The sequence below is a fragment of the Kitasatospora sp. NPDC127035 genome (assembly GCF_042726075.1).
Classification (GTDB): domain Bacteria; phylum Actinomycetota; class Actinomycetes; order Streptomycetales; family Streptomycetaceae; genus Kitasatospora.
In genome coordinates this window covers 53,139-110,248 of the sequence record NZ_JBHXDN010000015.1, presented here as the reverse complement: position 1 = coordinate 110,248, position 57,110 = coordinate 53,139, and the positions used below count along the sequence as shown (strand labels likewise).

Below are 57,110 nucleotides of genomic sequence, written 5' to 3'. Positions count from 1 at the left end.
CGCGTAGCCGCCGTCCACCGTGATGGTCTGCCCGACGATCCAGGCGGCCTCGTCCAGGCAGAGCATGGCGACCACGTCGGCGCTGTTCTCGGGGGTGGTCATCTGCCCCTCCGTCCACGGGGTGACCGAGAGCTCGTGCCGCACCCCGTGGTTGAAGTCGGGCCGGACGTTGAAGACGCCGGTCTGCACCAGGCCCGGGCGGACGCAGTTGGCGACGATGCCGTGCGGCGCCAGCTCGTAGGACAGGAACCGGGTGAGGTTCTCCAGGGCGGCCTTGGCGGCGCCGAGCAGACCGGCGCGCGGCACGATCCGGGTGGTGGTCGAGTTGGTGATGGTGATGAACCGGGCGCCGGGGCGGCCCTTCATCAGCGGCACCGCGTGCTTGGCCAGCAGCCAGGTGGCCCGGGCGTTGGTGTCCTGGACGAACTGCCACTGGCCGAGCGTGGCGTCCTCCAGCAGGGAGAACTTCGTGGCCGCGGCGTTCTGGACCAGGATGTGCAGGTCGCCGTGGGCCTCGGCGACCTCGGCGATCAGCTCCTCGGCGGCCTCCGCCTCGGACAGGTCGGCCCGGTGCAGGGTCACCTTGGCTCCCGCCGCGGTGAGTTCGGCGGCGAGCTCCTTCGCCGGTCCGCCGCGGTCGACGTAGTTGATCGCCACGGTGGCGCCCCAGGCCGCGAGCTTGCGGCTGATGCCGGCGCCGATGCCGCGCGAGCCGCCGGTGACCAGGGCCACCCGGCCCTCCAGCGGGCGGGGCGAGAGCGGCCCGGGCACCGGGGCCGGCGGGTGGTTCGCGGAGTCGTCGGTCATCGGTCTGTCCTCTCGCTGGTCCGGGCGGGGGCGGTCGTCGCCCGCGCCGGCTCGGTGGTGGTTCCCGGGGCGGCCGGGTCCGTTCGGGGGGTGAGCGCGACGGCCGCGGCCCGGCGCAGCACCACCACGCTCATCCGGCCGATCGCGTACACCCGGCCGTCCTCGTCGTGCACCCGCCGGGTGGACTCGACCAGCCCGAGCCGGTCGTCGATCTCGACGGCCCGGCCGGTCCGGGTGGTGAACCAGAACGGGGTGTCGGGGTAGAGCGGGCGGACGAAGTCCCAGGCCAGCGTCCGCAGGCCGACGACGGCGGCCGGCGAGCCGTGCTGGACGACCCAGCCGGAGGTGATCGAGTGGATGAAGCCGCCGGGCACGATCCGCCGGGTGCGGTCGAGGGCCCGGGCGAAGGCGTCGTCGTCGTGGACGGGGTGCTTCTCGCCCATCAGGTCGAGCAGGCGGTCGAGCAGGTCGCCGCCGAAGACCAGCGGACCGAACCGGTGGTCGGGCGCGCCCACCAGGTCCTCCCAGTACTTCACGCGGGCACCCCCGCCCGGCGCGGCCGGGCGCCGGCCGCGGCCCGCATCACCAGCCGGCCGCCGTCCACCGTGAAGGTCTGGCCCTGGATGTAGTCGGCCTCGTCCCCCGCCAGGAAGGCGACCAGGCCGGAGATGTCCTCGGGCAGGCCCCAGCGGGTGCCGGCGCCGTCCGAACCGAGCCGCTCGGCGACGGCGTCGGTCATCTCGGTGCGCACCTTGCCGGGGGCGACGGTGTTGATCCGGATGCCCTTGCGGCCGACCTCGACGGCCAGCGTGCGGGTGAGTGCCTCCAGCCCGCCCTTGGCGGCCGCGTAGGCGCTCTGGCCCGGGCCGGGGATCCGCACCGAGTTGGACGAGATGTTGACGATCCGGCCCCACCCCTGGTCGAGCATGACCGGGAGGACCTCCCGGCAGGCCAGGAAGGGCCCGGTCAGGTTGATCCGGAGCACCCGCTCCCAGTGCGCGGTCGGGGTGGCGGCGACCAGCCGGTCGTCGATTACGGCCGCGTTGTTGACCAGGACGTGCAGCGCGCCCTCCAGGTCGGCGATCCGCTCGACCAGGTCGACGACCTGCTTCTCGTCCGCGACGTCGGCGCGGTGGGCGACCGCCCGGCCGCCGGCCGCCGTGACGGCGGCGACGACGTTCCGGGCGGCCTCCTCGGCCTCGCGGTAGACCAGGTGCACGGTCAGGCCCTCGGCGGCGAGGCGGTGCACGACGGCCGCGCCGATGCCGCGCGAGCCGCCCGTGACCAGGGCGACCCGGCCGGTGCCGGACTCGGTCGAGGGCCGCTCAGACACGCTGGGCCGCCTCGACCACGGCCAGGATCGAGCCGACCGTGCGGCGGTGCTCGGCCGCGGTCTCGTTCCAGCTGTCGAGGTCGAAGTCGACGCCGAGCCTGCGGTTGATTTTCCGGGCCAGCTGAAGAAGGTCCAGGGAATCCAGCCCGAGGTCCTCGACCACCGAGTCGGCCTGGGTGATCGGCTGGTCTTCCAGGCCGGATTTGACGTCCTTGAGCAGCTCGACCAGGACGTTGAAATCGGCGTTTTCCGTGGGCGACATAATGCCTCCTCCGAGAGTTCCTAAATACCGCTGCGGACGCCGCCAATGCCAACAGACCGGTAAAGGCTGCCGCAAGAGCCACTCGGCCCGGCGGCGCCGGACAATCACGCCGGCCGGACGCCCGCCGGGCCCGGCTTCACCCAGGCCAGGGCGGCGGAATCCGTTCCGCCGCATTCCGGACGAATTGAATCAACGGCTCCCCGCAAGACACTGTGGTGGTATCTCCCACAACGCGGGACGATGCAAAGAAGAGGCAAAGGGCATTGACCTTGGTAGAACCCGGTGACTACCGTGGTCGCACCCATACGTGTACCACCCGGAACGTCATTCGAGGCGATTCACGACATCGCACCGCAGTCGGCTGGCCGAACCGGTCGGACCAGGTTCCGGCCGCTACCGGGAACACCGGCCGACCGGGCGGCACGCCGTGGGGAGGGCGGCAATGGCGCGACGCAAGAATGCGATGCCATCGGCGGCACCGCACTACGAACTGGCCCAGTGGCTGCGCGCCCTGCGCGCGGAGTCCGGCCTCACCTACCGGCAGATGGCCGGCCGGATCACCCGGTCCGGGTGCTCCTCGGCCACGCTGTCACGGGCCGACAGCGGCTCCGCACTGCCCCGGCTGGGGGTGGTCGAGGCGTACGCGGCGGCCTGCGGGGCCTCGGTCCGCGAGGCGCGGCAGCGCTGGGAGCGGGCCGCCACCGGAGCGGGCACCGCGACGGCCCGCGCCGACCGGCGGCCGGACCGGGCACCGCCGGGCGGCCGGGCCCGCCGGGTCGAGCTGGTCTACGAACCGGCCCACCTGCTGGAGGCCATGCACCGGCTGCGGCTGGCCGCCGGGCAGCCCTCGCTGCGCGAACTCCAGGAGCGGGCCCGGACGGGCGGCTTCGGGGCGCTGCCGCGCAGCACCCTGGCGGACGTCCTGGCCGGGCTCCGGATGCCCTCGGAGCCGCTCCTGGTCACCTACGTCCGCTGCTGCGGCATCCCCGGGGACCGGATCGCCGCCTGGCGCGCGGCCTGGTTCCGGGCGGTCGGTTGTTGCGGGCCGACGGCGGTGCCGTCCGCGGACGCCCGGGTGCGCTCACTCGGACTGCACCGGCGCCGCTACGGCGGTCAGGAGCCGGCCGCGGCGAGCGCCTCCGCGTAGAGGGCGGCGACGGTGTGGTCGAAGTAGGCGCTGTACGAGGTGTCGGGGGTGTCGCCGCCCTCCTGGTAGCCGCCGATGGTGCCGACGACCCGGCCGGTGGTGGTGGAGATCCACGGGCCGCCGCTGGTGCCGCCGGGGTAGTCGGGGCAGTCGACGACCCGCTGGTAGGCGCTGTGGCGGCCGGTCACGTTGGTGCAGAGGAGCGGCTCCTCGCTGCCGGACGGGTAGCCGTAGAGGCGGACGGTGGTGCCGAAGTCCTCGTCGGTGCCGAGCGGGTTGGCGCCGACCACCTCCTCGACCCGGTGGCCCGAGGCGTCGGCGGCGGTCTCCAGGACGGCGAAGTCCTCGTCCGGGTCGCCGTCCCGGGACCAGCCGGTGGTGGTGTGCACGGCGGTGACCCGCCAGGTGCCGTACGGGGCCCGGCCGTCGCGGTAGCCGGGGGCGAAGGTGACGCCGGCCGGGTCGTCCAGGCAGTGGGCGGCGGTGAGCAGCAGGTTGCCGGTGCTGCTGTGCAGCACGCTGGCGGTGCAGAAGTGGTTGCCCGGCCGGACGCCGCCGGTGAACAGTGCGCCGACGGTGGCCGCTTCGGCCGTGGCGGGCGCGACGGCGGTGGTGCCCGGCGCGGTCGCGGCCGGGGAGTCGCCGACCGGGGAGGTGCCGACCGGGGAGGGCGCGGCGGTGGCGTCCGTCGGTGCGGGCGGGTCGGTGGCGGCCGGGGAGGGCCCGGCGGCGTCGGCGGTCGCGGGGGCGGGCGAGGCCGCTCCGGTGGCGGCGGGGAGTCCGGGCGCGGCCGGGGCCGCGGTCGCGAACGCCGGGGCGGGCGGCCGGGCGGCGGTCGCCTCGGAGGTCGCTCCGTGGCTGCCCGCGAGGACGGCGGCGGCGGTGAGGACGGAGAGGGCCGTGGTGACCACCGCGGCGCGGGCCAGGAGGCTGCGGCGTGGTCGGTGGCGGCGGTGCTGGCCCATGCCCGGTCGGCTCCTGCCCTGGTCGGTGACGGTGGCGGCGGCGGTTCGAGAACGCTCCGACTATGGCGGTCGGAGCTGGGAGGGCGGTGATGCACGGCTGGGAGCCGGATGAGAATTCAGCCGGTCGCCGCCACCCGGCCGCCCGCGACCGCCGGATCGCCCGCCGCCCCGCCCCCGCCGGGGAGGCGGGGGCGGGGCGGGGTGGACGGGAACCGGGCCGGGCCGCCGGAGGGTGACTGCGTGACCTCGCGGCGGGCCCGGGCGGGACCGGGATCAGGAGGCGCGCTGCCGCGGACCCGGCGCCTGCGCGCCCGCCGTGGCGGTGGCCTCGGCGGCGCCGCCCGCCTCGCCGGCGGCCTCACCCGGCGCAGGCCGGTGGTCGATCATCAGGAACGCGATCAGCGCGGCCACCAGCAGGATGCCCATCGCGACCCAGGTGGCCACCACGTAGCCGTGCACCGCGCCCTGGGCCTGGACCCCCGGATCGGCCGAGATCCGGGTGGCGAGGTAGCTCGCGGTGGCGCTGGCCGCGATGGTGTTGAGCAGTGCGGTTCCGAAGGAGCCTCCCACCTGCTGGGCCGAGTTGATGGTGGCCGATGCGGCGCCCGCCTCGCTGGGCGCGACGCCGAGGGTGGCCAGGCTCATCGACGGCATGAAGACCAGGCCCATGCCGAAGCCGAGCAGCAGTTCGGCGGGCAGCACCATGCCGGCCCACGGGCTGTCCACCTTCATCTGGGTCAGCCAGGCCATGCCGGCGGCGGCGAGCAGGAGCCCCGGCCCGATCAGGTTGCGGGACGGCACCCTCGTCATCAGCCGGGCCGCGAACCCGGTGGAGGAGATGACGATGGCCGCCGTCATCGGCAGGAAGGAGACGCCGGACATCACCGGCGAGAACCCCTTGATGACCTGGAGGTAGTAGGTCAGGAACAGGAACAGGCCGAACATCCCGATCATGGCCAGGCCGATCGAGAGCGCGCCGCCGCCGCGGTTGCGCTCGGCGACGATGTGCAGGGGCAGCAGCGCGTGTTCGGTGCGCTTCTCGACCAGGACGAACACCACGAGCAGGACGACGCCGAGGATCAGCGAACCCAGCACCAGCCAGTCGCCCCAGCCCCGGGTCACCGCCTCGGACGTGCCGAACACGATGGCGAGCAGGCCGCCGCAGCCGAGCACCGCACCGGGCAGGTCGAGTTTGATCCGCCGGCCCTTGCCGATGTGGTCGCGGGAGAGCACGGAGAAGGCGGCGAAGGCGGTGACCACCGCGATCGGGGTGTTGACGAACAGGCACCAGCGCCAGTTCAGGTACTCGGTGAGCAGCCCGCCGGCGAGCAGGCCGATCGCGGCGCCGCCGCCGGCGATCGCGCCGAAGATGCCGAAGGCGGTACTCCGTTCCTTCGGGTCGGTGAACGTGGTGGAGAGCAGCCCCAGGGCCGAGGGAGCGAGCAGCGCGCCGAAGGCGCCCTGGAGGGCGCGGGCCCCGAACAGCATCTCCGGACCGGTCGCGGCGCCGCCGATCGCGGAGGCGAGGGCGAAGCCGAGCAGGCCGACGGTGAAGACGCGTTTGCGGCCGAAGAGGTCGCCGAGCCGGCCGCCGAGGAGGAGCAGACCTCCGAACGCCAGCGTGTAGGCGGTGATCACCCACTGCCGGTCGGCGTCGGATATGCCGAGGTCCTTCTGGGCCGACGGGAGGGCGATGTTCACGATGGTGATGTCGAGGACGATCATCAACTGGGCGATCGCGATGACCGCCAGGGCCCACCAACGGCGGGGGTCCGGCGTCTCATGACGGGTGGCAGCAGTGGAAGACACTGGGGGAGCCTTTCCGGAGGGGTGCGGAGAGGTCACGCAGTCGACTTCCAGCCAAACGCGCGTTCGGGCGGATGGCAAGGAAAAAGCTCACCAAATAGGGTGAAACAGGACCAAAGAACCAGAGGTGCGGGACCGGAGGACGAGCGGCTCCCGGGCCGGAGGACGGACGCCCCGGGCCGGACGCCGACCACGTGCTCCGGACGGCCCGAGGACCCGGGAGACCTCAGGGCCGGACGGCCCGGGGCCGGAACGTGCGGGGCCCCCGGGGCTGACACCCCGGGGGCCACCGAGCGGTCCCGCGCCTCGGGCGCGGGGTCCGCCGCGCCTACAGCGCCGACAGCTCCGCGACCAGGTCGTCCAGGCCCAGCGAGCCCTGCGACAGCGCCGCCATGTGCCACGCCTTGAGGTCGAACACCTCGCCGCGCGCCTCGTGCGCCGCCCGGGCGGCGGCCCGGCCCCGCAGCCAGGCGCGCTCGCCCAGCTTGTAGCCGATCGCCTGGCCGGGCATGCCCAGGTAGCGGACCAGCTCGCTGTCCAGGAAGTCGGCCGACAGCCCGCAGTACAGGCCGAAGAACTCGCGCGCGGCGTCCGGCGCGACCGGCTCGCCCGCCCGGTACGGCGAGTCGGCGGGGAAGTCGAGGCCGGCGTGCATGCCGATGTCGACGATGACCCGCAGCGCCCGCATCATCTGGGCGTTGAGGTAGCCGAGCCGGTGGCCCGGGTCGGTCAGGTAGCCCAGCTCGTCCATCAGGCGCTCGGCGTACAGCGCCCAGCCCTCCAGGTTGGCGCTCACCCCTCCGACGCTGACCTGGTAGGTGGAGAGCCGGTCGGCGACGTAGCTCCACTGCGCGAGCTGCAGGTGGTGGCCGGGAACGCCCTCGTGGTACCAGGTCGAGACGAGGTCCCACTGGGGGAAGCGCTCGCGGCCGAGGGTGGGCAGCCAGGTGCGGCCGGGGCGGGTGAAGTCCAGCGAGGGGGCGGTGTAGTACGGCGCGGCGGCGCTGCCGGCCGGGGCGATCATCGACTCGACCCGGGTGATCGGCTCGGCCAGGTCGAAGTGGGTGCCCTGGAGGTCGGCGATCGCCCGGTCCATCAGGCCCTGGAGGTAGGTGCGGGCGGCCTCGGCGCCGTGCAGCGCGGGGCCGTCGCTCTCCAGCCACTTCATGGCCTCCATCGGGGCGGCGCCGGGCCGCACCTTCTCGGCCTCGGCCTGCATCTGGGCGTTCAGGTCGTGGAACTCCTCCCAGGCCCACGCGTACGCCTCGTCGAGGTCGAGGTCGGCGCCCGTCCAGTAGCGGACCCAGCGGGCGTAGCGCTCACGGCCGGCGGTGTCGGAGACGTCGGCGGCGGCCGGACCGTAGACGTCGCGCAGCCAGTCGCGCAGCTCGGCGAGCGCCCCGGCGGCGGCCACGGCGTGCTCGGCGAGGCCCGCGCGCAGCGCCTCGGGGGCGTCCTGGACCAGCTCGCCGAACCAGCCGCCGGGCACGTCGCCCGCCAGCCACTCGCCCAGCTGGCCGGCCACGGTGGTGACCTGGCGGGGGCCGGAGAGCAGGCCGCGCCGGATGCCCTCGTCGAGGGTCTCGCGGTAGCCGGTGAGCGCGGCCGGTACCCGGGCGAGACGGCGGCCGAGGACCTGCCACTGCTCCTCGGTGTCGGTGGGCATGAGGGTGAAGACCTCGCGCACGTTGTGCACCGGCGAGCCGAGGTTGCGCACCGCCCGGTAGACCTCCCCCGCGTCGTGCACGGCGAGCTCGGCGGTGAGCCGCTCGCGCAGCAGGCGGGCGCAGCGCCGTTCGGCCTCGTCCCGGGGGGTGCCGGCCGCCTCGGCCGCGTCCAGCGCCGCCTCGGCCGCGTCGAGCCGGGCGAGGGTGCGGCGGCCCAGCGCGGCGATCGTCTCGGCGCCGGCCGGGGAGAGGTCGGGAAGGCGGTCGTCCTCGGGGTTGAGTCCCAGGTACACCGCGGTCAGCGGGTCGAGCTCCGCGAGCTCCCGCACGTGGTCGTCCGCGATACGGCGGGGGGTGGTGCCGTCGGAGGTGATCAGTTCAGCCATCCGGACATCATTTCGCGGCCGGAGCCGATTGCAAGCCCCTGACGAGTGGCATGGACCGGCCAATTCGGACGAACGACCGGTTTTCGCCGGAACGTTCAGCCGGGCAGGTGGCGGACCCGCCACCTGCGCAGGGCCGCACCCGGGTCCCAGACCGGCCGTCCGCGCGCGAAGCGGAAGAAACAGAGGCCGATCAGGACGGCGCTGAAGTGCCCGAGATCCGTGAACGTGTGCGAGACGGCGAGCGGCAGACCGTAGAAGAGCAGCACCCCTCCCCCGTACACCGCGCGCCAGCGGCCGGCGAACCGGTAGGTGAGCACGGCGACCACGCCGGCCAGCGCGTACGAGACACCGACGTCCACGGTCTCGGCCATGCTCCGCTGCAGGCTGCCCCGGACGATCCCCCAGGCGACCACGCCCTCGCTCACCAGCGTGGCCAGCACGTGCGCGGTCGCGGCGACCGTGAACCAGCGCAACGTCCCCAGCCAGCGCTCGGCGTTGGCGTGGAACAGGGTGAAGAGGACGGCGTACGACGGCCAGCTCGCCTGCTCGGTCCAGAGCGCGCTGGCCACGAGGGCGTGCACCGGCCGCTCGCGCAACTGGTCGAGGTTGGTCGAGCGAGCGGCCAGGAACCAGTCCAGGGTGGCCGGGTCCGTCCGCGCCACCACGAAGCTGGTGACCCCGAGGAGCAGCAGCCACAGGTACGTCCCGGGGGCCGAGCGGACCCACCGCACCACCCCGCGCGGCAACCCGCGCAGCCCGCCGGCCCGACTCCCCCGTCCCGGCGACTGCGCCATCCGGCGGGCCCTCCTCGGTAGCGCGGACGATCGGTCCCATCCTCGGTGGTCGCGCGGCCGCCCGCCTCCGGACCGGCCCGCCCGGCACCGGGCCCGCGACGTCCGCAAACGCCCGTTCGGAAGATCGGTGCACGGCCGGATCCCATCCGGCCCGCGGCGACTACGCTGGCCGCCATGGAAGCCAGCTCAGCGCCCGTCCCGCCCGCACCCGAGCCGGCCCGGCCGCGGCGGGCCGGATACCGGCGGCTGCCGGTGCAGCAGCGGCGGGAGCAGCTGATCGAGGTGGCCCTGGAGCTGTTCGCCACGCGGCCGCCCGAGGAGGTCGGCCTGGACGACGTCGCGGAGGCCGCCGGGGCCTCCCGGCCGCTGGTGTACCGCTACTTCGCGGGCGGCAAGCAGCAGCTGTACGAGGCCGCGCTGCGCAGCGCGGCCGAGGAGCTGACCGGACGGTTCGCGGTACCGCTCGCCGGCACCCCGACCGAGCAGCTGTCGGCCGTGCTGGAGCGGTACTTCGCCTTCGTCGAGGAGCACGGCGCCGGCTACTCGGCGCTGCTGCGCGGCGGTTCGGTGGTGGAGACGGCGCGGACCTCGGCGATCGTGGACGACGTCCGGCGGGCCGCGCTGAAGCGGACACTGCGGCACCTCGGGGTCCGCGAGGCCGGACCGCTGCTGACCCTGCTGGTGCGCTCGTGGATCGCGGTGGTCGAGGGCGCCTCGCTGAGCTGGCTGGACGAAGGGCGGGCGCTGCCGGTCTCCGAGCTGCGGGAGTGGCTGGTGGACCAGTTCGTGGCGATGGCCGCGGCGTCGGCGCTGCACGATCCGCAGACCGCCGGGGTGCTGACGGCGCTGCTGGCCCTGGAGGGCGAGGACTCGCCCCGGACGGCGCGGCTGCGGGAGATCCTCTCCCCGCGCTGACCCGCCTCCGGGTGCCCCGTCTGCGCGTGCTCTGCCTGCCTGTGCCCTGCGTGTGCCCTGCCTGCGTGTGCCCTGCCTGTGCAGCGTCGGACCTCTGCCCCGGACCGGCCGGACCCTCCGGCCCTCCGGCCCTCCGTTCCGTGCGTCGCCGTCGCCGTCCCCGAACCCGGACCCCGACCTCCGACCCCCGTGCCAAGGGTCGGGTGCGCGGGCGCTCAGGCCTTGCCGAGCACCTGGCGCTGCCGGCCGAGCCCGTCGATCTCGATCTCGACGATGTCGCCCGGTGCCAGGAAGGGCGTGCCCGGGCGGCCGAGGGTGACGCCGGCCGGGGTGCCGGTGACGAGGACGTCGCCCGGCTCCAGCACCATGAACTGGCTCGCGTAGCGGACCAGCTCCAGCACCGGGAAGATCATCTGCCCGGTGGAGCCGTCCTGCCGCAGCTCGCCGTTGACCCAGAGCCGCAGCGGGAGCCGCTGCGGGTCCGCCACCTCGTCCGCCGTCACCAGCCAGGGCCCGAGCGGGGTGAAGGTCTCCGCCGACTTGCCCTTGTCCCACTGGCCGCCGCGCTCGAACTGGAACGCCCGCTCGGTGACGTCGTTGGCGATGGTGTACCCGGCTATCACCCCGGCCGCCGCCGCGTGGTCCTCCAGGTAGCGGCCGGTGCGGCCGATCACCACCGCCAGCTCCGCCTCGTAGTCCGTCTTCTCGCCGCCGCGCGGCACCAGCACCTCGTCGTACGGGCCGACCACGGTGGAACTCGGCTTGAGGAAGATCACCGGCTCGTCCGGGACCGGCGCGCCGGCCTCGGCCGCGTGGTCGCGGTAGTTGAGCCCGATGCCGACCACCTTGCCCGGCCGGGCGACCGGCGCGCCGACCCGCCGGCCGGCGATGTCGGTGACCGGCAGCCGCCCGGCCGTCACCGCGCCGGCCAGTTCGGCCAGGCCGGCGTCGTCCAGCCCGGCGAGGAACCCGCCGTCGATGTCCGCGGTCACCCCGGAGAGGTCGTACGCGGTGCCGTCCTGACCCAGCACGACCGGGCGCTCGGCGCCCGGCGGGCCGACACGGAGGAGCTTCATCTGAGCCTCACCATCTAGTTCGTCGCAGGTCACCGGGGCGGTCGCGGACCGCGCCGGCCTCTTGTCCAGGAGGTATATCAACGGCCCGCACCCCGGGACCAGACCGTCCCGGTCGGCGAAATCCTCCCAACCCGCCCGGGCCCGGGCCCCGCCTTTCGGCCGCCCGCACGGTTGACACCCCGCGGGCACCCCCGGGCACCCCGCGAACCCCCGCCCGGCACCCCCCGCGGGCACCCCGCCGCCACCCCGCCGCCACCCCGCCGCCGCCCCGCCGCCGCCCGGATCGCGCCCTCCCCGCTCTCCCCGCCCGCCGTCACGCCGACGGCGAAAACCCCACGCCCAAGGCGAACACGAGGACTGAACGACCGCCCCGCGGTCCAGGATTCCGGCATGGAGATCACCCGCATACGCCCCGAACTGACCCTCATCACCCTGGACTTCGGCCTCGTCTACCTCTGGCGCGACGAGGACGGCACGCTGACCCTGGTCGACACCGGCATCGCCGGGCAGGCCGACGCGATCGAGGCGGGGATCCGCGCCGTCGGCGCCGACCCGGCCGCGCTGCGCACCGTCGTGCTCACCCACTACCACGAGGACCACATCGGCTCGGCGGCCGAGCTGGCGAAGCGGCTGGGCGCCGAGGTAATCGCGCACCGGCTGGAGGCACCGGTGATCCGCGGCGAGCAGGACGAGGCGCCGTTCGTGCTGAGCCCCTTCGAGCAGCAGATCTGGGACAGCCTTCCGCCGCGTCCACCGGCCCCGCCGTGCGAGGTGCACCGCGAGGTCGAGGACGGCGAGGTGCTCGGCTTCGGCGGCGGCGCGGTCGTCGTGCACGTGCCGGGGCACACCGCCGGCTCGATCGCCCTGCACCTGCCCGGCCCCGGCGTGCTGTTCACCGGGGACGTCGCGGCCAACGTGGACGGCCGGACCATGCCCGGCGTCTTCAACGCCGACCCGGCCCTGGCCGTCGAGTCGTTCCGCCGGCTGGCCGCGCTGGACTCCCGGACGGTGCTGTTCGGACACGGCGACCCGGTCGTCGAGGACGGCTCAGCCGTGCTGCGGCGTGCCGTCGAGCAGCTGGGCCAGCACTAGCGGCCGGGCCGGGCCGGGGCCCGCGAGCAGGGTCTCGCGCTCCCAGCGGTCCAGGTCGCGTTCGACGTCGGCACGGGCCCGCTCGTGGCCGTCCAGGGCGGGCACCAGGTCGCGCAGCAGCGCGACGGCCGCCCCCGGGCTGCCCGAGCGGGCCAGCCAGAGCGCCAGGTCGTGGCAGGTCCGCAGGGTCCGCGGGTCGGCCGGTCCGAAGGCCCGGGCGAACTCGGGGATCAGCGCGGTCAGCTGCTCGACGGCCCGGTCCGGCGAGCCGGCCGCACCGCGCCGCCAGGCGTCGTCGGCCCTGGTCCGTAGCTGCTCCGGGTCGGGGCCGAGCCTGACGTCGCGCAGCCGCCGGCGGACCTCCGCCGCGTCGGCGGGCCGGTCGGCCGGGTCCTTGGCGAGCAGCTGCAGGACCAGCCGGTCGAGCGCCGGGTCCGCGGTGCGCAGCGGCGGCGGGGCCTCGTTGAGGTGCTGGAACATCATGGTGACCGCCGAGCCGGCGTTGAACGGACGGCGGCCGGTGGAGAGTTGGTAGAGCAGCACGCCGAGCGCGTACAGGTCCGTCCGGCCGTCGATGTGCCCGCCGGCCCAGCACTCGGGCGCCAGGTACGGCGGGGTACCGATGACCACGCCGGTGGAGGTGAGCCCGCTGCCGGACTGGGTGAGCAGGCGGGCGATGCCGAAGTCCAGCACCTTGGCCTCGCCGGTGTCGGCGATCATGATGTTCTCGGGCTTGATGTCCCGGTGCACCACGCCCGAGCGGTGCGCGGCGTCCAGCGCCTTGCAGACCTGCCGCACCCACTTGAGGGAGAGCGTCAGGTCGGGGGTGCCGTCGCGGAGCAGCGCGGAGAGCGGACGGCCCCGGACCAGCTCCATCACCAGGTAGTGCGTCCAGCGGGAGCCGTCCTGCACCCGGCCGTAGTCGTGCAGGGTGACGATGTGCGGGTTGGAGAGGCCGCCGACGGTCTTGGCCTCGCGGACGAACCTGCTGACCGCCTCGTCGTCGGTGGCCTTCTCCTCGGAGAGCACCTTGAGCGCGACCGACCGGCCGATGGTCTCGTCGTAGGCGGCCCACACCACGCCGAAGCCGCCCTGACCGAGCTCCCGGTCCAGCCGGTAGCGGCCGCCCACGACATCGTCCGCCTTCATGCCTTCCCCCAAGTCCGCCGGAATCGAACGCCGTTCATCCTGACCGGGTCACGATAGCGGTGGGGGAAGGCCTGGAGGTGAACGGGTCAGGCCTTGGGCTTGGGCAGGCCGACCGGATTGACCTCGGAGGTCGGGACGGCCTCGGCGTCCAGCCCCCAGCGCTTCAGCACCTGGCCGTAGGTGCCGTTCTTGATGACCTCGTTGATCGCGCCGTTGAGCGCCTGGACCAGGCCGTTGTCCTTCTTCGTGGTGGCCCCGATCTTGCCGAGCACGTCGGCGCCGCCGCCCGAGTAGGTGCCGATCACCTCGGTCTCGCCGGTCTGCACGCCGTGGAAGGCGGCCACCGGGTTGGGGCCGACGTAGGCGTCGATCCGGCCGGAGGAGAGCGCCAGGTAGTAGTCGGACGAGCTCTGGAAGTACTTGATGTCGGCGGCCTTCAGACCGTTCTTGACGTTCTCCTCGTTCCAGGAGATCAGCAGCTTCTCCTGGTTGGTGCCGGACGAGACGGCGACGGTCTTGCCGGCGATGTCCTTGGGCCCGGTGACCTTCCAGCCGCTGCCCTTCTTGGCCTCGAAGCCGAGGATGTCGAGGCGGTAGGTGGCGAAGTCGTACTTCTCCTTGCGGGCCTCGGTGACGGTGATGTTGGAGATGCCGACGTCGTACTTGCCGCTGTCCAGGCCGACGAAGATGTTCTCCCAGGAGACCGGGTTGAACTCGACCTTGAGGCCCAGCACGTTGCCGACCAGCGAGGCGATGTCCGGCTCGACGCCGATGATGGTCTTGTCGTCGTTGGCGTAGAAGTCCAGCGGCGGGGTGGTGCCGAGCGAGTCGACCACGGTCAGTGTGCCCCGCTTTCTGATCTCCTCCGGCACCAGCGCCGCGATGGCGTCCACCTTGGGCGTGGTCACCCGGTTCTGGTCCGGGGTGAGGTTCACCGTGGTGCCGTTCGGCGCGGTGCTGCCCTTCGCGGGGGCGAGTTCCGCCGTCGCGTCCGAGGAGCTGCCGCAGGCGGCCAGGGTGAGGGCGGCGGCGAGCGCGGCGGCGGCGGTCACGAGGGCGCGACGGGGTAGGGACATGGCGGAACTCCTGCGGATGGAAGGGGGTCGTTCGGGAGGGTGGTGGTTCGGAGGACCTCGGCTCGGAGGACCTCGGCTCAGAGGACCTTGGCCAGGAAGGCCCTGGTCCGCTCGTGCTGCGGGTCGTCGAGGACGGCCGCCGGGGAGCCCTGCTCGACCACCAGGCCGTCGTCCATGAAGACCACGGTGTCGGCGACCTCGCGGGCGAAGCCGATCTCGTGCGTGACCACGATCATCGTGGTGCCGCCCCGGGCGAGGTCCTTGATGACGTCGAGCACCTCGCCGACCAGCTCCGGGTCGAGCGCCGAGGTGGGCTCGTCGAAGAGCAGCACCTTCGGGTCCAGCGCGAGCGCGCGGGCGATCGCCACCCGCTGCTGCTGGCCGCCGGAGAGCTGGCGCGGGTAGGCGTCCTCCCGGTCGGCCAGGCCCACCCGGTCGAGCAGTTCCCGGGCCCGGGCCCGGGCCTCGGCCTTGGGCCGGCGCAGCGCGCTGACCGGCGCCTCGACGATGTTCTCCAGCACGGTCAGGTGCGGGAAGAGGTTGAAGTTCTGGAAGACGAACCCGATGTTGGTCCGCTGCCGCAGGACCTCGCGCTCCTTCAGCTCGTGCAGCCGGTCCCCCGACCGGCGGTAGCCGATCAGCTCGCCGTCGATCGCCACGAAGCCCCTGTCGAGCTTCTCCAGGTGGTTGATCGACCGCAGCAGGGTGGACTTGCCGGAGCCGGACGGACCGAGCACCACGGTCACCGAGCCGACCGCGACGTCGAGGTCGACGCCGCGCAGCACGGCCTGCGGGCCGAAGCTCTTGTACAGGCCGCGGACCTGCACCATGGGCTCCGCGGCGGGGGCGGGCTTCTCGACGGCGGTGGTCACGAGCGTCCTCCGGGGGCGGTCTCGACGGTGCTGGTGCGGGCCCGCAGGCCCTGGACGAAGGTCCGGGCCCGCTGGAGCGGGGTGGGCGGCGGGGTCCGGTCGGCGCCCCGGGCGAAGTAGCGCTCGACGTAGTACTGGCCGATCGACAGCACGGTGGTGAGCAGCACGTACCAGACGGTGGCGACCATCAGCATCGGCACCACCCGGCCGGTGCGTCCGTAGACCACCTGGACCTGGTAGAAGAGCTCGCCGATGGCCATCACGTAGACCACCGAGGTGCCCTTGAAGAGCGAGATCACCTCGTTGGCGGCGGACGGCAGGATGCCGCGCATCGCCTGCGGCAGCACGATCCGCCAGGCCTGGCGCCAGCGCGGCACGCCCAGCGCGGCGGCGGCCTCCCGCTGGCCCGCGTCGACGGCGATGATGCCGCCGCGGATGATCTCGGCGGCGAACGCGGCCTGGTGCAGCCCGAGGCCGAGCACGGCCGCGCCGAGCGCGCCCAGCACGCCGATCGTCTCGAAGTCGCCGAAGGTCGGGCCGAACGGGATGCCGATGCCGAACGTCTTGTAGAGGTACGACAGGTTGAACCAGAAGACCAGCTGGACGATCAGCGGGATCGAGCGGAACGCCCAGACGTACGCCCAGGCGATGGACTGCAGGATCGCGCTGCGGGAGAGCCGCATCGCGGCCACCACGGCGCCCAGCAGGAAGCCCAGCAGGGTTCCGTAGGCGGTGAGTTCGACGGTCCGGCCGACCGCTCGCAGGATGGTGTCGGCGGAGAAGTAGACCCGGAACGTCGCCCAGTCCCAGCCGGGGTTGGTGGCCAGCCCGTGGGCGAACTGGGCGAGCACGACGAGCGCGGCGACACCGGCCGCCCAGCGCCAGGGGTGCCGGGCGCGGACGGTGCGCAGCTCCGCGAGTTCGCCGAGGTCGAGCGGGGCGGTGTCCGGTCTGCCCGCGGACTTCCCGGGGGCGGCCGGAACGGCCGGGGTCGTGGTGGTGACGGTCATGGTGGGATTCCTCCAAGGGCCCCGGGGCCCGGACAGGGGGTCACGCGTGCTCGGGCGGGCTGATCTGGGACTCCTTGATGGCCGAGTCGGCCACCCCCCACTTCTTCAGGATCCGCTCGTAGCTGCCGTCCTTGATCAGCTGGTTGACCGCCGCCTGGAACGCCGGGGTGAGCGTGGAGCCCTTCTTGAACGCGAAGCCGACGTCCAGCCGGTGGAACTCCCCGAGGAACTTGGTGCCGGACGCCTCCTGGGAGGCCTGGTAGCGCAGACCGTTGATGGTGGACATCGAGATGTCCACCCGGCCCTGCTGGAGGCTGGTCAGCGCGGCGCCGGCGTCGCTGAACGCCTTCACCTCGTAGGGCTTCTTGCCGGCGTCGGTGCAGACGTTCTTCTTGGCGTTGAGGGTGGTCTCGAAGGTGGTGCCGGCGCCGGTGCCGATGGTCAGGCCGCACAGCTGGACCAGGTCGGTGACCGGCTGGATGCTCGTGTTGTCCTTCTTGACCGCGAAGCCCTGGCCGTCGTCGATGTAGGTGACGAAGTCGATGGTCTTCAGCCGGGTCGCGGTGACGCCGAAGTTGCCGGTGCCGACGTCGTACTTGCCGCTGCCCAGCGCGGGGAGGATGGTCTCGAAGGCGGCCTCCTCGCGCTGCACGGTCAGGCCGAGCAGCTTGGCCACCGCGTCGGAGAAGTCGATGTCGAGCCCGGCGGCCTTCTTGGTGGCCTGGTCGGCGTAGAACGCGCTGGGCGGGGCGCCGAACGAGGAGCCGAACTTGACCGTCCCGGCGGCGCGGACCTCCGCGGGAAGCAGGGCGGCGGCGGCGTCCGACTTCTTGAGACCGGAGATCAGGTCCTCGGCGGCGGCGGAGACGGCCTGCCCGCCGGGGCCCGGCGTGCCCCCGCTCTTCGGGTCCGAGCCGCACGCGGCCAGCACCAGGATCGGCAGCAGGGCGGTCGACGCGAGCAGGCGGCGGGCGGTGGTGGTTCTCACGGGGGCTGGTGCCTTTCGGTGCTTCGGTGCTTCGGTGCGGGACTCGGCTTCGGTGCCGGGCGCGGCTTCGGTGCGGGACGGTGTCTCGGTGCGGGACGGTGTCTCGGTGCGGCTGGGTGCTCCGGTGCGGCTGGGTGCTCGGGCGGTGCAGCGGTGAACCGGTGCGGTCGGGCTCACCGCAGGTCCTTCTCGAACGGCAGCGGGCCGATGGTCAGCGGGTCGGCCCCGACGTCGAACTGCGGGGTGTAGCCGGTGGCCAGGTACAGCTCCTTGGCCTCCGGCTGGAGCGGCCCGGTGGTGAGGAAGATCCGGCTGTAGCCGACCGCCGCGGCGGCCCGCTCCAGCTCGACCAGGACCCGGCGGGCCAGGCCCCGGCGGCGGTGCGCCGAGTGCGTCCACATCCGCTTCACCTCGGCGGTCCGCTCGTCGTACCGCTTGTACGCGCCGCCCGCCACCGGCTCGCCGTCCTCCAGGAGGATCAGCAGCACGCCGTCCGGCTCGGTCCAGCTGTCGGCCGGGTAGCGGGTCATCTCGCTGTGCGCGGACGGTCCGTACCGGCGGACGTACTCCTCGGTGAGTTCGCGCAGCAGCGGCTCGACGAGCGGGTCGTCGATGGTGACCCGGCGGACCTCGACGTCGAGGCCGGTGCCGGGGCCGGCGCCGCTCACGCCTGCACCGCGATCAGCTGCTGCCGGTCCCGCTCGTCCCGCTCGGCCCTGGCCGCCTTCTCGGCGTCCCGCTTGGCGACCTCCTCGCGGACGATCGGGATCACGTGCCGGCCGAAGTCGATGGTGTCGCCGATCAGGTCGTAGCCGCGCGCCGAGAGGATGTCCACGCCGAGGTCGTAGTAGTCGAGCAGCGCCTGGGCGACCGTCTCCGGGGTGCCGACCAGCGCGTTGGAGTTGCCGGCCCCGCCGGTGGCGGCGGCGGTCGGGGTCCACAGCGCCCGGTCGTACCGCTCACCGGCCTCGGCGATCTCCAGCAGTCGCCGGGAGCCGGTGTTCTCGGGGGCGGTGCCCTGCGGCTGCCCGCGGCGGACCAGCTCGCCGCCCTCCCGGCGGGCCTTGATCGCGTCGACCGTCCGGTGCGCCTTCTCCCAGGCCAGTTCCTCGGTCGGCGCGATGATCGGCCGGAACGCCACCTGGATCCGCGGCACGTCGCTCCGCCCGGCGGCCCGCGCCGCCTCCTTCACGCGCTCGATCTGCTCGGCGGTCCGGGCCAGCGGCTCGCCCCAGAGGCAGAAGATGTCCGCCTCGGCGCCGCCGGCCGCGTAGGCCGCCTCCGAGGAGCCGCCGAAGGAGACGCCCGGGCGCGGCTGCTGCACCGGGAAGACGTCGGAGACGAAGTCGTTGAACCGGTAGTACTCGCCCTCGTGGTCGAAGGGCTCCCGGCTGGTCCACGCCTTCTTGACGATGCCGATGTACTCCCGGGTGCGGGCGTACCGCTCGTCCTTGGTGAGGAAGTCGCCCTCGCGCTGCTGCTCGTGGTCGTTGCCGCCGGTGATGAAGTGGACGGTGAGCCGGCCGTCGCTGATCCGGTCGAGGGTGGCGAAGGTCTTGGCGGCGAAGGTCGGGTAGGACACGTTCGGCCGGTGGGCGAGCAGGATCTGCAGCTTGTCGAGGCGCGAGGCGAGGAAGGCCGCGGCGGGTGCCGGGTCGGGGGCACCGGCGCCGTAGGCGAAGAGCACACGGTCCCAGCCGTGGTCCTCGTGGGCGCGGGCCAGCCGCAGGGTGTAGTCGCGGTCGAAGGCGGCCGTGGTGCGGGCGGTGGTCTCCGAACCGTCGCCGGTGGCGGCTATGCCGAGGAATTCGACGGGCATGGTGGTGGAACCTTTCGGGTCGTGCGCGGTCCGGTGGGCTGCGGGTGGGCAGGCCGGAGAGGGCCCTGGCGGGGCCGGGCCGTGGTGCTGGACGGGCGCGTACGGGGTGGTGGCGGTGCGGTGGCCGGGTGGGCGGGTCCCCAGTGAACGGGTCCCCGGTGAACGGGTCGCGGGTGAGCGGGACCGCCCGGGTGTGCGGGGTGGCGTGCATGACCGGTCGGCCGGGGCGGGAGGGGAGACTGCCGGAGCGCAGAGCTGGGGAGGAGAGGGGCGGCGGCAGCGTGCGCCAAACGAACCGTCAGGTGACGACGGCTCTCCCGGCCCGCGACGGGGCACCGAGGGAAGGTCCTCCGCAGGAGGACGGGGCCGGCTGGACGGCCCGCTGCCGGGTCAGCCGCGACACGCCGCGGACCACACTCGACCGAAGTCGATGTGGTCGCGGGTGACCAGGGGCTGCTCGGCGTACATGGACCCAAGTTGAGCAGTGAACCATGCATGGCGTCAACCACCCTCCATTACCGCTCTGTTGCGATCTCCTGTCGCCCCGCGACGCGGCCCGGGGCCCCGGCGCACCACCCTTGACAGCCGCCGATCGCTCATGCGTACGATCACGGAGGAGTGCAGTGCAGGGCCGGCCGTGTTGAGGGACGCGGGCCGGCCGCAACGGCCGTACGTGACCACGCCGTGCCCCCCGCCTGCCCGCATCTCCGCCCTCCCGCCTGGAGCCTCCGCATGGCCACCCCGCAGGACGTCCTCCCCGCTCCCGCCCTCACCGCCACCACCGCCGCACCACCACCGGCCGCCGCCACCGACGCCACGGCGGCCGACGCCCGGATCGTCGCCCGCCGCCGGACCGGCCAGTGGGTCTCCGCCGCCGTCGCCCTGCTGGTCTTCGCGATGGTCGTCAACTCCCTGGTCCGCAACCAGGCGTTCCAGTGGGACGTGGTGGCCGACTGGTTCACCGCCACCTCGGTCCTGAACGGCCTCACCCTGACCCTCTGGCTGACCGCCGTCACCCTCGCCCTCGGCTTCGTGCTCGGCACCGTCCTCGCCACCATGCGGCTCTCCACCAACCCGGTGCTGCGCACGCTCAGCTGGGTCTACATCTGGATCTTCCGCTCCACTCCGGCGCTGGTGCAGCTGCTGCTCTTCTTCAACATCGGCGCGCTCTACCCGACCCTGGGCATCGGCATCCCGTTCGGCCCGGAGTTCCTCACCGTCAAGACCGTCAACCTCTTCGGCCCCACCCTGACGGCCGTCGTGGGCCTGACCCTGCTGGAGGCCGCGTACGCCGCCGAGGTGGTGCGCGGCGGGATCCTCTCCGTCGACCGCGGCCAGCTGGAGGCCGCCTCGGCCCTCGGGATCGGCCGGCTGCGGGTGCTGCGGCGGATCATCGTCCCGCAGGCGATGCGCTCCATCGTGCCCACCGCCGGGAACATGCTGATCAGCGCGCTCAAGGGCACCAGCATCATCAGCGTGCTGGCCGTCTCCGACCTGCTCTACTCGGTCCAGCTGGTCTACCTGCAGTCCTACCAGGTCATCCCGATGCTGATGGTCGCCACCATCTGGTACATCGTGATCACCACCGTCCTCTCCGTCGGCCAGTACTACGTCGAACGGCACTACGCGAAGGGCGCCACCCGGGAGGGCCTGCCGCCCACTCCGCTGCAGAAGGCCCGGACCGCGTACCGGCGACTGCGCGCCGCGGCGGACGCCGACACCGGCGGCGGCGACACCGCCCCGGGCTCCGGCACCGGCCCGGGCTCCGACACCGGCACCGGCCCGGGCTCCGGTCACGCCTCCGCGAAGGGGGCGGCCCGATGACCGCCGAGAGCACCCTGGTCGTCGTCGGCGCCGGCCCGCGCGGCACCGGACTCCTGGAGCGGATCGCCGCCAACGCCGCCGAGCTGCTGCCCGCCGACCGCCCGCTGCACATCCACCTGGTCGACCCGTACCCGCCCGGCGCCGGCCGGATCTGGCGCCACGAGCAGTCCCCCCTGCTCCGGATGAACTCGATGGCCGAGGACGTCACGATGTTCACCGACGAACGCTCCACCATCGACGGACCGGTCCGCCCCGGCCCCTCCCTCGCCGAATGGGCCTCCCACATCGAGGAGTTCGAGCCCTACCGGGAACTGACCGACCCGACCGTGCTGGCCGAGCTGCGCACCCTGGCACCCACCGACTTCCCCACCCGGCGGGCCCAGAGCGCCTACCTGGACTGGGTGTTCCGCCGCGCCGTCGCCGACCTGCCGCCGCACGTCACCGTCACCGTCCACCGGGACACCGCGCACCGCATCGAAGGGCCGGTCGACGGCCCGCAGCTCGTCCACCTCACCGACCGGGTCCTCACCGCCGACCACGTCGTCCTCACCCTCGGCCACCTCGACTCCGCCCCGGACCCCCGGTACTCCGCCGACGCCGAGTTCGCCGCCCGGCACGGCCGCTACCACCTGCCGCCCGCCTTCTCCGCCGACGCCGACCTCGACGGCATCGCCCCCGGCGAGCACACCGTGCTGCGCGGCTTCGGGCTCGCCTTCGTCGACCTGGTCTCGCTGCTCACCGAGGGCCGCGGCGGACGCTTCGACCGGACCGACGACGGCCTGGTCTACCGCCCCTCCGGCCGGGAGCCGGTGATCCACGTCGGCTCGCGACGCGGCGTGCCCTACCACTCCAAGACCGACTACCGGCTCCAGGGCCCGCGCGCGCCGCTCCCCCGCTACTTCGACGCGACCGCCGTCGACGCCCTGCTCGACCGGCCCGGACCGATCGAACTACGGCGCCAGGTCTGGCCGTTGATGGCCAAGGACATCGGCTTCGGCCACTACCACGAGCTGTTCCACGCCCACCCGGAACGCACCGCACTGCCCTGGGCGGACTTCCTCGCCGGCTACGACGCCCACGACTGGTACTCCCCCGAACTGAGCGCCCTGGTCGAACGCGCCGTCCCCGACCCGGCCGACCGGCTCGACCTCGAACGCCTCGACTTCCCCCTCGCCGGCCTCGAACTCGGCAGCGACGAAGAACTCCAGGCCCACCTGCGCCGCTACATCACCGAGGACGTCGACCGCCGCGCCGACCCCGCGTACAGCGCCGACCTCGGCGCCTTCCTCGCCCTGCTCTCGCTCTTCGGCCAGCTGCCCCGGGTACTCGCCTCCGGCCGGCTCACCGCCCGCTCGGTCGCCGAGGACGTCGACGAGTGGTTCTTCGGCTACTTCAGCTACCTCGCCTCCGGGCCGCCCGGCTTCCGGCTGCGCCAGTTGCTCGCGCTCTCCGAGGCCGGCGTGGTCCGCTTCCTCGGCGCGGGCGTCAGGGTCGAACGGGACGAGGCCGGTGGCACCTGGCGGGCCTCCGGCGCCACCGTGCCCGGCCACACCGTCACCGCCACCGCGCTCGTCGAGGCGTACCTGCCCAAGCACGCCCTGACCCGCACCCGCGACCCCCTGCTGCGCGACCTGCACCGCACCGGGCGCATCGTCGAGGAGGTCGTCACCGACGAGGAGTACACCCACCGCTCCGGACTGCTCACCATCCGGCCGGGTGACAGCCGCGTCCTCGACCCGGCCCTCGACGACGGACCGCACCCGCGCCGCACCGCCCTCGGCCCGCACACCAGCCTCCGGGCCGCCGCCGCCTTCGCCCGCCCGCGCACCGACTCGCCCGGCTTCCGCCAGAACGACGCCGCCGCACGGGCCCTGCTCTGCACGCTGGCCCGGACCGGCTCGGCCGTCGCGGTCTGAGCGCCCCGGTGGGAAGGGGGGCGGACCCCGGTCCCGCCCCCTCCCCACCGGGCCCCGCGCGCCGGCCCACGCGCGCACGCCGGCGGGCCGCCCGCGACGCGTCCCACCTGCGGCCTTCTTCCTCCGACCGCCCGGCGCGCCCTACCACGACGGCCGTCGCGCCGGCCCCCGTCACCCGAACGGATGGAAGGATGGGCCCAGGCCCCCGCGAAGGAGCTGCGGGCCGAACGATCCGAGGAGCGCAGTCATGGCCAAGCAGGCCCCGCAGAGCGATCCGGCGCAAGACGCCCCCCGGGTGTCGGCGCCCCAGCACGCCGCGGCCGGGCTGCCCGCCGTCGGCCACAGCCTGCGGATGGCCGCCGAGCAGATGGGCGCCCGCCGCACCCTCTCCACCCTGCTCAAGGTCAACCAGCCCGACGGCTTCGACTGCCCCGGCTGCGCCTGGCCCGAACCGGGCAAGACGCACACCGCCGAGTTCTGCGAGAACGGCGCCAAGGCCGTCGCCGAGGAGGCGACCGAACGCCGGATCCGCGCCGAGTTCTTCGCCGCCCACCCGGTCGCCGAACTGGCCGGGCGCTCCGGCTACTGGCTCGGCCAGCAGGGCCGCCTCACCGGTCCGATGCTGCTCGACGAGGGCGCCACCCACTACACCCCGGTCTCCTGGGACGACGCCTTCGCGCTGATCGCCGAGGAGCTCCGCGCCCTGGACACCCCGGACGGCGCCGCGTTCTACACCTCGGGCCGGACCAGCAACGAGGCCGCGTTCGCCTACCAGCTCCTCGCCCGCCGGCTCGGCACCAACAACCTGCCGGACTGCTCCAACATGTGCCACGAGTCCTCCGGCTCGGCGCTCACCGAGACGCTCGGCGTCGGCAAGGGCAGCGTCAGCCTCCAGGACCTCTACCAGGCCGACCTGATCATCGTGGCCGGCCAGAACCCCGGCACCAACCACCCCCGGATGCTCTCCGCCCTGGAGCGGGCCAAGCGCGCCGGCGCGGCGATCGTCAGCGTCAACCCGCTGCCGGAGGCCGGCCTGGAGCGGTTCAAGAACCCGCAGCAGGCGCGCGGCCTGGTCGGCCACGGCACCAAGCTCACCGACCTCTTCCTGCAGATCCGGCTCGGCGGCGACCTCGCCCTGTTCCGGGCGCTCAACCAGCTGATCCTCGACGCGGACGGCGTCGACCGGGCGTTCGTCGACGAGCACTGCCACGGCTTCGACGAGTTCGCCGCCGAGGCCCGCCGGACCACCCGCGAGGAGGTGCTGGCCGCCACCGGCCTGCCCTGGGCGCAGATCGAGGAGCTCGGCCGGCTGGTCCTCGCCTCGAAGAAGGTCATCGTCTGCTGGGCGATGGGCCTCACCCAGCACAAGCACTCCGTGCCGACCATCCGCGAGGTGGTCAACTTCCTGCTGCTGCGCGGCAACGTCGGCCGCCCCGGCGCCGGCGTCTGCCCGGTGCGCGGCCACAGCAACGTCCAGGGCGACCGGACGATGGGCATCTTCGAACGCCCCTCGACGGCCTTCCTGGACGCCCTCGGCAAGGAGTTCGGCTTCGAGCCGCCGCGCGAGCACGGCCTCGACGCGGTCGACACCATCCGGGCGATGCGCGACGGCAAGGTCGGGGTGTTCTTCGCGATGGGCGGCAACTTCGTCGCCGCCACCCCGGACACCGACGTCACCGAGGCGGCGATGCGCCGCTGCCGGCTGACCGTGCACGTCTCCACCAAGCTCAACCGCTCGCACGTGGTCACCGGCGCCCGCGCCCTGATCCTGCCCACCCTCGGCCGCACCGACCGGGACGTCACCGCGCGCGGCGCCCAGTTCGTCAGCGTCGAGGACTCGATGGGCCAGGTGCACTCCTCGCGCGGCGGCCTGCGCCCGCCGGCGCCCGGGCTGCTCTCCGAGGTGGCGATCGTCTGCCGGCTGGCCCGCGCGGTGCTCGGCCCCCGGGACACCGTGCCGTGGGAGGACTTCGCCGCCGACTACGACACCGTGCGGGACCGGATCGCCCGGGTGGTCCCGGGGTTCGAGGACTACAACGACCGGGTCCGCCGCCCCGGCGGCTTCACCCTGCCGCACGGCCCTCGCGACTCCCGGACCTTCCCGACGGCGACCGGGAAGGCCAACTTCACGGTCAACCCGCTCACCGCCCCGGAGGTCCCGCCGGGCCGCCTGCTGCTGCAGACGATCCGCTCGCACGACCAGTACAACACCACCGTCTACGGCCTCGACGACCGCTACCGGGGCATCCGCGGCGGGCGCCGGGTCGTCCTGGTCAACCCCGAGGACGCCGCCGGGTTCGGCCTCGCCGACGGCGCGTACGTCGACCTGGTCAGCGAGTGGAAGGACGGCGTCGAACGCCGCGCCCCGCACTTCCGCGTGGTCCACTACCCCGTCGCCCGCGGGGGCGCCGCCGCGTACTACCCGGAGACCAACGTCCTGGTCCCGCTCGACTCGACGGCCGACATCAGCAACACGCCCACCTCCAAGGCCGTCGTGATCCGCTTCGAACCCGACTCCGGCGCGGAGGTCTGACCACCGCGCACCTCCCGCGGTGCACGGCGGAGAGGCAGCAGTGCGCCCCGCCGGATCCCGGCGGGGCACCGTGCTGTTCGGGGTGTCGTCAGTTCTGGCCGGGCGGCAGGGTGCCGGTCGCCCTACCGGAGGCCGAGGCGGTGCCGGTCGCGGTGGCCGAGCCGGACGCGGCCGGGGTGCCGGTGGGCGTCCCCGTCGGCGTGCCCGTCGGCGTGCTGCTCGGCGGGTCGGTCGGCGTCCCGGTGGGCGTGCCCGTCGGCGTACCGGTCGGCGTCCCCGTGGGAGTGCCCGTGGGCGTGCCCGTCGGCGTCCCCGTGGGGGTGCCGGTCGGCGTGCCGGTGGGCGTCCCGGTCGGGGTGCCGGTGGGAGTCCCCGTCGGCGTCCCCGTGACCGGGTCGGTCGGGGTTCCCGTCGGAGTGCCGGTCGGCGTGCCGGTGCCGTCCGGGGCAGGCGTGCCGGGAGCCGGCGTGCCCGGGGCCGGAGCGGTGCCGGGCACCGGGGCGTCGGTCGGCGCTCCCGGCACCGGAGCGACGGGCACCTGGTTGAGCGGGCTCGGCGCGATCGCGGTGACGGGGTCCCAGCCGGCCGGCAGGTCCGGCACCTTCCAGGCGCCGCCGGCCTCGTCGGCCGCGCCGTCCGGGTCGGGACGGACGGCGCCGAGGATCGGGTTGCCCCCGATCGGCGCCACCTTGACGACCGAACCCGGCCGGGGCGCGTGGACGACCAGGCCGCCGCCGATGTACATCCCGACGTGGGTGGCGCCCGCGAAGTAGATGATCAGGTCGCCGGCGCGCAGCTGGTTGAGCGGGACGTGCTGGAGCCGGGCCCACTGCTCCTGGCTGGTGCGCGGGATCGGCTTGCCGGCGTGCAGCCAGGCCTGCGAGGTGAGGCCGGAGCAGTCGAAGACGTCCGGTCCGGCGCCGCCCCAGACGTACGGCTTGCCCAGCTGGGCGAGCGCGTAGGCGACGGCGCCCCGGCCGGCCTGCGAGGGGGTTCGCTCGCCCTGGCCGAGCACGCCGGAGGCGAGGAAGGCGATCTGGGCCTCGTCGGCCTTGGCCTTCTCCAGCTTCTCCAGGTCGGCCCGCTGGGCGCCGGTGAGCGAGGCGACCAGCTGCTCGACGGAGGCGAGGTCGGCGGCCATCTTGGCCTTCGCCGTGTCCTGCTGGGTGACCAGGGACTGCGAGTTCGCCAGCGCCTCCTCGTTCTGCTTCTGCAGTCCGGTGAGCGCGTCGCGGTCGACGGTCAGCTTGTTGAGGAACTCGGACTGGGAGCGGCTGGCCGCGGTCAGCAGCTCGGCGATGGTGACGGCCTCGTACGGGTCCTTGGAGAGCAGCAGCTCGGCGTAGGCGGAGACGGCGCCGTTGCGGTACTGGGCGGCGGCGAGCTGGGCGGCGACGTCGGTGCCGGCGTCGACCTGCTTCTGCTGGCGCTCCAGCTTGCCCTTGAGCTCGGTGAGCGCGGCCTGCTGTTCGGCGACCTTGGCCACCGAGGCGTTGTACTGCTCGGTGGCGGCCTCGGCGCCCTGGTAGAGCGCGTGCAGCTGGTCGAGGAGCGGGCCCAGGGTGGCCCTCGCCTCGGCGAGCGGGTCGGCGCCGGGGTCGGCCCCCGGGACGGTCGGGCCGGTGGTGCCGGGAACCGGCGGCGCGGGGTCGGCGTAGGCCGGTCCGGCCAGCGGCAGGGCGAGCGCGGCGGCCGCGAGGACGGCTCCGCAGCGCAGTGCGGCCCGCACCCAGGGTCGTGTGCCGGTCGACGGGCGTGTGCCTGTCCGCTCCGTGTGCTGCCCAGCCCCGCCCATGGGTCTCGCCCTCCCCGCCCACCTGCCCGTACTCCGGGGTCCCCGGATCCCCGCTGATCCTGCCATGTGTTACTCGCGGGAAACAGACCGCACCCGTACGGCTCGGTGAATTCTACGAGCAGGCTGTGAGACAGCTCTCAACAAAACGGGTGAAGTGGGCGTTTCTCCGCGAATGTCCAGCTCAGGGCAGTGACCGACACGCCCCGGCAAGGCTGCGGCAACCCCTCCGACACCATCGGAACCATGCGTCCGACGCCAGTTCACCTTCCGTTCATCAAGCGTCCCTAGCGTCGCGCACGACACCAACGTCAGTGCGACAACTACGACGATTGTTTGGGTATGGAACACATCTCGTTCCTGGTGGCCGTTGTGATCATCACGGCGCTCGCCTTCGATTTCACCAACGGGTTCCACGACACCGCCAATGCGATGGCCACCTCCATCGCGACGGGAGCCCTTCGGCCCAAGGTCGCGGTCACCATCGCGGCCGTCCTCAACTTCGCGGGTGCGTTCCTCTCCGTGAAGGTCGCCACCACCATCTCGGGCGGCATCGTCAACGAGAAGGCCGGCATCCATCCGGAGATCATCTTCGCCGCCCTGGTCGGTGCCATCCTCTGGAACCTGCTGACGTGGCTGCGCGGCCTCCCGTCGAGCTCGTCGCACGCCCTCTACGGCGGCCTGATCGGCGCCACCGTCGTCGGCGTCGGTGTCAACGGCGTCAACTTCGACACCGTCGTGTCCAAGATCCTCATCCCCGCCGTCGCCTCCCCGCTGGTCGCCGGCCTGGCCTCCTGGGGCGCCACCAAGCTGGCGTTCGCGATCACCCGCAAGAGCAACGGCGGGACGGTCAACAAGGGCTTCAAGACCGGCCAGATCTTCTCCTCCTCGCTGATCTCGCTGGCGCACGGCACCAACGACGCCCAGAAGACGATGGGCATCATCACCCTGACCCTGGTCTCGGTCGGCGCCCTGCCGAAGGGCGCGCTGCCCCCCACCTGGGTCATCATCTCGGCCGGTGCGGCCATCGCGATCGGCACGTACATGGGCGGCTGGCGGATCATCCGCTCGATGGGCAAGGGCCTGGCGGACATCACCCCGCCGCAGGGCTTCGCCTCCGAGTCGGCCGCCGCGACCGTCATCCTCACCTCGTCGCACATGGGCTTCGGCCTCTCCACCACCCAGGTCTGCTCCGGCGGCATCATGGGCGCCGGTCTGGGCGGGCCGAAGGGCCAGCTGCGCTGGAGCCTGGTCCGCCGCATGGTCTACACCTGGGGCCTGACCCTGCCCGCCGCCGCCACGGTGGCCGGCCTCGCGGCCTTCCTCGCCGAGCAGGGCACCTGGGGCGTCGTCCTGGTCGGCGCCGTGCTGGTCGCCGGCTCGGGCGCGATGTGGATCGTCTCCCGCCGCCAGCCGGTCGGCGCGGACAACGTCAACGAGGTCCACGACGTCACCCCGGTCGAGGTGGACCCGGCCACCGCGCCCCCCACCCCGACCCCCGCCTCGACCACGGTCGCGGCCTGACCGCCGCAGGCTGAGGAGCACAGCACCATGCACATCAAGTGGAACGCCCTGGCCCAGACCGCCGGCTTCAGCTTCGGCATCACGGTCGCCGTGGTCACCGTCTTCGCGCTCGGCATCCTGGCGCTGTCGCGTCACGAGGCCGCGCTCACCGCGCGCCGCGAGGCGGCCGGCCCGGGCACCTCGGTGTCCGGCAGCCGGCTGGCCCTGGCCGGCGCGTACGCCTGCTTCGCCGTCTGCGGCGCGGCCGTCCTCTACGGGCTGACGCTGATCGCCGGCCGGTAGCCGCCACGCCCACGGGCGCCGAGTACCCGACACCGGCACCGGCACCGGCACACGGGCACGCACGCACACGGCGGGAGGGCCGGGAGTGGATCACCACTCCCGGCCCTCCCGCCTTTCCCCGCCCCCGGTGACCGCCCCCGGTGACCGCCCCCGGTGACCGCTCCCGGTGACCGGACCCGCGGGCTCGACCCCGGAGCCGCCCCGGCCGGAGCGACCGGAGCGGCCCACGCGGGTCCGCACTCACTCCCGGCCGGTCCGCAGCACGGTCTCGCGGATGAACAGCACCGTGACGAAGGCCAGCAGCGCGAACGGCGCCGCCACCAGGAAGACCACGCCCACACCGTGCCCGAAGGCGTCGGTCACCAGCGGGACGAGCGGGGCGGGCAGCTTGTGCAGGTCCGGAATGCCGCCGCCGAGCGCACCGCCGCCCGCCGGGACGTGCGCGGCGGCCAGGTTCTCCGTCAGGTAGTGGCCGACCCGGTTGTTCATCAGCGCGCCGAGTGCGGAGACGCCCATCGCGCCGCCCATGGTGCGGAAGAAGGTGACCACCGAGCTGGCCGCGCCGAGCTCGCTGCGCGGCACGGTGTTCTGCACCGCGAGGACGAGGTTCTGCATGGTGAGCCCGAGGCCGATCCCGGTGATCGCCATGTAGAGGGAGAGCAGGCCGTAGTCGGTGTCGGCCCGGGCGGTGCCGAGCAGGCCGAAGCCGACGGCCAGCAGCAGGGTGCCGGCGACCAGGTAGGCCTTCCACTTGCCGTACTTGGTGATGAGCTTGCCCGCGACGGTGGAGGAGACGGCCAGGCCGAGGATCATCGGCAGGGTCATCAGCCCGGCGATGGTCGGGGACTTCTCCCGGGCCAGCTGGAAGTACTGGCTGAGGAAGGTGGTCGCGCCGTACATCCCGATGCCGACCAGGATGCTGGCCAGCGCGGACAGGACGACGGTCCGGTACCGGAACAGGCTCGGCGGGATGATCGGCTCGGCGGCCCGGCGCTCGACCACGACGGCGAGCGCGCCCAGCAGCAGTCCGCCACCGACCATGACCACGGTCTGCCACGACAGCCAGGCGTAGTTCTTGCCGGCCAGCGTGATCCAGATCATCAGCAGGCTGACGGCGGCGGTGATGACCAGCGCGCCGAGGTAGTCGATCTTCACCTTGCGCCTGACCACCGGCAGCTTGAGAGTGCGCTGCAGCACCAGGATCGCGGCCAGCGCGAACGGGATGCCGACGTAGAAGCACCAGCGCCAGCCCAGCCAGGAGGTGTCGACGATGATGCCGCCGATCAGCGGGCCGCCGATGGTGGCCAGCGCGAAGACGGCGCCGAAGTAGCCGCTGTACCGGCCGCGCTCGCGCGGCGGGACCATCGCCGCCAGGCAGATCTGGGCCAGCGCCGTGACGCCGCCGGCGCCGATGCCCTGGAGGGCGCGGCAGGCGATCAGCTGGCCGGTGTTCTGGGAGAACCCGGCCAGTGCGGAGGAGGCGATGTAGATCACCAGGGCGATCTGCAGCAGCAGCTTCTTGCTGGCGAGGTCGGACAGCTTGCCCCAGATCGGGGTGGACGCGGTGAGGGTGAGCAGGGTCGCGGTGATCACCCAGGTGTAGGCGGACTGGCCGCCGTGCAGGTCGGTCAGGATCCGCGGCAGGGCGTTGGAGACGACGGTCGACGAGAGCACGGCCACGAAGAGACCGAGCAGCAGGCCGGAGAGCGCCTCCATCACCTGCCGGTGCGTCATCGGTTGGTCGGTGGTGGCGGCGACTCCGGTCGAGGCGGGGGCGGTGACGGTCATCGAGGTCCTTAAATTCGTTGCCTGACACAACCATAAGGGGGTTGGTTGACTTGGGCAACATTCGTCAAGGGCAAGTAAAGCCCGGGCCGACCACTCGGCCCGGGCCTCGATCCCGGTGACGCCTCCCCGCGGCGCCTCCCCGCTACGCCTCCCCGCTACGCCTCCTCGCCGCGCCCGCCCGCCACGCCCGACGGGACGGCCGACGCCACGCCCGACGGGGCGAGCGACGGGACGGCCGCCTCGCCGACCACGTCGTTGAAGCGGTGCAGCAACTCGGCGAACCGGGCCACCTCCTCCGACGACCAGCCGGCCATCAGCTCCCTGACCCGCCCCATCCGGGCGTCCCGGGCCTCCAGGTACCGCCGCCGGCCGTCCTCGGTGAGCGAGACCAGCGCCGAGCGGCGGTCCAGCGGGTCCGCCGCCCTGGCGACCAGACCCAGCTCCTCCAGGGCGCGGATCTGCCGGCTGACCGTGGCCTTGCCCACGGCGAAGTGCACGCCGACGTCCGTCACCCGCACCCGGCCGGCCTGTTCGATGTAGCCGAGCATGCTGTACGCCATGCCCTCCAGCTGCGGATGGACCCGCCGGGAGAGCTCCGCCACCCGCGCCCGGCCCCGCCGGAAGAGCACCCCGACCTCGCGCTCCACCGCCAGCAGTGGTTCCTCGTCCTCGTTCGCCGCAGTCACCGCGCCAGTATCGCGCAGCACGAGAACGCCGGACCCGGCGCGGGAGAAACGTCAACGAAACTAGTTCATGCTATTAAGTATCCGGTTTCCCCCGATACGCAAGGAGATGTCGATGACCGCCCCAGGGCAGGGACCAGGGCAGGCCACGGCACCGGAGCAGGCATCACCGCCGGCACCGGGGCAGGGCTTCGCCGCCGAACTGAAGGGCGCGGTCACCCCGCGTGCGGCACTGCTGGTGATCGCCGTGCTGCTCCTCCAGCTCGGCTTCATCACGTCGTACGTCGGGGCGCTCCACCACCCGACCCCGCACGAGCTGTCGATCGCGGTGGTGGCCCCGCCGCAGGTGGCCCCCCAGCTGGTGGAAGGACTGGAGTCCGTCCCCGACGAGGCCGTGAAGGCCGTCACGGCGCCGGACGCGGCCACCGCCACCGAGCAGCTCAAGGACCAGAAGATCTACGCCGCGCTGGTGGTGAACCCGGCCTCCACCGAGGACGTGCTGCTGGTCGCCAACGCACGCGGGCCGTCCGCGGCCCGGGCCGCCGAGAGCATCGTCACCGGCCTGGAGAAGTCCCAGGGCCGGACGGTCAAGGTCGAGGACGTCGTCCCGCTGGCCAAGGGGGACGCCAACGGCCTCTCCTCCTTCTACCTGGTGATCGGCTGGTGCGTCGGCGGCTACCTGGTCGCCTCGATCCTCGGCGTCAGCGCCGGGGCGAAGCCCGCCAACGCCAACCGGGCGGTGATCCGGCTCGGCACCCTGGCCCTGTACTCGGTCGCGGCGGGCATCGGCGGTGCGATCATCGTCCAGTCGGTGCTGGACGCGCTTCCGGGCTCGTTCTGGGGCCTGTCGGCGGTCGGCGCGCTGGTGGTCTTCTCGGTCGGCGCGGTCACCATGGCGCTCCAGTGCCTGTTCGACATCATCGGCATCGGGATCGCGGTCCTGCTCTTCGTGGTGCTCGGCAACCCGAGCGCCGGCGGGGTCTTCCCCCCGCCGATGATGCCGACGTTCTGGCGGGCGATCGGCGCCTGGTTCCCGAACGGCGCCGGGACGGACGCGGCCCGCTCGATCGCCTACTTCGGCGGCTCCGGCCTCGCCGTACCGCTGGTGGTCCTGCTGGTGTGGGCGGCGGTCGGCGTCGCCGTCACCTTCGCCGCCGTACTCCGCCGGCCGGGGCACCTCACCCGCACGCTGACCACGGGCTGACGCGGTCGGCGACCGGCGCCGGTCACCGGGCGGCGCCGGTCGCCGGGCGGCCTCAGTCCTCCGGCCGCCCGGGGTCGGCGATCACCGACCGGACCACGCCGACCGCGGCCCCCAGCAGGGGGCCGCGGCGGCCCAGCCGGGAGACCGTCAGCCGCTCGTCCGTCCAGGGGCGGACGGTCACCCGGGCGGCCAGCTCGGCCCTCATCGCCGGCACCAGCCAGGGCGCCAGCTGCGCGTAGCCGCCGCCCAGCACCACCTCCGCCGGGTCGAGCAGGTTGACCGCACCCGCCGAGGCGATGCCCAGCGCGGCGCCCGCCCCGGCCAGCGCCGCCACCACCTCCTCGTCCCCCGCGGCGGCGCGCTCGGCGAGCAGCGCCACCCAGTCGCCGCGGATCCCCTCCAGACCGGCCTGGCGCATCACCGCCGCCTCCCCCGCGTACTGCTCCAGGCAGCCGGTCGCCCCGCAGGCGCAGCGCGGCCCGTCCGGGTGGACGGGGACGTGGCCCAGCTCGCCCGCGTAGCCGCGCACCCCGCGCAGCAGCCGGCCGCCGACCACGATCGCCGAGCCGACACCGGCCTCGGCCGAGACGTGCAGGAAGTGTTCCGGCCCGCCGCCCAGCCAGAGTTCGGCGAGCCCGCCGAGGTTGGCCTCGTTGTCGGCCAGGATCGGCAGCTCGGCCAGTTCGTCGGCGTTGGCGGCGCGCAGTGCGAGCCGCAGCTCGGCGGTGACCGGGACGTCCCGCCAGCCGAGGTTGGCGGCCCGCTGGAGCATCGCCCCGTCGCCGCCGACCAGTCCGGGCACGGCCAGGGTCAGCCCGGCCGGGCGCAGTCCGGCGTCGGCGGCGGCGCGGCGGAGCAACTCGGCCAGGTCGGCCATGACGGCGGCGGGATGCCGGCCCCGGTTGCGGATCTCCTGCCGTCGCCAGGCCCGGACCTCGCCGCGCAGGTCGACCACGCAGGCGCCCAGGTGCTCCACGCCGATCTCGGCGCCGAGGCCCCCGGGGCCGTCCGGGTGGAGGCCGAGCGCCGTGCCGGGTCGGCCGACCTTGCCGCTGGGGGCCGACGGGCCCTCCTCGACCACCAGGCCGGCCGCGATCAGCTCCTCGGCGAGCGAGGAGACGGCCGCCCTGGTCAGCCCGGTGTCGGCGGCGACCTCGGCCCGGGAGCGCGGGGCGCGCGCGATGACCCCGAGCACCAGCGCCAGGTTGGCCCGGCGCATGCCCTGCTGGCTGGCGGGCCCTGACCGGAGACCGTCCGTCTCGCGCATCGCCATCACCCCGATCGGCTTCCGCAGACTCGTTTGCAGCGTAGCCCGGTTTCGCCGACCGCTCCCGGCCGGTCGGGGGCCGGTCGGGGGCCGGTCGGGGGCCGGCCGGAGGAGCGCGGGCCGGACGCGGGGGCCTGCCGTCAGGGTTGCTCCACCCGGGTGGAGGCGGGCTCGGCGAGCCGGAACACCCACCGCTGCATGGCCCAGAACCGGAAGAGCATCGCCACGAAGGTGCCCAGGACCATCCCGCTGAGGAAGTCGGCCAGTTCCTGGGCGAAGGGGCTGACCCAGGGCTCCCGCAGGTTCAGCATGTACCGCGAGACGATCAGCGGGACGTCGTTGACGGCGATCGCCGCCACGCTGACCAGGAAGTAGAGCAGTGCCTCGCGCTGCCGGCCGTTCGCCCGGAAGGCCCACCGGCGGTTGAACACGTAGGAGACGACGGTGGCCACCACGGTCGCCACGGTGAGGGCCACCACCGGCTTGTGCGCCAGCAGGGTGAGCCGCAGCGAGTAGTTGATCACCACGGTCAGGGCGAAGCACCCGCTGCCGACCAGCAGGAACTTCACCAGCCTCCGGTGCCGGAGCAGGACCGGGCGCAGCCCGGCCGGCACCCGGGCCAGGACGCGCTGCGTGGGGGACGCCATCTCCGCAGTCTGGCACGGGGCCCGCCGCCGTTCCCGCCGGAACCCGTCCGCCGTCCGGGCACGCCGGTGGCCCGGCGGAGGAGTACTCCGCCGGGCCTGTCCCGGGGCCGTTCGGGCCTGTCCCGGGGCCGTCGGCGCCCTGCCGGTGGCCGCCCGGCGCCGCCTCAGGCGGCCGCGACCAGCACCTCGGCCGGCTCCAGGGCCAGCCTCAGCACCTCCCGGACGTCCGAGACCGGGTGGACGGTGAGGCGCTCCAGCACCTCGGCCGGGACGTCGTCCAGGTCGGCCTCGTTCCGCCGGGGGATGATCACCGTGGTGACGCCGGCCCGGTCGGCGGCGAGCAGCTTCTGCTTCACCCCGCCGATCGGCAGCACCCGCCCGGTCAGCGACACCTCACCGGTCATCGCCACGTCGGTGCGCACCTTGCGGCCGGAGAGCAGCGAGGCCAGCGCCGTGGTCATGGTGATGCCGGCACTCGGACCGTCCTTGGGCACGGCCCCGGCCGGGACGTGCAGGTGCACGCCGCGGTCGCGCAGCGAGGTGACCGGCAGCTCCAGTTCGGCTCCGCGCGAGCGCAGGTAGGAGAGCGCGATGTGGGCGGACTCCTTCATGACGTCGCCCAGCTGGCCGGTCAGGGTCAGCCCGGTGCCGCCGGTCTCGGCGTCCGCGAGCGAGGCCTCGATGTAGAGGACGTCGCCGCCGGCGCCGGTGACCGCCAGGCCGGTCGCCACCCCGGGGACGGCGGTGCGCCGCTCGGCCGGCTCCTGGGCGGCCTCCGGGACGTGGTGCGGGCGGCCGATCAGGGCGCGCAGGTCGTCGGCGCCGATCCTGACGGGCAGCTCGCGCTCGCCCAGCTCGCTCTGTGCGGCGATCTTGCGCAGCACCCGGGCGATCGAGCGTTCGAGGGTCCGGACGCCGGCCTCGCGGGTGTACTCGCCGGCCAGCCGGCGCAGTGCGGTCTCGTCGACGGTGACCTCCTCGTCCCGGAGGCCGGCCCGCTCCAGCTGACGCGGGAGCAGGTGGTCACGGGCGATGACGACCTTCTCGTCCTCGGTGTAGCCGTCGAGCCGGACGAGTTCCATCCGGTCGAGCAGCGGCTCGGGGATGGCCTCCAGCACGTTGGCGGTGGCGAGGAAGACGACGTCGGAGAGGTCCAGCTCGACCTCCAGGTAGTGGTCCCGGAAGGTGTGGTTCTGGGCCGGGTCGAGCACCTCCAGCAGGGCGGCGGCCGGGTCGCCCCGGTAGTCGGAGCCGACCTTGTCGATCTCGTCGAGCAGGACGACCGGGTTCATCGAGCCGGCCTCCTTGATGGCGCGGACCAGCCGCCCGGGCAGCGCGCCGACGTAGGTGCGCCGGTGGCCGCGGATCTCCGCCTCGTCCCTGATGCCGCCGAGCGAGACCCGCACGAAGCTGCGGCCCATCGCCCGGGCCACCGACTCGCCGAGCGAGGTCTTGCCGACGCCGGGCGGGCCGACCAGCGCGAGCACCGCCCCGCCGGCCCGTCGCCCTCCGCCGCCCTTCCGGGGCAGCGCGCCGTCCCGCCGCTCCTTGCCGTCGCTGCCGGCACCGGCACCGACGTCGGCACCGACCGGCCCGAGCCCCTGCTCGGCCCGGCGCTTGCGGACCGCGAGGTACTCGACGATGCGGTCCTTCACGTCGGCCAGGCCGGCGTGGTCGGCGTCCAGCACCGCGCGGGCGCCGACGATGTCGTAGGCGTCCTCGGTCCGCTCGTTCCAGGGCAGCTCCAGGACGGTGTCCAGCCAGGTGCGGATCCAGGAGCCCTCCGGCGACTGGTCGCTCGCCCGCTCCAGCTTGTCGACCTCCTTGAGCGCGGCCTCGCGCACCTTCTCCGGGAGGCCCGCGGCCTCGACCCGGGCGCGGTAGTCGTCCTCCTCGTCGGCCGGGTCGCCGTTCAGCTCCGCCAGCTCCTTGCGGACGGCCTCCAGCTGGCGGCGGAGCAGGAACTCCTTCTGCTGCTTGGCCACGCCCTCCTCGACGTCCTTGCGGATGGTGTCGTTGACCTCCTCCTCGGCGAGGTGGTCGCGGAGCAGGCCGAGCGCGTACTCCAGTCGGGCGACCTGGTCGGCCTCCAGCAGCACCTTGAGCTTCTGCTCGGCGGTGACGAAGGGCGCGTAGCCGATGTTGTCGGCGAGCTCGCCGACGTCCTCGATGGCGGCGACCCGGTCGACGATCTGCCAGGCGCCGCGCTTGCGCAGCCACTGGGTGGAGAGGTTCTTGTAGTCCCTGACCAGCTCGGCGGCCCGCCCGGCCACGGGGGTGCCGGCCGAGGACTCGCGGAACGGCGTGGTCTCGACCCAGAGCGCGGCGCCGGGCCCGGTGGTGCCGACGCCGATCCGCACCCGCCGCACCGCGCGGACCAGCGCGGCCGGGTCGCCGTCCGCCAGCCGGCCGACCTGCTCGACGGTGGCGAGGGTGCCGGCGGCCGCGTACGAGCCGTCGACCCTCGGGACGAGCAGGACCTGGGGCTTGCCCGTCCCGGCCGCGGCGCGGGCGGCCTCGACGGCGGCGCGGACCTCGGTGTCCTTCAGGTCCAGCGGGACGACCATGCCCGGGAGCACGACCTCGTCGTCGAGCGGCAGCACGGGCAGGGTGAGCGGTGTGGACGTCGATGCCATGATCTCTCCCCAGTCAGCGAACTTGAGTCGACCTGACTAAGGATCTGCGGGCGCCGGATGTTCCCCGCCGGTTGTTCGCCGTGAGCGAACGCGGAGTCGGCGCAGGGAGCGCGCGCGGGGGCTGTCAAAAAGACGCGTCCCGGGGTGGCCGCGGCGGCGTCCGGGCGCCGTCGGCCGGGGGCGCCGGCCCGAAGGACGGCCGGAAGGACGGAGACGGACGGAGACGGACGGCCGTGGGCTGCACCCGGAGGAGCTCGATCGGAAAGCGGCACCGGAACGACACCGGAGCGGCACCGGAGCCACACCACCGGAAGGCGACCGCCGCCGCCGAAGCCGCCGGGCGACGGCCGGCCGGGCACCTACAGCCGGTCCAGCACCGCGGTCCGGCCGCGCGCGGCCACCGGCGCCGGCACCCCGGCGGCCGGCGCGACCGCCCGGCCGCGCCCCGGCCCGTGGCCGTCCCAGCGGCGCAGCCAGCGCCAGAGCGCCACCCCGGCCAGCAGCGCCACCGGGTGCCCGACGCCGGTGACCAGGTCGCGGTCGGTCGCGATCTGCTCGGCGATCAGCGCGCCGGCCAGACCCAGGCCGAACACCCGGCCGGGCAGGGGGAGCAGCCCGGCCAGTGCGCCGAGGCTGGCCAGCACGCCGTAGCTGACCCCGATGTCCAGGTGGTCGAGCGCCGCGGTCTCCAGTCGCCCGGTCTCCACCGCGGTGATCACCACGGCCTGGGAGAGCAGGGTGGCCGTGACGTGCCCGGCCGCGAAGACCACCGCGGCGCGGACCGCCCCGACCCGGCGCTCCAGTGGCGCGACGGTCAGGGCGAAGGCCCACAGGTAGGGCATCCAGACCGTGCCGGCCACCCAGAAGCCACTGAGCAGGAGCGCGCGCAGCGGATGGTGCAACAGGTTGTGCCCGTCCGAGCTGGACGCCTCCTGGAGGCGGGCCACCAGCTCCGGATCGGCGAGCATCGCGAACGTGGTGGTGGTGGCGACCACGGCGAGGTAGCCGAGCGCGAAGGGGTTGCGCCGGGGGGTCGGCACCCGGGCCAGCACCCAGGCGAGCGGGCCGGCCCGCAGCCCGTGGCGGAGCATCCCGTACGGCGGCCCGCCCTGCCCGGCGCCGATCCGTCGCCCCGTCATGCCGCCTCCGCTCAGACGCCGCAGCCACCGGCCCCGCCCGGTGGCCAACGTACCGGCGGGCTCCGGCGATCCCACCTCCACGACTTGTCGTGGCCACGGTACGTCCGGCTCCTGGGAGCCGGCTGGGAAAATGCCGTGAGTATTCCGATACCGGTAGAGACCCGACATTGGTCCAGACCATCCCCCTCCCCGCAGGGGGGCGGCGCCCCTGACCGGCGGGTTGGTGTCAACTCATGTGCATACGTACCGTTACTGAGTGAAAAATCGCCGGGTAAGGTATCGGCCCGTGCCCACTTCCGAGTGGGTCCGGAAACCGGTCCGACAGGCCGGTCCACGGGCCGGAAACGTCCGGTCCGCCTGCCGGGAAGCATCCTCTGTCCGTACGCTGCGGAGTGTGCGGAAGAGAAGGGCGGTCCACACCCGCCCTCCGACGCCGCACGCGCGACGGGACGGCGGACCCGGCACAGTCCACGACGGAACAAGACTACGAGCGGAGCCTCGCCATCCCCACAGGTGGCCGGCCCGCAGCCCTGGGGGCGGTGGCGTGACCGTGACAGAAATTCAGCAGGACCACCAGAACAACGGCGGCACGGTGAGCAGCCAGCGCAGAGTGCTGGTGGTGGAGGACGAGCCCACGATCGCCGAGTCCATCGCGGCCCGGCTGGGCGCGGAGGGCTTCAAGGTCGCCGTGGCCCACGACGGGCCCGGCGCCGTCGACGGCTTCCACACCTGGCAGCCCGACCTCGTCGTCCTCGACATCATGCTGCCCGGCTTCGACGGGCTGGAGGTGTGCCGCCGGATCCAGGCCCAGCGCCCGGTCCCGGTCCTGATGCTCACCGCGCGCGACGACGAGACGGACCTGCTGGTCGGCCTCGGCGTCGGTGCCGACGACTACATGACCAAGCCCTTCTCCATGCGCGAACTGGCCGCCCGGGTCAACGTGCTGCTGCGCCGCGTCGAGCGCGCCCAGCAGGCCGCCCGGACGCCCGCACTGGGCTCGCTGCGCTTCGGCGAGCTGGAGATCGACCACGTCCAGCGCCGGGTCCGGCTGGCCGCGGGCGACGTCCACCTGACGCCGACCGAGTTCGACCTGCTCGCCTGCCTGGCCGCACAGCCGCGCGCGGTGCTCACCCGCGAGCAACTGCTGGCCGAGGTGTGGGACTGGACCGACGCGTCCGGAACCCGGACCGTCGACAGCCACGTCAAGGCGCTCCGCCGCAAGATCGGCGCCAGCTGGATCCGCACCGTCCACGGTGTCGGGTACGCGTTGGAGGCCCCGCTCTCCTAGCGGCGCCTCGGGCGGCGGGCCTCCGGGGGGCCCGTGTCCCGAACCGCCGTGCGCGCCACCCGAGGGATCACAGCACGCGGGGGATTCACAGGGGACCAATGACCTTTCCACAGCAACGCAACGGGGACACCACCGGCAGCAGGCCGCCCACGCTGGCCACGCGTGCCGCCCGCCGGGTCTGGGCCGACATCCGGCCGCTCGACCCGGTCCGCTCCATCAAGGGCAAACTCGCCCTCCTGGTGATCGTCTCGGTCTTCCTGGCCACCGGCATGGTGGTCGTGGCGATCCGGTCCGAGACCCAGATCCGGATCATCATGATCTTCTCGATGATCGCCTCGCTGCTCTTCATGCAGTTCCTCGCGCACGGGCTGACCGCCCCGCTGCGCGACATGACCGCCGCCGCCCGCGCGATGGCCTCCGGCGACTACACCCGCCGGGTCGAGGTGAACTCGCGCGACGAGATCGGCGAGCTGGCGGCGACCTTCAACCAGATGGCGGCCGATCTCGGAGCCGCCGACCGCCATCGCCGCGAGCTCGTCGCCAACGTCTCGCACGAACTGCGCACGCCGATCGCCGCGCTGCACGCCGTGCTGGAGAACGTGGTCGACGGCGTGGTCCAGCCGAACCCGGCGACCCTGGGTGCCGCGCTGGAACAGACCGAACGGCTCGGCCGGCTGGTCGCCCACCTGCTCGACCTGTCCAAGATCGACGACGGCGTGGTCGACCTGGACGCCCGCCCCTTCGAGGTGCGCGAGTTCCTGGACGGCGTGCTGCGCGGGGTCACCGTGGACGGCGCGACGGCCGGCGGGGCGTTCTCCCGCCGGGGCGACGTCCGGCTCGCCCTGGAGGTCAGCCCGGCCGGCCTGACCGGCGTCGCCGACCCGGAACGGCTCCACCAGGTGGTCGCCAACCTGGTCGACAACGCCTGCAAGCACTCCCCGCCGGGCGGCACCGTGACGGTCCGCGCCCGGCCCGGCGACATGCCGGGCGGGCTCCTGCTGGAGGTGGAGGACGAGGGTCCGGGCATCCCGGCGGCCGACCGGACCAGGGTCTTCGAGCGGTTCAGCCGCAGCGGCACCGCCACGGGGGCCGGGCCGGGTGCCGACGGCGGCACCGGGCTGGGCCTGGCCATCGCCCGCTGGGCGGTGGACCTGCACGGCGGGCGGATCGAGGTCGCCGAGGCCGAACGCGGCTGCCGGATCGCGGTCCGGCTGCCCGGCCCGCGCTGACCGCGCGGGCGGCCCCGCCGGCGGCCCCGACGGCGCTCGCGTCCGCGTTCACCCCGGTGAGCGCGCCGGTGATCCCGCCGGTGTCCCGCAGGCGGTTCCGTCGGAGGTCGCCGCGATGTTCGCGTCGAGCGGACTTCGCCCGCATGTCACAGAAGCGACACAGACATGCGCGGCGGAGTCCGCCGGTCAATCGAATACTTTTGTCCGCTTTTGCCCGCATATGGGGCGCGATCAGGCGCGATCGGTTCCCCTCCGATGCGGCCTTCTAACGCACATTTTCAGCCAACCTGCAGGTCAGCACTGTGATCTGGGCGACGCCTGGGCCCCGGGGACTGCGCGATCACTGGTCAGAGGCGTAGCCTTAATCCCCGCTGTCCAAACATCCCAAAAGGAAGCGGAAGAGGGCGGTTGCCGCCGTGTCGCCACAGTCCCATGAAACCTCCAACAGCTCGGCAAGCTCCACGGGCTTCGGCCCCAATGAGTGGCTCGTCGACGAGATCTACCAGCAGTACCTCCAGGACCCGAACTCGGTCGACCGAGCCTGGTGGGACTTTTTCGCCGACTACAAGCCCGGTACCGAGGTGACCCCAGTGACCCAGGCCGCGACCCAGGTCGGCCCCACGCCGACCCCCGCCGCCGCCCCCGCGCCCGCCGCCGCTGCTGCTCCGGCGGCTCCGGCCCCGGCAGCGCCGGCTCCGGCAGCGCCCGCCGCCCCGGCAGCTCCGGCCGCCGCGGCCCCGGTCTCGGCCCCGGCCGCGCCGCTCGCCGCAGCCCCCGCCGCGCCTCCGGCCCCCAAGGCCGCCGCCCCGGCCGCTGCGCCCGCCACCGACGCGACCGGCCCCGAGCTGGTCCCGCTCCGCGGCCCGGCGAAGGCCGTCGCGACCAACATGGACGCCTCGCTGGAGGTGCCGACCGCGACCTCGGTCCGCGCCGTCCCGGCCAAGCTGTTGATCGACAACCGCATCGTCATCAACAACCACCTGCAGCGCGCCCGTGGTGGCAAGGTCTCCTTCACCCACCTGATCGGGTACGCCCTGGTGCAGGCCGTCAAGGCCTCCCCCGGGATGAACAACAGCTACAAGGTGGAGAACGGCAAGTCCTACCTGGTCAAGCCGGAGCACGTGAACCTCGGCCTGGCCATCGACCTGGTCAAGCCGAACGGCGACCGCCAGCTCGTCGTCGCGGCCATCAAGAAGGCCGAGACCCTCGACTTCTTCGGCTTCTGGCAGGCCTACGAGGACATCGTCCGCCGGGCCCGCGCCAACAAGCTGACCATGGACGACTTCACCGGCGTCACGGTCTCGCTGACCAACCCCGGCGGCATCGGCACCGTGCACTCCGTGCCGCGCCTGATGCAGAACCAGGGCACCATCGTCGGCGTCGGCGCCATGGAGTACCCGGCCGAGTTCCAGGGCTCCGCCCCGGAGACCCTGTCCCGGCTCGGCGTCTCCAAGATCATGACGCTGACCTCGACCTACGACCACCGCGTCATCCAGGGTGCGGCGTCCGGCGAGTTCCTGCGCGAGATCCACCGCCTGCTGCTCGGCGAGAACGGCTTCTACGACGAGATCTTCGAGTCGCTGCGGATCCCGTACGAGCCGGTCCGCTGGGCCACCGACGTCGCCACCACCCACGACGACGAGGTCAACAAGACCGCGCGCGTCATCGAGCTGATCCACTCCTACCGGGTCCGCGGCCACCTCATGGCCGACACCGACCCGCTGGAGTACAAGCAGCGCAAGCACCCCGACCTGGACGTCACCACCCACGGCCTCACCCTGTGGGACCTGGAGCGCGAGTTCGCGGTCGGCGGCTTCGGCGGCCAGCGGATGATGAAGCTCCGCGACATCCTCGGCCTGCTGCGGAACACCTACTGCCGCACCGTCGGCATCGAGTACATGCACATCCAGGACCCGAAGCAGCGCAAGTGGCTGCAGGAGCGCGTGGAGAAGCCGTACACGAAGCCGGAGCGCGAGGAGCAGCTGCGCATCCTGCGCCGCCTGAACTCCGCCGAGGCCTTCGAGACCTTCCTGCAGACCAAGTACGTCGGGCAGAAGCGCTTCTCGCTGGAGGGCGGCGAGTCGCTCATCCCGCTGCTGGACGCCACCATCGACTCGGCGGCCGAGCACCGCCTGGACGAGGCCGTCATCGGCATGGCCCACCGCGGCCGTCTGAACGTGCTGGCCAACATCGTCGGCAAGCCGTACGGCAAGATCTTCGGCGAGTTCGAGGGCAACCTCGACCCGAAGTCCATGCACGGCTCCGGCGACGTGAAGTACCACCTCGGCTCCGAGGGCACCTTCACCGGCCTGGACGGCGAGACCATCAAGGTCTCGCTCGCCGCGAACCCCTCCCACCTGGAGGCCGTGGACCCGGTCGTCGAGGGCATCGCCCGCGCCAAGCAGGACATCCTGGACCAGGGCGGCACGACCTTCCCGGTGCTGCCGATCCAGATCCACGGCGACGCGGCCTTCGCCGGCCAGGGCGTCGTCGCGGAGACCCTGAACATGTCGCAGCTGCGCGGCTACCGCACCGGCGGCACCGTGCACGTCGTGGTGAACAACCAGGTCGGCTTCACCGCCGCCCCGGCGTCCTCGCGCTCCTCGATGTACTGCACCGACGTGGCCCGGATGATCGAGGCCCCGATCTTCCACGTGAACGGTGACGACCCGGAGGCCGTGGTCCGCGTCGCGCGGCTCGCCTTCGAGTTCCGCCAGACGTTCCACAAGGACGTCGTGATCGACCTCATCTGCTACCGCCGCCGCGGTCACAACGAGGCCGACAACCCGTCGTTCACCCAGCCGCTGATGTACGACCTGATCGACAAGAAGCGCTCGGTGCGCAAGCTCTACACCGAGGGTCTGATCGGTCGCGGCGACATCACCATGGAAGAGGCGGAGCAGGCGCTCCAGGACTTCCAGGGCCAGCTGGAGAAGGTCTTCGCGGAGGTCCGCGACGCCGCCCAGGCCCCGGCCCCCGCCACCAACGGCAAGCCGGTCGCCGACTTCCCGGTCAACATCCAGACCGGCATCTCCCAGGAGATGGTCAAGCGGATCGCCGCCTCCCAGGTCAACCTGCCGGACTGGCTGACCGTCCACCCGCGCCTGCTGCCGCAGCTCCAGCGCCGGGCCGCCTCGGTCGAGGACAACACCATCGACTGGGCGACGGGCGAGACCCTCGCCATCGGCTCGCTGCTCATGGAGGGCCACCCGGTCCGCCTGGCCGGCCAGGACAGCCGCCGCGGCACCTTCGGCCAGCGGCACGCCGTCCTGATCGACCGCCAGACCGGCGACGACTACACCCCGCTGCAGTACCTCACCGAGGACCAGGCCCGCTACACCGTCTACGACAGCCTGCTGTCCGAGTACGCGGCCATGGGCTTCGAGTACGGCTACTCGCTGACCCGCCCGAACGCGCTGGTCATGTGGGAGGCGCAGTTCGGCGACTTCGTCAACGGCGCCCAGACCGTGGTGGACGAGTACATCGCCTCCGCCGAGCAGAAGTGGGGCCAGCACTCGGGCGTCACCCTGCTGCTGCCGCACGGCTACGAGGGCCAGGGCCCGGACCACTCGTCCGCGCGCCCGGAGCGCTTCCTCCAGCTGTGCGCGCAGAACAACATGACGGTCGCCATGCCGACCCTGCCGTCGAACTACTTCCACCTGCTCCGCTGGCAGGCGCACAACCCGCACCACAAGCCGCTGGTCGTCTTCACCCCGAAGTCGATGCTGCGTCTGAAGGCCGCGGCGAGCGCCACCGAGGAGTTCACGTCCGGCTCGTTCCGCCCGGTCATCGGTGACAACACCGTCGACCCGGCGAACGTCCGGAAGGTGGTCATCACCGCCGGCAAGTTCTACTACGACGTCGAGGCGGCCCGCACCGAGCGCGGCGTCACCGACACGGCGATCGTCCGGGTCGAGCGGCTCTACCCGCTGCCGGTGGCCGAGCTCCAGGAGGAGCTGGCCCGCTACGGCGAGGACGTCCAGTTCGTCTGGGCCCAGGAGGAGCCGGCCAACCAGGGTGCCTGGCCGTTCATCGCGATGAACCTGGTCGACCACCTCCAGGTCGTCATCGGCCGCAGTGCCAACGGCGCCCGCCTGCGCCGCGTCGCCCGCCCGGCCTCCTCGGCCCCCGCGGTCGGCTCGGCCAAGCGTCACGCCGCCGAGCAGCAGTCGCTGCTGGAGGAGATCTTCACCATCTGACCCTCACCGGTCGGACTCCGGCACCGTCGCACCTCCGGCCCCCCGCGCATCCCTGGTCCCCAGGGCCGCGCGGGGGGCCGGAGGCGTATCACCGCGGCGTGTGCGAAGGTCCCAGCTCTGCAACCAAAGCGGTACCGACCTGCGGGGAAGACTGACGGGTCGATAGGTTAAGCCTCGCCAGACCGTCGTCGGGGCCGCCGTCAACGAGCCCGGGACGCGGTCGGACGACCTCACCGCTCTCCCAGGGGGATCTACCGCATGACCGCCGACACGCCGAGGGACGCCTCAGCCACCCCGCTCCCACCGGTCTTCCAGCCGCTGCACCCGGACGACCCGAGGGAGGTGGGCGGCTACCGGCTGTTCGCCCGGCTCGGGGCCGGCGGCATGGGCCGGGTCTACCTCTCCTACACGCCCGGCGGCCGGCCGGTGGCGCTCAAGGTGGTCCGCCCGGAGTTCGCCGAGGACAGCGAGTTCCGCCGCCGCTTCGCGCAGGAGGTCTCCAACGCCCAGCGGATCCACGGGCTCTACACCGCGCAGGTGATCGACTCCGGCGGCCTGGACGGCGACGCCCCCTGGCTGGTCACCGCGTACGTCCCCGGCCCCTCGCTCCAGCAGGTGGTGCGCGAGAACGGCGCGCTGCCGGTCCGTACCGTGCTGCTGCTGATGGGCGGCGTCGCCGAGGCCCTCCAGGCGATCCACAGCGTCGAGGTGGTCCACCGCGACCTCAAGCCGGCCAACGTCCTGGTGGCCGGCGACGGCCCGCGCGTGATCGACTTCGGCATCGCCCGGGCCGCCGACGCCACCGCGCTCACCGGCACCGGCTACCGGATCGGCTCGCCCGCCTTCATGTCCCCCGAGCAGGCCCAGGGCCGCCCGGTCACGCCGGCCACCGACGTCTTCGCACTCGGCGCGCTGGCCGCCTACGTGGCCGCCGGCTCCGCACCGTTCGGCGACGGCCCGGACACCGCGGTGCTCTACCGCGTGGTGCACGAGCAGCCCGACCTGGACGCCGTCCCGGCCGACCTGCGCGAGCTGATCCTGCGCTGCCTGGCCAAGTCCCCCGAGGACCGGCCCCGGCCCGCCGAGATCATCGAGATCGCCCGCAACCACCCGGCCGTCGGCGGCCAGCTGCGGTTCTCGGACGACTGGCTGCCCCGGCAGGTCAACACCGAGATCACCCGCCGCTCCGACCTGCCGAAGACGCCGCCCACCCCGCTGCCGGCCGCGCCCGCCGCTCCCCCCGCCCCGGCCGGTCCGCCGACCGCCCCGCCGCAGCCGGCGACCGTCCCCACCCACCCGGGCACCGCGCCCTCCTTCGGCCCGCCCACCGGCTACGGACCCACCCAGCCGGCCACCCCGCCCACCGGCTACGGCCAGGCCCACCAGGCCACCCCGCCGCCGGGCTTCGTCCCGCCCGCGCTCGGCGCGTACGGCGCCGCGCAGTCGCCCACCGAGGCGCCCACCGGCCCGCTGCTCCCCGCGCCGCCGACCGTCCAGCTGCGCCAGGAGCCGCCGTCCTACGACACCCCGCCGCCGGGACCGGTGGTGACGGACACACCGGCGGCGCCGGAACCGAAGCGCAAGGGCGTCTCCTGGAAGGTGCTGCTGACCGTCGCCCTGGTGATGGCGCTCGGCGGCACCGCGGGCGGTGTGGTGCTGATGGACCGGATGGACAAGTCGAAGAAGGACGAGGCCAGGACGAGCTCCGCCCCGAGCGCGCCGGTCACCCAGCAGCCCGCCGCCCTGCCGACCACTCCGGTGGAGACGACCCCGACCGCCACGACGGGCGGCTCGTCACCGAAGGCGAGCCCGTCCGCGACCTCCGCACCGGTCAGCGCCGTGCCCCTGCCCGGCTCGCCCAGCGCCTCCGGGGTCACCGCCCCGGCCCGGCCGACCGGCTACCAGCTGGTGATCGACAAGAAGCCGCTCTCGATCCCGGGCGCCGAGTACTCCAGCGAGGCGTACCGGATCGACCTGACCACCGGCAACGTGGTGCCGCGCGGCTCCGACCTGAAGTGGGGGCTCGGCCTGACCCGGGAGTCCACCTCCAGCGGCAGCCGGGCCGACTCCTTCGCCAGCTCCGGCGACAGCAAGTCGGACTTCGCGGTCATCACCGAGGCGGCCGTCACCCCCGAGCAGTGCGCGGCGGCGATCGACTCCCGTCCGGACACCGACCTGACCTTCAACCGGGTCACCCCGGGCCGGCTGCTCTGCATCCGCGACCGCGTCACCCGCAACATCGCCATCGCCGCGGTCGAGGTCGCGGACGCCACCACCGGTGCGGCCAAGGTGAACCTGTCCACCTGGCGCGCCAGCTGACCGGACTATCCTGACCAGGTCGAATCCCCACCGGACCGGAGCGAACCGTGTACTTCACCGACCGCGGCATCGAGGAGCTGCAGAGCCGGCGCGGCGACGAGGAGGTCACCTTCGAGTGGCTGGCCGAGCGCCTGCGCGAGTTCGTCGACCTCAACCCGGACTTCGAGGTCCCGGTCGAGCGGCTGGCCACCTGGCTGGCCCGGCTCGACGACGAGGACGACGACTGACCCGGTAGGCCGTCCTCGCAGGCCGGCTGGGCGAAGGGCCCGGAGAGCACCCGCTCTCCGGGCCCTTCGCCGTCCCCCGTAGGGGACGGCTCGGGGTGGGCTCCGGGTCCGCTCCGGGTCGGGGTCCGGCCGGATTCCCTTGACTTCACCGTCACGCGATATATCGTCTTTAAAGAGAGAACGCGATACATCGCGAGTCATCAACGGGAGGCGGCAGAGATGAGCCAGTGGACGGTCGAAGGACCTGACAGGATCACCATCGAGGAGGCCGTCCGGACCCTCCAGGTGCGGATCATCGACGGCACGGTGAACGTGGTGGCCGCCGAGGGGCCCGCCCGCCTGGAGGTCACCGAGCTCAAGGGCGAGCCGCTGCACGTCACCCTGGTCGACGGTGTCCTCACCGTCACCTACAAGGACCTCAGCAGCTGGAACGAGTTCGGCGACGTCCTCAAGTCGGTCGAATCGGTGAAGGGCTTCTTCACCTCGTTCAAGCGCAAGCGGACCGCCGAGGTCACCCTGACCGTGCCCGCCGGCACCGAGGTCAAGGTCGGCACCGTCTCGGCCGCGACGACGGTCTCCGGCTTCACGGAGCGCGTCTCGGCGCAGACCGCCAGCGCCGACGTCACCCTCGTCGGCCTGGCCGGCCGCACCGACGTCAACACCGTCACCGGCGACGTGGACGCCCAGTCGGTGGCCGGCCGGCTCAAGCTGAACACCGTCTCGGGCCGGCTCACCGTGGTCGCCGGCACCGCGGAGAAGGTGTCGGCCAACGCCGTCACCGGCGCGGTCACCCTGGACCTCGCCGCCGCCACCCCGACCGAGATCAAGGTCACCACGGTCAGCGGCGCGGTCGGCGTCCGGCTGCCGTCGCTGGCCGACACCAAGGTCGAGGCCGGCACCACCAGCGGCGACCTCTCCTCCACCTTCGAGCAGCTGAAGGTCGGCGGCTCCTGGGGCACCAAGCGGCTCTCCGGCCAGCTCGGCGACGGCAAGGGCAGCCTCTCGGTGACCACCGTCTCCGGCGCCGTCACCGTCCTGCACCGGCCCGACGCCGAGGAGGACGCCCCGGCCGTGGTGCGGGAGCTGCCCGCCCCGGCCGACCTCACCAAGGGCCCCGACCTCACCAAGGAGGTCTGAGATGACCCCCGTCTTCGGCCACGGCCGGCTTCGCCTCTACCTCCTCAAGCTGCTGGACGAGGCCCCGCGGCACGGCTACGAGGTGATCCGCCTGCTGGAGGAGCGCTTCCAGGGCCTGTACGCGCCCTCGGCGGGTACCGTCTACCCGCGGTTGGCCAAGCTGGAGCAGGAGGGCCTGGTCACGCACAGCACCGAGGGCGGCCGCAAGGTCTACCGGCTCACCGACGCCGGCCGGGCCGAGCTGGAGGCCCGCCAGGGCGAGCTGGACGACCTGGAGCTGGAGATCCACGACTCGGTGGCCCAGCTCGCCGGGGCGATCCGCGAGGACGTCCGCGACAGCGCCCAGGACCTGCGCGAGGAACTGTGGGGCGCGGCGGCGAAGCAGGCCCGGCGGCGCGCCTCCGGTGACGGGGACGCGACCGGGGACGGGGACGGGGACGGGGACGAGGGCACCACCGGGGACGGCAGCCCGTGGGCCGGACCGTGGAGCGACAGGGCCGCCTGGCAGCGGGCCAAGGACGAGTTCGCCGAGTTCAAGCGGCAGGCCAAGGAGCAGGCCAAACGGGCCAAGGAGCAGGAGAAGGCCGCCAAGGCCAAGGCCAAGGCGGCCGAGGAGGAGGCCCGTCGGCTGCGCGAGCAGTCCCGGGCGGCCCGCACGGCCGCGCAGCAGGAGGCGCTGCGGATCAAGCGCCGGGTCGAGCAGCAGGTCCGCGACCACGCCGCCCGCGGCGACTGGCCGACCGGGCTGGCCGAGGGGCTCTCCGAGCTGACCAGGGGCCTGGCCGGGCTGGCCGACGCGGCCCGCTGGGGCCAGCAGGCCGACGACCGGGCCGAGGAGCGGGGCGAGCGGCCCGCCGACCGGCCGGCCGGAGCGCCCACCGAGAAGGTCACCGTCACCCGGATCGACCTCGACAAGGACGAGCCCACCGGCGCGGCCCCGGCCGACCTCCCGGCGTGGGCGGCCACCGACCCGGCCGGTGACCCGGCCCGGGAGCTGGAGCGGCTGCTCGACCGGTTCCGTGACCAGGTCCGCGACGCGGCCCGGGACGGCGGCGTGTCCGCCGACCGGCTGGCCGAGGCCCGCGCGGTGCTGGGCGCCGCCGGCGAGCGCCTGAAGCGGCTGCTGGGCTGACCCCCGGCACTCTCGGGTCCGGCATCCCCGCGGGGGTGCCGGACCCGCGCGCGTCACGGGGTCAGGACGATCTTCCCGAAGACGTCGCCCCGCGCGAGCCGGGCGAAGCCGTCCCGGGCGTCGGCCAGCGGGAGCACCGAGTCGATCACCGGGCGGACGCCGGTGGTGGCGCAGAACGAGAGCAGCCCGGCCAGTTCGTCCCGGTCGCCCATGGTGGAGCCGACCACCTTCAGCTCCAGGAAGAAGATCCGGTTCAGCTCGGTGGCGGCCGGGTTGGGGCCGGAGGTGGCCCCGGAGATGACGATCGTGCCGCCCGGGCGGAGCGACTTCACGGAGTGGGACCAGGTCGCGGCGCCGACCGTCTCCATCACCGCGTCGACCCGCTCGGGCAGTCGGGCCCCGGCGGGGAACGCCGCGTCGGCGCCGAGCTCCACGGCCCGGGCGAGCTTGGTCTCGTCGCGGCCGGTGACCCAGACCCGCAGCCCTGCCGCCTTGCCGAGGACCACCAGCGCGGTGGACACACCGCCGCCGGCGCCCTGCACCAGGACGGTGTCCCCCGGCCGCACCCCGGCGTTGGTGAACAGCATCCGGTAGGCCGTCAGCCAGGCGGTGGGCAGGCAGGCGGCCTGCTCGAAGGAGAGCCCGGCGGGCTTGGGCAGCAGGTTCCAGGTGGGGACGGCCACCTGCCGGGCGAAGGTGCCCTGGTAGCGCTCGGTCAGGATCGAGCGGGGCTCGTCCGGCCCGACGCCGTGGCCGGACTGGCCGATGACCGAGTGCACGACCACCTCGTTGCCGTGCTCGTCGACCCCGGCCGCGTCGCAGCCCAGGATCATCGGCAGCTTCCCGGCGGGCAGGCCGACCCCGCGCAGCGACCAGAGGTCGTGGTGGTTGAGGCTGGCGGCCTTGACCGTGACCACGCTCCAGCCCGGACGGGCCTGCGGCTCGGGGAGCTCGCCCAGCTCCAGCCCGCCGAGCGGGTCGTCGGCGTCGATTCGTGCGGCGTAGGCAGCAAACATGATCCGGACGATAGCGGCGGGCGCCCGGGGCCGGAACCGCGCGTACGTGTGACGCGCGTCCCGGGGAGGGGGAGCGCCCCCGCGAGGGCGGCGCTCCCCCGGCGCGCGTCAGCGGCGGGCGACGCCCTCCGCGCGGGCGGCCTCGGCGACGGCCTTGCTGACCGCCGGGGCGACCCGCTCGTCGAACGGCGAGGGGATCACCTTCTGCGGCGTCAGCTCGTCCGCCACCACACCGGCGAGCGCCTTGGCCGCGGCCAGCTTCATGCCCTCGGTGATCCGGGTCGCCCGGACCTGCAGGGCGCCGGCGAAGATGCCCGGGAAGGCCAGCACGTTGTTGATCTGGTTCGGGAAGTCGCTGCGCCCGGTGGCCACCACGGCCGCGTACCGGTGCGCGACCTCGGGGTGGATCTCCGGGTTCGGGTTCGCCATGGCGAAGACGAACGCGCCCGCGGCCATGGTCGCGACGACCTCCTCCGGCACCGTGCCGCCGGAGACGCCGATGAAGACGTCGGCGCCGGCCAGCGCGTCGGCCAGCGAGCCCTTGAGGCCGGCCCGGTTGCTCAGCGCGGCGATCTCCGCCTTGACGTCGGTGAGGTCGCCACGGCCCTCGTGCACCACGCCCTTGCGGTCGCAGACCGACACGTCGCCGATGCCGGCGGCCAGCAGCATCTTGGCGATCGCGATACCGGCCGCGCCGGCGCCGGAGATGACGGCCCGCAGCGAGCCGATCTCGCGGCCGGTCACCTTGGCCGCGTTCCAGAGCGCGGCGGTGGTGACGATGGCGGTGCCGTGCTGGTCGTCGTGGAAGACCGGGATGTCCAGGGCCTCCTGGAGCCGGCGCTCGATCTCGAAGCAGCGCGGGGCGGAGATGTCCTCCAGGTTGACCCCGCCGAAGGACGGCGCGAGCCGGACCACGGTCTCGACGATCTCGTCCACGTCGGTGCAGGCCAGCGCGATCGGGACGGCGTCCACGCCGCCGAACTGCTTGAAGAGGATCGCCTTGCCCTCCATGACCGGGAGGGACGCCTCGGGGCCGATGTCGCCGAGGCCGAGCACGGCGGTGCCGTCGGTGACCACGGCCACCGTGTTGGCCTTCCAGGTGTAGTCGTTCACCAGCTCGGGCTGCTCGGCGATGGCCGTGCAGACGCGGGCGACACCGGGGGTGTAGGCGAGGGACAGGTCGTCCGCGTCGCGCACCGGGACGGTCGCCCGGACCTCCATCTTGCCGCCGCGGTGGAGCGCGAACACGGCATCGACCGGATCGTCGGTGTCCTGAGTAGTGCTGTGGATGATCTCCGCTGCCACGATGACCTCTTCGTCATTGATCGAGCGAGGGCACGCGCCCGACGGAGCGGACGGCCCGGCCTGGACCGACGTCCGGTCAGCGGTGACCGGTCACCGGTGTCCGGGGACGCCGGGACGTCCCCGGGAAGGCCGGGTCGGGGCGCCGCCGTCGGGCGTGCGCCCTCGGATGAGGGTTTTATTCGAGTTTTCTGCTGCGCCTGGTCTGCGTCGTGCTTCCGCGCCGAGCGTAGGTCGGAGAGAGGCATCGCACCCATGCCTTTTCGTCCAAGTCACATACCGGTCGTACGCCTCACGGCCACCCTGAGGAACCAGGCGTCGCGAGCACCGGCCCCGGCGGCGGCAATGGCGAACGAGCACGCACACCCGCAGGAGTGAACGCAGACACGGAGGGAGGCCGGTGCCTCGGATACGGAGTCGACGTCATGGACTTCCGTTCCTGCGCACCCCGAGCCGGTTGCGGCTCGGCGGTCTGGTTCGAGCGTCGGGGGTCACCCGGTACCGAATTCTGACACACCCGCCCACGGGCCCGGCAGAGCGGGATGGGAGGATCCCTCATCCCGCCATCTCGCGTACACCTCCGCGATGCCGCGGTGCCACTCCATCCCTCCCACAGGAGTACCCCCATGCATCACCGTCCCCACTCCCGACGACCGGCCGCCGCCGCACTCGCCCTGGCCACCGCCGGAGCCCTGCTGCTGAGCGGCTGCGGCGGCGGCGGCGACGAGCAGGCCGCGCAGGACCCGCTCCAGGAGATCCGCGGGAAGATCCCGAAGGCCCAGCAGACCGCGAAGGCGCTCCGGATCGGCATGGACGTGAACTACCCGCCGGTGCAGTTCCGCGGCGCCGACGGCAAGCCGGACGGTCTGGACCCCGACATCGCGGCGGCGCTCGGCCGGATCCTCGACCTGCGGATCGAGTACGTCGACACCCCGTTCGACAAGCTGATACCGGAGCTGCACAAGAAGCAGTTCGACGTGGTGATGTCCGCGCTGAGCGACATCCGCCAGCGCCGGGAGGGCGTGGACGACCAGGGCAAACCGACGGGCCCCGGCGTGGACTTCGTGGACTACTTCATCGCCGGCACCTCGCTGGTGGTGCCGAAGGGGAACCCGAAGGGCATCCGCACCCTGGACGACCTCTGCGGCCGGACCGTCGCCGTGCAGCAGGGCACCACCCAGGACGAGATCGTGGCCCGGCAGGTCACGGCCTGCACCCGGGCCGGCAAGCCGCTCACCGTGCACAAGTTCGACACCGACGCCAAGGCGCTGGCCGAGGTCGCCTCGGGTGCGTCGCAGGCCGGCCTGAACGACTTCCCGGTGGCCGCCTACGCGGCGAAGAACACCGACGGCGGCAACCGCTTCGAGGTGACCGGCTCGCAGTCCCGGTCCAACCCGTACGGGATCGCCCTGCGCAAGGAGGACACCGAGCTGCGGGACGTCCTGGCCAAGGCGGTCGACCAGCTGATCCGCACCGGCGAGTACGACAAGATCCTCGCCAAGTGGAACGTCTCCGCGGGCGCGGCCCAGAACGCGGTGGTCAACGGCGGAATCTGAGCGGGGACGGAGCACGGGGCCCGCGTCCGGGCGGGCGCGGCGGGGCAGCCGCAATTCGGGCGAGGGCGCGGGCGGGCCTCCGGGCGGACCGCACGGGGGTCTGCATACTTATACACAGGGTGACAGGGACACGGTATCCGTCCGAATAGCGGACGGCACGCCCCCTCGTTATCCGATTTTGATCTGAATAAGGACCACCCGCCCGTCATCAGATGGCAGGATTCCCCCCATCTCGGATCGAGCCGGCCACTGGTCGAGGCGGTTCGGTCAAACGCCCACCTCGGCGGACGGTGGCGGAGAGCAGTACCTCGTACCACCCTGCGCAGTCACCCTGCCCCACCCGTACAGCGCCGTACGGCCTACTGCCCCGGTGTGCCGCCCCCCGCGGTGCGCTCCGCCCGACCTCTCCCTCAGGAGGAGATCTCCCCCATGATCGTCCGTACCCAGCGCACCCGTCTCCTCGCCGGCGCGGCCGTGCTCGCGTCCGCGTCGCTCGTGCTGACCGCCTGCGGCAGCAGCAAGGAGGAGAGCAGCGGCGCGCCGAATGCCTCCGCAACCGTCAACGAGGTGAAGGTCGACGAGAAGCTGACCGCGCTCGTCCCGGCCGACGTCAAGTCCTCCGGCAAGATCGTGGTCGGTACGGACGCCTCGTACGCGCCGAACGAGTTCAAGGACGACAGCGGCAAGATCGTCGGCATGGACGTCGACCTGGCCAACGCCGTCGCGGCCAAGCTCGGCCTCAAGGCCGACGTCCAGGACTCGCAGTTCACCGCGATCATCCCGGGCATCCAGTCGAACAAGTTCCAGCTCGGCATGTCGTCCCTCACGGACAACAAGGAGCGCGAGCAGACCGTCGACCTGGTCACCTACTTCAACGCCGGCAGCGCGATCGCGGTCAAGAAGGGCAACCCGGACAAGATCAACGCCGACGACCTCTGCGGCAAGAAGATCGCCGTCCAGACCGGCACCACCCAGGCCCAGGAGATCACCGACACCCGCAGCCCCGCCTGCGTCAAGGCCGGCAAGCCGGGTGTCGTGAACGACGGCGACAAGTTCGACCTGCAGACCGACGTCACCAACGCGGTGGTCTCCGGCCGCGACCAGGCGATGATGGCCGACTCCCCGGTCGTCGACTACGCGATCAAGCAGTCCGGCGGCCAGCTGGAGAAGCTCGGCTCCACCTACGACTCGGCCCCCTACGGCATCGCGCTCGCCAAGGGCTCCGCGCTCGCCCCGGCCGTCCAGGGCGCCGTCCAGTCACTGATCGACGACGGCACCTACAAGCAGATCCTCGCCAAGTGGGGCGTCGAGGCCGGCGCCCTCGACAAGTCCACGCTCAACGGCGCCGTCAGCTGACCCTCCGCCGGATTCCTCTCTCCCCCGAGGCCACACCGTGAATTCTCTGGACAAGGGGCACGCGGAGAAGGGACGGCCTGAGACCATCAAGGCCGTCCCGGTCCGCCACCCCGGACGCTGGGCGGGCGCCGTCGTCATCGCCGTCCTCGGCGCGATGCTGCTGAGCGCCCTCTTCACCAACCCCGCTTTCAAGTGGGACATCGTCGGGAAGTACCTCTTCCACGACAGCATCGTGCACGGCATGCTCGTCACGCTGGAGCTGACCGCGCTCGCCATGATCATGGGTGTGGTCGGCGGCATCATCCTCGCGGTGATGCGGCTCTCCCGGAACCCGCTGCTCTCCGGCACCGCCTGGATCTACATCTGGATCTTCCGCGGCACGCCGGTCCTGGTGCAGCTGGTCTTCTGGAACTTCCTCGGCCTGATCTGGGCCAAGCTCTCGATCGGCGTGCCGTGGGGACCGGAGTTCTGGTCCGAGTCCACCAACGTGCTGATCCCGACCTTCGTCGCCGCCCTGCTGGGCCTCGGCCTGAACGAGGCCGCCTACATGGCGGAGATCGTCCGCGGCGGCATCCAGTCGGTGGACGAGGGCCAGGCCGAGGCGTCGCACGCGCTCGGCATGAGCCAGTTCCAGACCATGCGGCGGGTCATCCTGCCGCAGGCCATGCGGGTGATCATCCCGCCGACCGGCAACGAGACCATCTCGATGCTCAAGACCACCTCGCTGGTCTCCGTGATCTCCCTGGAGGAGATCTTCCGCGCCGGTCAGATCATCTACTCTCGGAACTACCAGAACATCCCGATCCTGATCGTGGTCAGCCTCTGGTACCTCGCCTTCACCTCCGTGCTGACCGTCGGCCAGTACTACATCGAGCGGCACTACGCCCGCGGCTCCAACCGGACCCTCCCGCCCACCCCGCTGCAGCGACTGCGGGGCCTGTTCGCCGGGAAGCCCACCCCGAAGACCCAGTCCGACGTGGTCCCGGGGCTTGAGGGAGGTGGTCACGTATGACCGATCTGACCAAGCCGACCGCCGACGCCGCCCAGGGCGGCCCGATGGTCCGGTCCGAGAACGTCCACAAGTCCTACGGCACCGTCCAGGTCCTCAAGGGCATCGACCTGGAGGTCAAGCAGGGCGAGGTGTTCTGTCTGATCGGCCCCTCCGGCTCCGGCAAGTCGACCTTCCTCCGGTGCATCAACCACCTGGAGAAGATCAACGGCGGCCGGCTCTGGGTGGACGGCGACCTCGTCGGCTACCGCCAGAAGGGCGACAAGCTCTACGAGCTCAAGGACAGCGAGGTCGCGCTGAAGCGGCGCGACATCGGCATGGTCTTCCAGCGCTTCAACCTGTTCCCGCACATGACCGCCATAGAGAACGTCATCGAGGCGCCGGTTCAGGTCAAGGGCGAGAGCAGGAGCTCCGCCCGGGAACGCGGGATGGCGCTGCTGGAGCGGGTCGGTCTGGCCGACAAGGCCAAGAACTACCCGTCCCAGCTCTCCGGCGGCCAGCAGCAGCGGGTGGCGATCGCCCGGGCCCTGGCCATGAAGCCCAAGCTGATGCTCTTCGACGAGCCCACGTCGGCGCTCGACCCCGAGCTGGTCGGCGACGTCCTCGACGTCATGCGCGGCCTCGCCGAGGAGGGGATGACCATGGTGGTCGTCACCCACGAGATGGGCTTCGCCCGCGAGGTCGGCGACGCACTGGTGTTCATGGACGGCGGCGTCGTCGTCGAGTCCGGCAACCCGCGCCAGGTCCTCACCGACCCGCAGCACGAACGCACCCGCGCGTTCCTCTCCAAGGTGCTCTGAGCACGTCCACGTCGGCGCCCGGCAGGCCCGCCCTGCCGGGCGCCGCCGGTTTACCCGCCCACGTAAAAGGCTGTGTGTTATAAACATATGAAGCTGCCGACGGAAGGATGAGTGTAGATATAGGTGGGGGCGGGAGGATTA

At 73.1% G+C, this 57,110-nt stretch carries 45 protein-coding genes (1 of these 45 only partly in view); 20 read left to right on the top strand and 25 right to left on the bottom strand.

Annotated features, from left to right (window positions below; genetic code table 11):
• The 4 genes in view from ACFWIC_RS13390 to ACFWIC_RS13375 are tightly spaced (each overlapping or abutting the next) and all read right to left on the bottom strand, a layout consistent with a single transcriptional unit that may run on beyond the window.
• On the bottom strand, nt 1–807 hold the 5' portion of the coding sequence (locus ACFWIC_RS13390) for an SDR family oxidoreductase (RefSeq protein ID WP_329883048.1). Its footprint begins 42 nt before the window's first position; only the first 807 of its 849 coding nucleotides appear in the window; its start codon is at nt 805–807; its stop codon lies beyond the left edge, outside the window.
• The gene (locus ACFWIC_RS13385) at nt 804–1,343 is read right to left on the bottom strand and encodes a MaoC family dehydratase (RefSeq protein WP_329952232.1); all 540 of its coding nucleotides are present in this window, start codon (nt 1,341–1,343) and stop codon (nt 804–806) included. Before ACFWIC_RS13385 ends, ACFWIC_RS13390 begins: the two co-directional genes overlap by 4 nt.
• A complete protein-coding gene (locus ACFWIC_RS13380; protein WP_329883050.1) occupies nt 1,340–2,140 on the bottom strand; it encodes a 3-oxoacyl-ACP reductase family protein in 801 nt (266 codons plus the stop codon). The genes ACFWIC_RS13385 and ACFWIC_RS13380 overlap by 4 nt, the downstream gene beginning before the upstream one ends.
• Complete coding sequence (locus ACFWIC_RS13375) at nt 2,133–2,402, bottom strand: phosphopantetheine-binding protein (RefSeq protein ID WP_329883051.1); 270 nt, start codon at nt 2,400–2,402, stop codon at nt 2,133–2,135. Before ACFWIC_RS13375 ends, ACFWIC_RS13380 begins: the two co-directional genes overlap by 8 nt.
• Nucleotides 2,403–2,844: 442 nt before the next feature.
• Between ACFWIC_RS13375 and ACFWIC_RS13370 the strand changes: the two genes are divergently transcribed.
• Nucleotides 2,845–3,549, top strand: coding sequence for a helix-turn-helix transcriptional regulator (locus ACFWIC_RS13370; protein WP_329952233.1), 705 nt, complete (start codon nt 2,845–2,847; stop codon nt 3,547–3,549).
• Here ACFWIC_RS13370 and ACFWIC_RS13365 read toward each other — a convergent pair.
• The 4 genes from ACFWIC_RS13365 to ACFWIC_RS13350 form a co-directional block, all read right to left on the bottom strand.
• On the bottom strand, nt 3,516–4,514 hold the full coding sequence (locus tag ACFWIC_RS13365) for a trypsin-like peptidase domain-containing protein (RefSeq protein ID WP_380518292.1): 999 nt from the start codon (nt 4,512–4,514) through the stop codon (nt 3,516–3,518). The genes ACFWIC_RS13370 and ACFWIC_RS13365 overlap by 34 nt on opposite strands.
• A 273-nt stretch (nt 4,515–4,787) precedes the next feature.
• Entirely contained in the window at nt 4,788–6,323 is a 1,536-nt protein-coding gene (locus tag ACFWIC_RS13360; protein ID WP_329952235.1) for an MFS transporter, read from the bottom strand.
• A gap of 325 nt (nt 6,324–6,648) precedes the next feature.
• On the bottom strand, nt 6,649–8,373 hold the full coding sequence (locus ACFWIC_RS13355) for a DUF885 domain-containing protein (protein ID WP_329883055.1): 1,725 nt from the start codon (nt 8,371–8,373) through the stop codon (nt 6,649–6,651).
• Between the two features lie 95 nt (nt 8,374–8,468).
• Nucleotides 8,469–9,167, bottom strand: a complete 699-nt coding sequence (locus ACFWIC_RS13350; protein WP_380518289.1) for a rhomboid-like protein — start codon at nt 9,165–9,167, stop codon at nt 8,469–8,471.
• Between the two features lie 174 nt (nt 9,168–9,341).
• Here ACFWIC_RS13350 and ACFWIC_RS13345 point away from each other — a divergent pair, with 174 nt between their 5' ends.
• Nucleotides 9,342–10,082 (top strand): TetR/AcrR family transcriptional regulator, encoded by a 741-nt coding sequence (locus tag ACFWIC_RS13345; RefSeq protein ID WP_355399323.1) that lies wholly within the window; start codon nt 9,342–9,344, stop codon nt 10,080–10,082.
• A 215-nt stretch (nt 10,083–10,297) separates the two neighbouring features.
• Here the strand turns inward: ACFWIC_RS13345 and ACFWIC_RS13340 are convergent, their stop codons facing one another.
• Nucleotides 10,298–11,158, bottom strand: a complete 861-nt coding sequence (locus ACFWIC_RS13340) for a fumarylacetoacetate hydrolase family protein (RefSeq protein ID WP_329952238.1) — start codon at nt 11,156–11,158, stop codon at nt 10,298–10,300.
• A 390-nt stretch (nt 11,159–11,548) separates the two neighbouring features.
• Here ACFWIC_RS13340 and ACFWIC_RS13335 point away from each other — a divergent pair, with 390 nt between their 5' ends.
• Complete coding sequence (locus ACFWIC_RS13335; RefSeq protein ID WP_329952239.1) at nt 11,549–12,250, top strand: MBL fold metallo-hydrolase; 702 nt, start codon at nt 11,549–11,551, stop codon at nt 12,248–12,250.
• Here the strand turns inward: ACFWIC_RS13335 and ACFWIC_RS13330 are convergent.
• The 7 genes from ACFWIC_RS13330 to ACFWIC_RS13300 all read right to left on the bottom strand — a co-directional run bounded on the left by ACFWIC_RS13330 (nt 12,206) and on the right by ACFWIC_RS13300 (nt 19,164).
• Entirely contained in the window at nt 12,206–13,399 is a 1,194-nt protein-coding gene (locus ACFWIC_RS13330; protein ID WP_329952240.1) for a serine/threonine-protein kinase, read from the bottom strand. The two genes, ACFWIC_RS13335 and ACFWIC_RS13330, sit on opposite strands and share 45 nt — an antisense overlap.
• A gap of 86 nt (nt 13,400–13,485) precedes the next feature.
• The gene (locus tag ACFWIC_RS13325; RefSeq protein WP_329952241.1) at nt 13,486–14,475 is read right to left on the bottom strand and encodes an ABC transporter substrate-binding protein; all 990 of its coding nucleotides are present in this window, start codon (nt 14,473–14,475) and stop codon (nt 13,486–13,488) included.
• A gap of 77 nt (nt 14,476–14,552) precedes the next feature.
• Nucleotides 14,553–15,305 (bottom strand): amino acid ABC transporter ATP-binding protein, encoded by a 753-nt coding sequence (locus tag ACFWIC_RS13320; protein ID WP_329952294.1) that lies wholly within the window; start codon nt 15,303–15,305, stop codon nt 14,553–14,555.
• Between the two features lie 38 nt (nt 15,306–15,343).
• A complete protein-coding gene (locus ACFWIC_RS13315; protein ID WP_329952242.1) occupies nt 15,344–16,357 on the bottom strand; it encodes an amino acid ABC transporter permease in 1,014 nt (337 codons plus the stop codon).
• A 40-nt stretch (nt 16,358–16,397) separates the two neighbouring features.
• Nucleotides 16,398–17,345, bottom strand: a complete 948-nt coding sequence (locus ACFWIC_RS13310) for an ABC transporter substrate-binding protein (protein WP_329952243.1) — start codon at nt 17,343–17,345, stop codon at nt 16,398–16,400.
• Between the two features lie 173 nt (nt 17,346–17,518).
• Nucleotides 17,519–18,013 carry a GNAT family N-acetyltransferase gene (locus tag ACFWIC_RS13305; protein WP_329883064.1) on the bottom strand — a complete coding sequence of 165 codons (495 nt, stop codon included), beginning with the start codon at nt 18,011–18,013 and terminating at the stop codon, nt 17,519–17,521.
• The gene (locus ACFWIC_RS13300; RefSeq protein WP_329883065.1) at nt 18,010–19,164 is read right to left on the bottom strand and encodes an LLM class flavin-dependent oxidoreductase; all 1,155 of its coding nucleotides are present in this window, start codon (nt 19,162–19,164) and stop codon (nt 18,010–18,012) included. The genes ACFWIC_RS13305 and ACFWIC_RS13300 overlap by 4 nt, the downstream gene beginning before the upstream one ends.
• Before the next feature lie 732 nt (nt 19,165–19,896).
• On the opposite strand from ACFWIC_RS13300, the gene ACFWIC_RS13295 reads away from it, so the two are divergent.
• From ACFWIC_RS13295 to ACFWIC_RS13285, 3 genes are all read left to right on the top strand, one after another.
• On the top strand, nt 19,897–20,988 hold the full coding sequence (locus ACFWIC_RS13295; RefSeq protein WP_380518283.1) for an amino acid ABC transporter permease: 1,092 nt from the start codon (nt 19,897–19,899) through the stop codon (nt 20,986–20,988).
• Nucleotides 20,985–22,904 (top strand): FAD/NAD(P)-binding protein, encoded by a 1,920-nt coding sequence (locus tag ACFWIC_RS13290; RefSeq protein WP_329952245.1) that lies wholly within the window; start codon nt 20,985–20,987, stop codon nt 22,902–22,904. Before ACFWIC_RS13295 ends, ACFWIC_RS13290 begins: the two co-directional genes overlap by 4 nt.
• Before the next feature lie 247 nt (nt 22,905–23,151).
• Nucleotides 23,152–25,437 (top strand): FdhF/YdeP family oxidoreductase, encoded by a 2,286-nt coding sequence (locus ACFWIC_RS13285; protein WP_329952246.1) that lies wholly within the window; start codon nt 23,152–23,154, stop codon nt 25,435–25,437.
• An 88-nt stretch (nt 25,438–25,525) separates the two neighbouring features.
• Here the strand turns inward: ACFWIC_RS13285 and ACFWIC_RS13280 are convergent, their stop codons facing one another.
• Nucleotides 25,526–27,166 carry an NlpC/P60 family protein gene (locus tag ACFWIC_RS13280; RefSeq protein WP_380518279.1) on the bottom strand — a complete coding sequence of 547 codons (1,641 nt, stop codon included), beginning with the start codon at nt 27,164–27,166 and terminating at the stop codon, nt 25,526–25,528.
• 405 nt (nt 27,167–27,571) lie between these two features.
• Between ACFWIC_RS13280 and ACFWIC_RS13275 the strand changes: the two genes are divergently transcribed.
• Together ACFWIC_RS13275 and ACFWIC_RS13270 are read left to right on the top strand one after the other, a co-directional pair.
• Entirely contained in the window at nt 27,572–28,753 is a 1,182-nt protein-coding gene (locus ACFWIC_RS13275) for an inorganic phosphate transporter (RefSeq protein ID WP_329883070.1), read from the top strand.
• Between the two features lie 27 nt (nt 28,754–28,780).
• Nucleotides 28,781–29,035 carry a hypothetical protein gene (locus ACFWIC_RS13270; protein ID WP_329883071.1) on the top strand — a complete coding sequence of 85 codons (255 nt, stop codon included), beginning with the start codon at nt 28,781–28,783 and terminating at the stop codon, nt 29,033–29,035.
• Nucleotides 29,036–29,275: 240 nt separating this feature from the next.
• Here ACFWIC_RS13270 and ACFWIC_RS13265 read toward each other — a convergent pair whose 3' ends face one another.
• Together ACFWIC_RS13265 and ACFWIC_RS13260 are read right to left on the bottom strand one after the other, a co-directional pair.
• Nucleotides 29,276–30,823: an MDR family MFS transporter gene (locus ACFWIC_RS13265; RefSeq protein ID WP_329952248.1), complete on the bottom strand. Its 1,548-nt coding sequence runs from the start codon at nt 30,821–30,823 to the stop codon at nt 29,276–29,278.
• 155 nt (nt 30,824–30,978) lie between these two features.
• Nucleotides 30,979–31,509: a MarR family winged helix-turn-helix transcriptional regulator gene (locus tag ACFWIC_RS13260; RefSeq protein WP_380364604.1), complete on the bottom strand. Its 531-nt coding sequence runs from the start codon at nt 31,507–31,509 to the stop codon at nt 30,979–30,981.
• 112 nt (nt 31,510–31,621) lie between these two features.
• Between ACFWIC_RS13260 and ACFWIC_RS13255 the strand changes: the two genes are divergently transcribed.
• Nucleotides 31,622–32,710 carry an ABC transporter permease gene (locus tag ACFWIC_RS13255; protein WP_329883074.1) on the top strand — a complete coding sequence of 363 codons (1,089 nt, stop codon included), beginning with the start codon at nt 31,622–31,624 and terminating at the stop codon, nt 32,708–32,710.
• A gap of 52 nt (nt 32,711–32,762) precedes the next feature.
• Here ACFWIC_RS13255 and ACFWIC_RS13250 read toward each other — a convergent pair whose 3' ends face one another.
• From ACFWIC_RS13250 to ACFWIC_RS13235, 4 genes are all read right to left on the bottom strand, one after another.
• On the bottom strand, nt 32,763–33,977 hold the full coding sequence (locus tag ACFWIC_RS13250) for an ROK family transcriptional regulator (protein WP_329883075.1): 1,215 nt from the start codon (nt 33,975–33,977) through the stop codon (nt 32,763–32,765).
• A gap of 140 nt (nt 33,978–34,117) precedes the next feature.
• Complete coding sequence (locus ACFWIC_RS13245) at nt 34,118–34,624, bottom strand: GtrA family protein (protein ID WP_329883076.1); 507 nt, start codon at nt 34,622–34,624, stop codon at nt 34,118–34,120.
• Between the two features lie 164 nt (nt 34,625–34,788).
• A complete protein-coding gene (gene lon, locus ACFWIC_RS13240) occupies nt 34,789–37,260 on the bottom strand; it encodes an endopeptidase La (protein WP_380361109.1) in 2,472 nt (823 codons plus the stop codon).
• Nucleotides 37,261–37,619: 359 nt separating this feature from the next.
• A complete protein-coding gene (locus tag ACFWIC_RS13235; RefSeq protein ID WP_380361110.1) occupies nt 37,620–38,399 on the bottom strand; it encodes a rhomboid-like protein in 780 nt (259 codons plus the stop codon).
• 550 nt (nt 38,400–38,949) lie between these two features.
• Between ACFWIC_RS13235 and ACFWIC_RS13230 the strand changes: the two genes are divergently transcribed.
• The 7 genes from ACFWIC_RS13230 (at nt 38,950) to ACFWIC_RS13200 (ending at nt 49,930) form a co-directional block, all read left to right on the top strand.
• Complete coding sequence (locus ACFWIC_RS13230) at nt 38,950–39,687, top strand: response regulator transcription factor (protein ID WP_329883079.1); 738 nt, start codon at nt 38,950–38,952, stop codon at nt 39,685–39,687.
• Nucleotides 39,688–39,785: 98 nt separating this feature from the next.
• The gene (locus tag ACFWIC_RS13225; RefSeq protein WP_329952252.1) at nt 39,786–40,916 is read left to right on the top strand and encodes a HAMP domain-containing sensor histidine kinase; all 1,131 of its coding nucleotides are present in this window, start codon (nt 39,786–39,788) and stop codon (nt 40,914–40,916) included.
• A gap of 416 nt (nt 40,917–41,332) precedes the next feature.
• Nucleotides 41,333–45,115, top strand: a complete 3,783-nt coding sequence (locus ACFWIC_RS13220) for a multifunctional oxoglutarate decarboxylase/oxoglutarate dehydrogenase thiamine pyrophosphate-binding subunit/dihydrolipoyllysine-residue succinyltransferase subunit (protein WP_380518271.1) — start codon at nt 41,333–41,335, stop codon at nt 45,113–45,115.
• Between the two features lie 258 nt (nt 45,116–45,373).
• Nucleotides 45,374–47,434 (top strand): protein kinase, encoded by a 2,061-nt coding sequence (locus ACFWIC_RS13215; protein WP_380518268.1) that lies wholly within the window; start codon nt 45,374–45,376, stop codon nt 47,432–47,434.
• A gap of 47 nt (nt 47,435–47,481) precedes the next feature.
• Nucleotides 47,482–47,661 carry a DUF6104 family protein gene (locus ACFWIC_RS13210; RefSeq protein WP_329883083.1) on the top strand — a complete coding sequence of 60 codons (180 nt, stop codon included), beginning with the start codon at nt 47,482–47,484 and terminating at the stop codon, nt 47,659–47,661.
• 219 nt (nt 47,662–47,880) lie between these two features.
• Complete coding sequence (locus ACFWIC_RS13205; RefSeq protein WP_355399353.1) at nt 47,881–48,798, top strand: DUF4097 family beta strand repeat-containing protein; 918 nt, start codon at nt 47,881–47,883, stop codon at nt 48,796–48,798.
• A 1-nt stretch (nt 48,799) separates the two neighbouring features.
• Entirely contained in the window at nt 48,800–49,930 is a 1,131-nt protein-coding gene (locus ACFWIC_RS13200; RefSeq protein ID WP_380518264.1) for a PadR family transcriptional regulator, read from the top strand.
• Nucleotides 49,931–49,983: 53 nt separating this feature from the next.
• Here ACFWIC_RS13200 and ACFWIC_RS13195 read toward each other — a convergent pair whose 3' ends face one another.
• Nucleotides 49,984–50,946, bottom strand: a complete 963-nt coding sequence (locus ACFWIC_RS13195; protein ID WP_329883086.1) for a zinc-binding dehydrogenase — start codon at nt 50,944–50,946, stop codon at nt 49,984–49,986.
• A 108-nt stretch (nt 50,947–51,054) separates the two neighbouring features.
• Nucleotides 51,055–52,251, bottom strand: a complete 1,197-nt coding sequence (locus tag ACFWIC_RS13190; RefSeq protein ID WP_355399357.1) for an NADP-dependent malic enzyme — start codon at nt 52,249–52,251, stop codon at nt 51,055–51,057.
• A gap of 623 nt (nt 52,252–52,874) precedes the next feature.
• Here ACFWIC_RS13190 and ACFWIC_RS13185 point away from each other — a divergent pair.
• The 4 genes from ACFWIC_RS13185 (at nt 52,875) to ACFWIC_RS13170 (ending at nt 56,969) form a co-directional block, all read left to right on the top strand.
• The gene (locus ACFWIC_RS13185; RefSeq protein WP_329952258.1) at nt 52,875–53,804 is read left to right on the top strand and encodes an ABC transporter substrate-binding protein; all 930 of its coding nucleotides are present in this window, start codon (nt 52,875–52,877) and stop codon (nt 53,802–53,804) included.
• A gap of 429 nt (nt 53,805–54,233) precedes the next feature.
• A complete protein-coding gene (locus tag ACFWIC_RS13180) occupies nt 54,234–55,160 on the top strand; it encodes an ABC transporter substrate-binding protein (protein WP_329952259.1) in 927 nt (308 codons plus the stop codon).
• A gap of 37 nt (nt 55,161–55,197) precedes the next feature.
• The gene (locus ACFWIC_RS13175) at nt 55,198–56,172 is read left to right on the top strand and encodes an amino acid ABC transporter permease (protein WP_329883090.1); all 975 of its coding nucleotides are present in this window, start codon (nt 55,198–55,200) and stop codon (nt 56,170–56,172) included.
• 44 nt (nt 56,173–56,216) lie between these two features.
• Nucleotides 56,217–56,969, top strand: coding sequence for an amino acid ABC transporter ATP-binding protein (locus ACFWIC_RS13170; protein ID WP_329883209.1), 753 nt, complete (start codon nt 56,217–56,219; stop codon nt 56,967–56,969).
• Nucleotides 56,970–57,110 lie beyond the last annotated feature (141 nt).

Excerpts from the sequence above, each read along its gene's own strand:
- ACFWIC_RS13250 (WP_329883075.1), bottom strand. The coding sequence starts at position 33,977 with ATGCGCGAGACGGACGGTCTCCGGTCAGGGCCCGCCAGCCAGCAGGGC.
- ACFWIC_RS13320 (WP_329952294.1), bottom strand. The coding sequence starts at position 15,305 with ATGGTGCAGGTCCGCGGCCTGTACAAGAGCTTCGGCCCGCAGGCCGTG.
- ACFWIC_RS13185 (WP_329952258.1), top strand. The coding sequence starts at position 52,875 with ATGCATCACCGTCCCCACTCCCGACGACCGGCCGCCGCCGCACTCGCC.
- ACFWIC_RS13215 (WP_380518268.1), top strand. The coding sequence starts at position 45,374 with ATGACCGCCGACACGCCGAGGGACGCCTCAGCCACCCCGCTCCCACCG.
- ACFWIC_RS13350 (WP_380518289.1), bottom strand. The coding sequence starts at position 9,167 with ATGGCGCAGTCGCCGGGACGGGGGAGTCGGGCCGGCGGGCTGCGCGGG.
- ACFWIC_RS13315 (WP_329952242.1), bottom strand. The coding sequence starts at position 16,357 with ATGACCGTCACCACCACGACCCCGGCCGTTCCGGCCGCCCCCGGGAAG.
- ACFWIC_RS13195 (WP_329883086.1), bottom strand. The coding sequence starts at position 50,946 with ATGTTTGCTGCCTACGCCGCACGAATCGACGCCGACGACCCGCTCGGC.
- ACFWIC_RS13265 (WP_329952248.1), bottom strand. The coding sequence starts at position 30,823 with ATGACCGTCACCGCCCCCGCCTCGACCGGAGTCGCCGCCACCACCGAC.
- ACFWIC_RS13245 (WP_329883076.1), bottom strand. The coding sequence starts at position 34,624 with ATGGCGTCCCCCACGCAGCGCGTCCTGGCCCGGGTGCCGGCCGGGCTG.
- ACFWIC_RS13170 (WP_329883209.1), top strand. The coding sequence starts at position 56,217 with ATGGTCCGGTCCGAGAACGTCCACAAGTCCTACGGCACCGTCCAGGTC.
- ACFWIC_RS13340 (WP_329952238.1), bottom strand. The coding sequence starts at position 11,158 with ATGAAGCTCCTCCGTGTCGGCCCGCCGGGCGCCGAGCGCCCGGTCGTG.
- lon (WP_380361109.1), bottom strand. The coding sequence starts at position 37,260 with ATGGCATCGACGTCCACACCGCTCACCCTGCCCGTGCTGCCGCTCGAC.
- ACFWIC_RS13295 (WP_380518283.1), top strand. The coding sequence starts at position 19,897 with ATGGCCACCCCGCAGGACGTCCTCCCCGCTCCCGCCCTCACCGCCACC.
- ACFWIC_RS13285 (WP_329952246.1), top strand. The coding sequence starts at position 23,152 with ATGGCCAAGCAGGCCCCGCAGAGCGATCCGGCGCAAGACGCCCCCCGG.
- ACFWIC_RS13205 (WP_355399353.1), top strand. The coding sequence starts at position 47,881 with ATGAGCCAGTGGACGGTCGAAGGACCTGACAGGATCACCATCGAGGAG.
- ACFWIC_RS13325 (WP_329952241.1), bottom strand. The coding sequence starts at position 14,475 with ATGTCCCTACCCCGTCGCGCCCTCGTGACCGCCGCCGCCGCGCTCGCC.
- ACFWIC_RS13375 (WP_329883051.1), bottom strand. The coding sequence starts at position 2,402 with ATGTCGCCCACGGAAAACGCCGATTTCAACGTCCTGGTCGAGCTGCTC.
- ACFWIC_RS13275 (WP_329883070.1), top strand. The coding sequence starts at position 27,572 with ATGGAACACATCTCGTTCCTGGTGGCCGTTGTGATCATCACGGCGCTC.
- ACFWIC_RS13330 (WP_329952240.1), bottom strand. The coding sequence starts at position 13,399 with ATGAAGGCGGACGATGTCGTGGGCGGCCGCTACCGGCTGGACCGGGAG.
- ACFWIC_RS13300 (WP_329883065.1), bottom strand. The coding sequence starts at position 19,164 with ATGCCCGTCGAATTCCTCGGCATAGCCGCCACCGGCGACGGTTCGGAG.
- ACFWIC_RS13180 (WP_329952259.1), top strand. The coding sequence starts at position 54,234 with ATGATCGTCCGTACCCAGCGCACCCGTCTCCTCGCCGGCGCGGCCGTG.
- ACFWIC_RS13355 (WP_329883055.1), bottom strand. The coding sequence starts at position 8,373 with ATGGCTGAACTGATCACCTCCGACGGCACCACCCCCCGCCGTATCGCG.
- ACFWIC_RS13365 (WP_380518292.1), bottom strand. The coding sequence starts at position 4,514 with ATGGGCCAGCACCGCCGCCACCGACCACGCCGCAGCCTCCTGGCCCGC.
- ACFWIC_RS13345 (WP_355399323.1), top strand. The coding sequence starts at position 9,342 with ATGGAAGCCAGCTCAGCGCCCGTCCCGCCCGCACCCGAGCCGGCCCGG.
- ACFWIC_RS13270 (WP_329883071.1), top strand. The coding sequence starts at position 28,781 with ATGCACATCAAGTGGAACGCCCTGGCCCAGACCGCCGGCTTCAGCTTC.
- ACFWIC_RS13235 (WP_380361110.1), bottom strand. The coding sequence starts at position 38,399 with ATGACGGGGCGACGGATCGGCGCCGGGCAGGGCGGGCCGCCGTACGGG.
- ACFWIC_RS13200 (WP_380518264.1), top strand. The coding sequence starts at position 48,800 with ATGACCCCCGTCTTCGGCCACGGCCGGCTTCGCCTCTACCTCCTCAAG.
- ACFWIC_RS13255 (WP_329883074.1), top strand. The coding sequence starts at position 31,622 with ATGACCGCCCCAGGGCAGGGACCAGGGCAGGCCACGGCACCGGAGCAG.
- ACFWIC_RS13290 (WP_329952245.1), top strand. The coding sequence starts at position 20,985 with ATGACCGCCGAGAGCACCCTGGTCGTCGTCGGCGCCGGCCCGCGCGGC.
- ACFWIC_RS13370 (WP_329952233.1), top strand. The coding sequence starts at position 2,845 with ATGGCGCGACGCAAGAATGCGATGCCATCGGCGGCACCGCACTACGAA.
- ACFWIC_RS13225 (WP_329952252.1), top strand. The coding sequence starts at position 39,786 with ATGACCTTTCCACAGCAACGCAACGGGGACACCACCGGCAGCAGGCCG.
- ACFWIC_RS13335 (WP_329952239.1), top strand. The coding sequence starts at position 11,549 with ATGGAGATCACCCGCATACGCCCCGAACTGACCCTCATCACCCTGGAC.